Genomic DNA, 57,671 nt, shown 5'->3' with positions numbered 1-57,671 from the left:
ACGGCCACACTGTATTGATACCTATATCGGCTTTAACAAGGATAATATCCGGTGCTACTTTCCCACAGTAAACAGTTTCTCTTTGTACACATTGCTAAAACTGGTGGTACAAGTATTCGTGAGGCGCTGTCACAGTATCGCTGGGGACACCGCTATGCCGTAGCACAGTTTATCAGTAATAAAATGAGTCAGTTTTGTGGGCATAAGATTGGTAGCCGCTTTCCTCGGCATTCTCGCATTATTGCGGCAAAAGAAATGCTCCCCGAAGAATACTTTAATGGGTTGTACAAGTTTTCGGTGGTGAGAAACCCTTGGGACTTGCAGGTAAGCTCCTATCATCACATTAAACGCGAACGGCCTCAGGTGATGGAAGGTCATGATACCTTCGAGCGCTTTATGCGATGGAAATTCAACCCTGAGCGTCCATATCAATACCACATAGACACATCGCTGCAATTGCAAAGCGATTACCTTGTGGATTTACATGGAAATTTGCTGACTGATTTTATTGGTCGCTACGAAAATTTACAGGAAGATTTTGATGCTATCTGTTCGCACTTGTCTATTCCCCCGTCAACACTTCCCCATAAACGTAAAGCGACAGATAGAGGCAGCTATCAAGCGTATTACACGGACGAACTGAAGCGCTTAGTGGATAACCACTTCGCAAAAGACATTCAATTGTTGGGTTACCGCTTTTGATGTTAGCGAAAATGCTTAAAGATGTATAAGCCCAATGTGAAACACCATTGTATTACTTGACTAAGCCAGTTCAATAAACCAGTTCAATAGGCCGGTTCAATTAGCAAGAGCTCATTAAGCCAGTATCATTGAGTCAGCGCCCTATTTATATTGGATGGTATTAGATGGGTTGTGATACTTCAGTGTGGCGCGCTTTCTTTTGTTCATACATCAGGATGTCCGCCTCTTGGAGCAAGGCATCTAAGTTCTTGCACGACGTATCAGTTACCACTGCGCCTACACTCGCCGTAACGGGAATTTGAGCATTAGGCGTTTGAATAGTTAAGTTGCTTAAGCGCGCTTTAATTCGCCCCACCAACCGTTCAGATTGACTACGGCTGTGGCAATAACTTAGCACCACAAACTCATCACCGCCTAACCTACCTACCACATCTTGTTCTCGACATTGACGTTTAAGAATTTTCGCCAAGATACGCAGTACATCATCGCCTGAACGATGCCCAAAAGAGTCATTAATTCGCTTGAAGTTATCTACATCGATAAACATTAAAGTGATGTAACCGCCTTGACGATTGAAGTCATCTAAGAGTACTTTTGCGGCCCCCTCCCAACCGTCACGGTTGAGAATATGACAAAGCGGATCGGTAGCGGCACGCTTAAATGCTGCCATCCTGTCATTATCAAGCTTCTTCACTTTTTGCGCTGCAGCAAACGCAAAAATTAACGCCTCTATTGTCACCGCGATAATAAGCCCGTAGCGCTGAAGGAACGGGCTGAAGTCTTTCAAATAGAACCTGGCTAGCATGGCAAGTATAATTGTCGAGACACCCAGCAGTACTAATTTTGCGCAGTGTACTTTATGATACGCCGCATAAAGTATTGCTAATAAAATACCGACCATGATAACCAAGGTTAGTTTCGACATGACTATGTTTACCATCATGCCCACGTCACTACTTAACACTATTTGCACGCTCACCAAAGCTAATATTATTAGCGATAAATAGTGTAGTGCGCTTCTTTGCCACTTTTTTAACAACGCTTTAAAATCGAGTAATTGATCTAAAAAGCGTAAAGAAGCAAAGATGGTCAGCCCGGCAAAAAGCACGCTTAACTGTACGCTATTTAGAAACGGCACATTGGGCAATAATGTGTAAAATATCCCTTCCTGCAACAAGAAAAAGGTGGCTGCACTTGCCACGTATGAACTGTAAGAATAGAACCCAAAACTTCGCATGCTATTGCCTAATACCCCAACATAAATAGCCAGCGCAAAGCAGAAGCCAGCAAATGCACTCAGTGTTAAGGTATGAATAGTATTAAATGCGTAGAACTCAGGTACTGAGGATAGACTCGGGTACAGTGCCCTACCGTACTGGGCTTCTATATCTAAGTAGTAAGACGCTGCGCCAGTGGGAAGCATATAGGCATGCCGCGCGCTAGGTAGCTCGATTGGTAGCGTTAAAGTAGGTGCTGCTGAGCTCTGGGTTTCGAAGGCGCCTGTTATAGAAACATCAGCCTCTAACCGATACAGCATGGCTTTATTTACGAAGTTGCGGGGAAAATGGAAAATATGCGGTTGCGCTAAATCACAATGTAGCGTTAAACGCTGATCGCCTTTCACCATGGGAATAGGTGTACCCACTTTGCTGTTTAATGGTGAGGTAATGACACACGAGGCGTACACACACTCACACACTAAAACACACAAAGCAGCAATCAGTAATTTTACTGACCATCTTGCATTCAGGTCGCACATGGAAGGTTACTCGCCCCCAACAATCTGTACTGATGCAAGATCCAATTTGCGTGGAATTACCTTATAAACTTCACCCTGACTAAACAATATGCGCCGTTGAAATTACAACACAGATTAGTCGGCATCACCCCTAAAACCGCCGTGTTGTATGCGATAGTTCATTAAAGGCTATTTTTAGTGTAGCTTCAAAAAACTAAACCTGCCAAATATCCGTCAATTTTCTGTCGCTGAGTAACATTTTTCCAGCGCACTTAACCCAACGCCATTTCGTTTTATTACTTTAAGCTGGGTAGGAATACGTTCTTTCATCGCTTCTATGTGGCTAATAACACCAATCATTTTACCGCTAGCGTTTAGGTTATCTAATGCGTCTAAAGCAACATCTAAAGTTTCGGCATCTAGCGTACCAAAACCCTCATCGAGGAAAAGAGAATCTATACTCGTTTTAAAACTCACTAAATCAGACAAGGCCAGCGCTAACGCTAAACTCACCAGAAAGCTTTCGCCTCCCGATAGGGTTTTAGTATCGCGCACCACATCCCCCTGCCACGTGTCTAATACACTTAAACCTAAACTGTCTTTTGTGTTGCGGGTAAGCTGGTAACGCCCGTGCAACCTATCGAGTTGTTGATTGGCTAAACGAACTAAATTATCTAGCGTTAAGCCTTGTGCAAATCGTCTAAATTTATCGCCGCTGGCAGAGCCAATAAGAGAGTGCAAATAAGCAATATCATCATACGATGTTTCAAACTCACGCATTTCATTGATTAAGCTTTGCTGTTTTTCAATCGCCTGCCTATTACTCTCTAACTGTTGAGATAGTTGCCCTTGTTGTGCCAGTAACCGATCTTTTTCATCATCTTTCTCATTCAAACTTGCCTGTGTCGCTTCTGCAGTTGATTGTTGCCATTTCGTGGCGTGCTCATGTGCTAGTAAAGTGCTGTGCTTTTGCGTGGCGGTATTTAATAACAACTGCGCATTCTGCTGCTCACGCTCAATTAATTGCTTCCTTTGAAGTAAACGCTGGCGTTCCTCATAGGGCAATAATGCACTTAAAAATTCGGTTTCATCAGCAAACGGGCTTTGGCTTAATGCGGAATCGAATTCGACTTGCTTTGCTTCTTTGGCTTGTTGTTTTTCTTCTAACTCTGCAGTGAGTATTTTTAGTTGGGCGGTAGCATTTTCTAATGCTCGCTGCGCCTCACGAAGAGCAGTGTCACATTCTTTATAGCGCTGCTCTTTTACCGATAGGGTGTGCTGAATTTCACGTCTAGCAGCGCCAATATCCCCTTGGGGGAACAAATCATGACGTTTAGCACGTTGCGCTTCACGCTGGGCTTCAATTTCTTGAATACGTGTAGTGTATAATTGGGCTTCTTTATCTGCAGCCGCTTTAATTTCACTTTGCTCTACCAATTTATCTTTAAGGGCTTTTAACTCGTGAGACAAGGTACTGTGCAGATGAGTTTTCTCTTGAAACACTTCCACATCCTTGTGTTTCTGAGCAAGCCACTCAGTGATATTGGCATCTGGTGTTAAACCCACGCTTTCAATCTCATTAATAAGCGTGCTGCGATTATGGGCAAGTGCGCTCTCAATACTAGATTTAGTCGTGTGGAAGTCGTTTAGTTGCCCTTCTAGTTGCGAGACTTTTGCCGTTAAAAGCGCCATCTCACTGTTTATTGATTCTATTTGCTGTTGATGCAAAAGCGTCTTATTTTTGGCTTCGGCTAATTTTTCCTCGCTAGCGTGTATATTGCTAAACTGGGCGTTTAAGCGAGATTGACGTGCTTTGCAGTTCAGCTGAAGCTGGTGAAAAGACTCAACATCTGAAATAACAACGCTAGCATTTAAAGACGACATAGCCCCTTGCCAGTCGGCTTCAAGTTGAGAAAAGGCTGCGAGTGCTTCTGCGATCACCTTCTCGCACTGCTGTTTTTCGAACTCGGCGGTAATGATTTGCTCTCGCTTTTGCGTACCTAGTTTCTCTATATTTTCAAGTGAGCGGGTTAGTTCGTCGCGCTTGGCAATGGTTTCAGGCACATCAATATTCATCAAAGAAGCATCGTGCTCAGTGGCGCCGCACAAAGGGCATGCCTCACCTTGTGAAAGCGTTTGGCGTAAATGCGCAAGCTCGGCATCTAACTTAATTAACGACTCAACGTCTTTTAAATGGCTTTGCGTGGCTTTGTAACTTGCCGCTAACTCTGCCCGCTCTTGTTTAAGGGTTTCTATATTGGATAACAATGACGTTAGTCTTTGCGCCTTTTCAGCATGGCTATTTTTATGATTGATATAAAGCCGCTGCCATTGTTCGCACGACGCAAGAACTGGCCAGTTATTATTAAGTACTGTGATATCTGCATTCACGCTGGCTGTATCACCATTACTAAGGAGTTGATTGAGGCTAGATTCACACAGTGAAACGTTATCTGCGCTTTGTTGATGTAACGCCACCACATTAGTTTTGGCGTGTTGTTTCTCAGCTAAATCGGCCACGGCACTGTCTTTAAGCTGCTGCGTTGCGGTTATTTTCTTGGTTATTTCCGCTAGAGTACTTTCGTCATCGCTAAATCGTGCCGCTTTTTCTTTCCAGCCACTGATTTCGCCTGCCATCTTACCATTTGCCGCATGAACATTAAGGTAGGTGGTTAACTCATCCAGCGTGCGCTTTTTACCTTCAAGTTCATCAGAGTATGTTTGATGGTTTTCTTGCGCTTTGCCCTGCTTTATTTTCGCATCAGCTAACGTCTGTTGGTTTGTCTCAATGCGGTTGGTAAGCTTATTGATTTCACTATCAAGTGGAATGATTTGTTCGTTAATCAGGGTTTCAAAACGCTGTTGATGGGCTTTCGCGTTGGTAAAGTCCGTCTCACTGCTTTCACATTCCGCCTGTCGCTTTTGTTGCTGGCTTTCTAAATCTGGCAATTGCTCTTGTTTCAGGCTGAGATTGTTGGCAATGCGCTGCACATCCTCACATAGCTGACTAAGCGCGGAATGTGGCAAGCGAAGCAATTCCGCAGGCTCACCAGCAACTAATAGCGCTAGTTCGCCCTTTGCCTGTTCATACACGTTATTTGCTTCAACTAATGCCGCGTTCGCCTTAGTAAGCTCTTGTTGATTTTGCTCACACGCCTGTTGCCATTGCAACTGTTCTCGTAGCGAAACAATCTCGGTATTTACAGTAAGTAGCTGGGTTTTAAATTGGTTCAGCTGAGTACTAAGTTCGCTATGCTGCGCTTCACTGAGTAATGCTACGCCTTCCAGTTTTAGTTTGAATTCCCGTTTTGTGGTTTCTGCTGCCTTGTATTTTTCATGAATCGCTTGAGATAACTGGCCATAAATTTCTGTACCAGTAAGCTCTTCTAATAATTCAGCTCTGTCACCTTCGTTGGCATTTAAAAAGGCAGCAAAGTCGCCTTGGGAGAGCATCATCGACTTTGTAAAGCGCGCAAAGTTAAGCCCAGTCAGGCGCTCTATCTCTTCACTCTTTGGCCTCACTTGGGTAGCTAACACTTTGCCAGATTCTACTTCCGCTAATTCCACATCAGCAGATTGTAAATTGCCGTCAGCTTTTCCTCTTGCGCGCCGCATACTCCAAAATGCCCGATACGCTTTACCCTTTATATCGAATTCAACTTCCGCCAAGCACTCTGACGTACCGCGCGTCATAATATCGTTTGAGGTCGCCGAAATAGTGCCCAAGCGCGGCGTTTGGTGATAAAGCGCTAAACAAATAGCATCAAGCAATGTAGTTTTTCCTGCCCCTGTTGGGCCGGTAATGGCAAACAAACCGTTGTCGATGAAAGGAGACTGGGTAAAATCTATCTTCCACTCCCCTTTTAAAGCATTTAGATTTTTGAGCCTAAGGGTAAGAATTTTCATAGGTTACCCTCACCTGCAGGTGAGGTATTAACAGGCGCTTTATTAACAGGTGCGTTATTTTGCTTTTCATCAATAGCGCTGTTCACATCGGTAGCATTGGCACCATCTGCCGCTTCGCTGCCCATATGTGATAACTGCACATCGTCTACCTCCTGCTCGAACAAGGTTTGTATTCGCTGTTTGCGTTGTTGGTCTTCGTCCGACTCAAACGCTTCCAGTGACAATCTAGCATCAAACACCTCATGCACAGACAACTCGCTTAAGTTAACGTTTTCTTCTGCTGAAATGACGCTGGTTCTTTGTTTGCGCATTCGTTTTAATTGCAAAATTTCGGCAGGTTTGTCGTCTATTAGCGCTTGAATGCGCTGTTGAAGGTCGGTTAGGTAATCTTGGGTTTCTACTTCTATGCACAACCATGCAGGCTGATCTGAGCTTGCGCTTTTCACCGCCTCGTTTTGCTGTAAGGCAAGCTCAATATCTTCTAAGTTACCACGTAACACTGCCATCGGTTGAAAACGAGGAATAGGCTTACTTTCTACCCACACTAGTGATTTGTTTTCGAACGTGGCTATCAGCACCTGCTTTTGTGATTTCAGTTCATCGAAACTTAAGGGAATAGGCGAGCCGGAATATCGAATATGGTCGCACCCTGCCACTTTTTGCGGTCGGTGAATGTGCCCAAGGGCAATATAATCTGCCGGAGGAAACCCATCAGCTGAAAAACCTTCTAGTGTACCTATATAAATGTCGCGCACACTTTCACTCTGGCTTACCCCTAACGCCGTTAAGTGCCCTGTGGCAATAATTGGCACTTCTACATGCAATTCCTTACGTTTATCTAACGCAATCTGATAAAGGTTGGCATAGTGCTGCTTAATGGCTTCGCCCAGCGCCTGACGTTTTTCAATCGCCGATGCTCCAGCTTCGCTTTTTAAAACGTCCCGAGCACGAATAAAAGGTACCGCGCACAGTATTGCGCCTATGTCGCCATCTCGGGTACGCAAAGGTAAGACTTGCGATTCAGCATTGCCGTAAGTGCTAGCAATAACGTGACAGTTTAAATAAGACAGTAATTCCCTACTTTCATTTAATACCGACACCGAGTCATGATTGCCGGCTAGTACTACTAAGGTGCACCCCATTCCCTGAAAGTTACCCACTAGTTGATGATAAAGCTCCCGCGCGTAACTCGGTGGAGTGCCGGTATCAAAAATATCACCGGCCACGACAACAGCATCTATACTTTCTTGCTCAACCACCTCAAGCAGCCATTTAAAAAATTGCTCATGTTCATTTTTACGGCTTTTGGTAAAGAAACTTTGACCTAAATGCCAATCTGAGGTGTGAAGAACTTTCATGTAAATTGACTCTGAAATACTAGTAAAAATAGAGTAAAAAAGCGTTCAAGTATGAAAAAATAGTAATCGTGAACATTTAGTTATGAAATGACATACCTAAAAATGCACCAATTGCATCTATTGTCTAAACGCGCTTTAAAATTAACCGTTCTATACTTCTTCTACTTTATTAGAAGTTAACGGAGCCGTCATGTTTGTATCCAGTTCACGATATAATAAGGAAGTTTCCTCACTCACGGACGAGAATAACAGCTTAGCGGCGACGCTAAATGCATTGAAAGATAACCTTGCTTACGCAGTGTATTCGGATAGAGGAGATTGTCTATACGCATCTTCTCAGTTCCTACAAATACTCGCGCGCCCATCGTCAGGTGATTATTCATTCAATCACAAAGATCTTCGTGTCCCTGGTGTTCAAAACGACAACGATTACCGTCTATTTTGGCAGTCATTATCAAACGGTGGATCTTACACGAATACCATTGCGATGAAAGCAGAGACAGGCGAGACAAAGTGACTAAAAGCGAACTACGTTAATGTACTCAACGGCAGCAACTCTGAAATTCATGCTATTTATCATGATGTTACCGAACAAGAAAACGCTGTTTTCTCTGGTAAAGCAATTACCGACGCTCTGAATAAGTCGATGGCGGTTATCGAGTTTGAACCTGATGGCACCATTGTTACTGCGAACGAAAACTTTACTGCGACCGTTAAGTACAGCCTTGATGAAATTAAAGGCAAGCACCACCGCATGTTCTGTAAAGACGATTTCTATCAGAATAACCCTCAGTTTTGGCAGTCCTTAGCAAACGGCCAATTTTCTTCGGGAACCTTTGAACGAATCAATGCTGATAGAGAAACGTTATGGCTTGAAGCTACGTACAACCCTGTGTTCGACGGTACGGGTAAAGTGGTTAAAGTTATAAAGTTTGCGTCTGATGTAACAGCGCAAGTTCAAGAAAAGCATGCTATTTCACAAGCCGCCGAGCTTGCTGTATCTACTGCAGAAGAAACATCACAAATTGCCGCAGACGGTGCGTCATCGCTACAACGTAGTATTGATGTATTCCAAGTGGCACTTGATGAAGTTGACCAAACCAACAAACTTATGCATGAACTTAGTGAGCAATCGCTTAAAATTGAAACTATTGTAACCACTATTAGCGGAATTGCCGATCAAACCAACCTACTGGCACTGAATGCTGCTATTGAAGCGGCCAGAGCTGGAGAACAAGGTCGTGGTTTCGCCGTGGTTGCGGATGAAGTTCGTCAACTTGCACAGCGTACTAGTGATTCAACAGTAGAAATTGAATCAGTTGTAGCAGAAAACCGTAAGCTTGCGAATAAATCGACAAGCAAGATGGCGACTGTGAAAGACAATGTTGACCTAAACAGTCAGCAAATCACCCAAGTACAAGGCGTGATGGATGAAATCCTTAAAGGTGCGACAAACGTATCGGAAACGGTTTCAGGCATACTTCGTTAATACAGAGTCATTTCTAATAAAGTAGTAAAACACAAAACGCTGTTGTCCCTGTATTTAGCCTAAAGCGAAACTCAGGTACAATGGCGTGATGTCGTATCCCGTCCCCGCTCAACAGATTGAAACTCTGTACGAGATTAAAAAAAGCAAGTTTATTGCCTTCGCCGCTTTCGCCGATAGCCGCGAAGCCGCTATGGCACATCTAGCAAATGTAAAGCAACAATACCCAGATGCTCGTCATCATTGCTGGGCGTATTTACTTGGCAATCCTCATTCCCCATCCAGCGCAGCAATGGCTGACGATGGCGAACCAAGTGGCACGGCCGGAAAACCTATCCTGAACGTTCTCCAGCACAAAGGTGTAGGCGATGTCATGGTGATTGTTACCCGCTACTTTGGTGGTATTAAGTTGGGCGCTGGTGGTTTAGTGCGAGCTTACTCAGCCTCGGCGCAGCAAGCGATGGAACAATTGCCAACTCGGGAAGAAGTGCGTCTTTATGATGTCTCTATTGATATAGACTTTAAGCACGAGCAATTTATCCGCCATTTATGCGAACAATTTTCGGGCAAGGTAGTGAATTGTAGCTATGCACAGCACGTAACTGTTGATGTGCAATTACCAAGTCACACTATCGACGAGTTTCAAGAAAAAACTGCCGCCATGGCAATTGATTTTACACGCCCTGACAGCACCTAAAGAGTGTGGGTGTTCCCAGCTTTTTCTTACATTTATAACACGTAGTTGTGATAAGCATAAAAAAGCCCGCTTAGCGGGCTTTTGGGTTCTAAAAGAATTACTCAAACAGCAATTTTAGTCGCCGTCAAAGCTATTCATTAAAGCTATCCATCAAAGCTATTCATTAAAGCTATCCGCTAAAAGTGCCACGAATGGGATAGTCATTTTCGGGGTCGCGAATAAATTCCAAACCTGAAACCAGCTGTTCTAAATCAGGGCGTACAAAAGGTGCATTCGCCAACTCACTGATTTGAATTGTGTTGTCTTGATTTAAAATAAACAAGGCAGGTTCAGCGAAATTGTGGTCGGTTTCCTTTTCGCTGCGAGGCACCGAGATGTATAAACCTAGCCCCTTCATATCTTCTTCACTTAAGCCCGAAGCAATAGGGAACGTAATTGATAGGTCTTCAAGGTGCTCTTTCAACTGAGATTGACTATCAGCAGATACCGCGATTAGATCAACGCCTAGCGCTAACAAACGCCCTTTGTAGTCTTCAAGCGCGTTTAAGTATTTGGTGCAGATTGGACAGTGCTTGCCACGATAAACGACCACCATTTTCCAATCACAGCCTTCACGTTTGTTGCTTAATGAAACAGCCTCACCCGTGCTCAGCGTTACTTGCACATCGGGAAATGAAGAATCAGGTTGTAGTTTTTGCGTATACATACAGTCTCCTTAATTGCGTATTAGCTACATGAACCAATTACATTGGTAATATGAGTCATCAGTAGCGCTAACAATCCCGCTAGTGCTACCGATGCTACCTAATTAGTTCTACGCCTTAAGACTTGTAAAGATCGCTTTTACTCCACAAAGCCTTCATTGGCTCTTATGGTTAAAGGATGATAACCCGGTTTTGCTTCTTCAAACGCACGTTTAGCAAATGCTTTGCCTTCTGGGGTTTTCGATAACTCGCGATACAGCGGTTTAACTAACTTGTTACGACCAATCTTAACAAGGTACTCGTACAATCTGTCGTAGGCCGGTTTGTATTCATTTGCCACCGCTATCATCAACCAACTATGGGCTATTTCGTTATTTTGCGTGGTGGTTAACGAGAACGCCGCATCTAATTCAGCTAATTGCTGCGCTGATAGTTCATTTGGCATATTGTTTAAGAAGTATAACCATTCGTGCACAGTCCATAGCTCGGTATCTATATTTACCGCTTCGACTTCACCGGCTAACCAGGCACTGCGAGTGGTATCGATTTTATCGAAGGCATCAGACACTGGCACAGGTGCCCCTTCAGGAATTCCAGGCTCGAATACCCACGTATCGATACGTGCTTTGCTCAACTTATCTGGGTATTGTGCCAATAAGGTTTCATCCAAATAGGCCAAAAACGTATCAGTGGTGATGCTCTTAAACGCAAAATCTTCAAAGTACTGCATTAAAAAAGCATCGAAATTCTTACGGCCAATTTTGTTTTCAATTTCACGTAAAAAGAGCGCGCCTTTCTCGTAAGGAATATTAGAGAAAACATCGTCTGGATTTCTTCCGCGAAGATCGATTGCTAAAATTTCATCTTCTTCGTTTAGGGCTTGTATGTCGTTTTGTAAATCTTGGTACCCCAACACCGCTTCTTTTTTAAATCGCTCGTGGCCGTATATCATTTCCATAATACGGTAGGTTAAATAGGTGGTGAAACCTTCGTTTAACCACAGGTCACGCCACGTGGCATTGGTCACCGTATTACCTGACCAGCTGTGCGCTAATTCATGCGCAATTAGTGACACTAAGCTTTTATCGCCAGCGATAACGGTAGGCGTAATAAACGATAAGCGTGGGTTTTCCATACCACCAAACGGGAAAGAAGGCGGTAAAATCAGTAAATCGTAACGATCCCATTGATACGGACCATAGGTTTTTTCTGTAACTTCTAACATGGCCTCGGTATCTTCAAACTCTTTCGCCGCGGCATCTAACACACTAGGTTCAGCATAAACGCCCGTGCGCTCGCCCATTGGCTTAAATTTCAAATCACCAATTGCCAATGCAATTAAGTAAGACGGTACAGGCTGCGGCATAGTAAACGAGTACTCACCATCACGAGCCGTAGTAGGATCGTTAGAAGCACTCATCACTGCCAATAAAGCTTCAGGTGTATGAATAGTGGCCGTGTAGGTTACCCGAACTTGTGGAGAGTCTTGCAGTGGAATAAAGCTTCTCGCATGCATAGCTTGGGCTTGGGTAAATAAGAAAGGATGTTGCTTTCCAGCGGTCTGCGCTGGGGTTAACCACTGTACACCCGACGCTTCAGGCGAGGTAGAATAAGCAATCGTTAGCTTGTCTGCACCTTCAGGCAATTCAACAGAAAGTGGCGTGCCAAGTTCAGGATCGGCGTCGCCCATATCAAAAGGCACGGCTTCATCGTTAACGGTTACCGATGTAATATCCAGTGCACGGGTATCAAGAACAACCGTATTGAAGTTAGGCGCACTGCGCTCAACGGTTAATGTAGCACTGCCGGATAATTTTGACGTTTCAAAATCTGCCGTTAGGTCTAAATCTAAGTGGGTTACCCGTACTTCGGATGGGTTGGCGAATGAGTGGTAATCTTTACCCGCTTCTATTTCACTGATCACATCTACTTTAGATACTGCGCTCTCGGCAGCAATTTTGCTATCCGCGCTATCAGAAACCGTTGATGGTGTTGTAATTTCTTGTGAGGGTTGTTCGCTACACGCAAACAACATTGGCGCACAAATGGCTACCCAGCCTATATTCTTCATAATACTTCCTGTTATTTTTTCTGTCTTAATCATAATAACAAAGAAGTAGCCTAATGCTTAAGTCCAAAACGACAAGCTACAACACCAAAAGTTAAATTGTCGTTTACCTCCTTCCCCACCTGTATATTGCAGTGTGATTATTTAGTGAGGGAGGAGGTCAGGAAAAAGCGAATAGTAGGCGTTTTACGCTACTGAAATTTGCACATCAATATTGCCACGAGTGGCATTAGAGTATGGGCATACTTGGTGCGCTTTTGCCACTAGGCTCTCTGCTACAGATTTCTCCATATCGCCCAAGTCGACACTTAATTTTACTGCAATAGCAAAACCGACTTCGATAGGTCCAATTGATACATCGCCAGTTACACTAATATCGCTGCCCAGTTTAACTTTTTCAGCCGCAGCGACATGCTTGAGCGCACCAATGAAACATGCTGAATAGCCAGCTGCAAACATTTGCTCTGGGTTAGTGCCACTGCCACCCGCGCCACCTAGTGCTTTTGGTGTTGAAAGAGTAACGTCTAAGCTTCCGTCGCTTGATTTTGCTGTACCTTCACGACCGCCTGTTGCCGTTGCTGTGCCGGTATAAACCACCTGTTGAAGTGTGTGCATTGTATAAATCCTCTTTGGTCTTGCTCAAATTAAGTATTCAATTGAACATAAGTGATGAATGAGAAATGCAATTTATTTTGCATGCAAAATAAATTAACACTAATGCGGCTTGTAGATCAAGTCTTTTGCATGCAAAATATTAATCATAATCTTTTTACTCTCTACATCCTTTCTGGAGCACGCATGTCTGACAAAGCTAGGCTTGATGAATATATGCACGGCGATTTAGGGGCTGAAGCGCTCTCATCAGAAGCACTTTCATCGGAAGCGCTTGGGCCCGACACACTTAAGTTAGAAAGTCAGTTGTGCCATCGTTTTTATACGCTATCTAATGCATTTACTCGCGCCTATCGTCCCCTACTGAAAAGCCTTGATATTACCTATCCACAGTACGTTGTGATGATGGCTTTGTGGGAACAGTCTAATGTGACCATTGCCGAGCTACTCGATAAAACCGTGATAGACGGCGGCGCTATGACACTGATCCTTAAAAAGCTAGAACAAAAAGAATTATTGAGTGTGGTTAAAGATGAACATGATAAGCGTGTACGCCGCGTAGTGCTGTCGAAAGCAGGTGAAAACGCCAAGCTGAAAGCGCTTGATGTGCCTGCGCAAATGCTATGCAAACTAGATGGCATGTCGAAAACTGAAGCGAAGCAACTTGTTGTATTAATGGATAAACTACAAGGGTGCTTTAACGTTGATTGAAATGTATCTGGCTAAGAAAGGCGTAATGGACCAGTCACCGAAAAAAAGTCAGGTTCAATCTGGGCACTTGCAGCAATGACGCTCGCATTTATAGATTTTCCATGCCGATCATTTGCTGGCACGCCTTACTAGGCTACAAAAGTCAGTGGATGTATGGTACTAAAAACTCATTGCAACTGCTTTTTTAACCTACTCATAAAAAACGGCTGATTTATCAGTCGTTTTTTTTTGTTTCTTTACTATGCTTATAGTTGTCAAAATTCAAAAATATAAACGTTTGTCACAGTAATCAAGACCAGACTACGAAGCAGGTATTCATAAATGATAAAAAAGCAGTTTTCTCTCATTGTGGTAATGATGAGCTTGCTGACAACTTTTAGCGTTTTAGCTGAACAAGACAAGCTAAAAGTAAGTGGGTTTGCCACGCTAGCTTCGGCAACCGCTGACACTCGTAATCATCAGTTTCGTACCGATCGTTCACAAGCGGAGATAGCTAAGAAAGATGGTTTTGCCTTTAAGCCTTTGAGTTTAATTGGCGTGCAGTTCGACTACAGTTTTTCACGGAACCTCGATTTTGTTGGGCAATTTGTTTATCGAGAGCAGGATGAACAAAACCTAGGCTCAATCACGCAGATGGCCTTTTTAAGATATGACATCACTCCTTCGTGGCAAGTAAGAGCCGGGAGACTCGCCGCCGATATCTTTCACTTTAGTGATACCAGAGACGTATCAATCGCCTACCCTTGGGTGAAAGTGCCTACAGAGGTTTATGGTATTGTTCCAACCAGAAGTTTTGATGGGGCGGATATCAGCTACCTTAAACCCTACCGCGATTTTAACTTACTAATTAAGGCCTTCTGGGGCCGAGGAGAAAGTGACTTTACCAGAAATGATTATAACCCGATAACCTTTAATGATTTGCGCTCAATAGGCATTGAGTTTGTAGCATTTGATTGGAGCATTGCATTCAAACACACCCAAACCGAAGCAAAAAATGATAATGGAGACACCGCGCTCGTGGCGACATCGGTTGCGCAACTGCAACCGTTTTGGAGTGGCGCCACCACTTTTGCGAACTCATTGAGTTTACGCGGTGCAACTATTCAATACACTTCTGTTTATCTAAATCGCTATCTCGGCGATTGGGAAATATCTGGCGAGCTGTCACATATTGATTCTGACTCAATTGCATTAAGGCACTCTTTAAATGGATTTGTGAATATAAGTTATCTCTATGGTGCGCATACCTTCTACGCTTTATATTCATTTGTAAAAACAGACGCTTATTACCTTAGCCAAGAACAGCCAGGCTTTCCGATTAATAAAAGTACATCCGAATTAGCCACCTTAGTGGAAGAAGTCGCCAGTACGTTGGCACATCATCAGCATTCATTCTCTTTAGGCTGGCGGTGGGATTTAAAAGAAAACCTCGCGTTTAAAGTACAACTTGAGCGAACCGATATAAATGCAAGAGGTAGCGGCCTGAGAGCCCGTGAGGGGCTAGTTGTTAATGATGAAGATGATAACGTGGCGCATACCCTGTTTTTTGCTCTAAGTTATAGTTTTTAAGGGCTAATATGAAATTTTATAGCCCCGTCCCCCTCATCCTTACTGCGCTGATAGCACTACACAGCGTCTCTTGCTTTGCATACACGTCAGAGAATATTGTTGTCGTTACAAATCAGAAAAATGACGTGGAAGTACTGGATAAAAAAGGCTTAATTAATCTATTTATGGGCAAGTATTCTGCGTTTCCTAATGGTAAACAAGCGACGCCAATCGACATTGAAGTTGAGGCTAAACTTAAAGCAGAATTTTACGAGGCATTAGTCGGTTTACCCCCTGCTCGCGTGAATGCCTATTGGTCTAGGTTAAAATTTTCAGGTCGCGTTAAACCGCCTGAAATCGAACTGACAATAGATGATGTTAAGCAGCGACTTGAAGAGGATGAGTCCGCTTTAGCTTATGTTTACGAGTCTTATGTTACCGACAAGATGAAGGTAGTGTATCGTTTTGATTAATATTCGTGGTCTAGGTTTTCGTTTTGCACTTTTCTTGGTGGCTGCCGCCATGTTGATAGTGTTAACTACCGCAGAGTTTTTTTACCGCGCCACATACGAGAACGAGCTTGATGAAGCAAACCACGATATCGAAGAACTTTATCGAACAGTTGGTGCAACCGCGTCCATAGCGGCATTTTTAGAAGAAGAAGATTTAGCCAAAGAAGCGATAAATGGATTGGTTAAAAGTGACAAAATTCTCGCGGCGTCTATCAAAAGTGACGCTCTGTATTATCAGCTCAACGTTACCGATGCGATTAACAAAAACATAGAACCTCGGGTATTTCTAGTCCGACACCCTTTCATACCAGAAGAAGCATTAGCTGAGGTCAACATATACCCAAACTTTAACCATATTATCCATCAAGCCGAGAAAATAAGTAACGACAATAGTTATTCACTGTACGTAGAAGCGCTTGTTGTGGGTATTGTTGCCTTAGTCATTACTTACTACATCATTATTTCCCCCATGCTTCGTGTGGGACGTTCACTGCATGAAATTACCCCAGGCACAGCGCAGCGTATTGCGGTGCCTGAATACCACACTGACAGTGAAATTGGTGCTTTTGTACATGATACCAATCAGCTGTTAAGTAAAGTCGAAGAGCAGTTCTCCCAAGAAAGGCAATTAAGAGAAGAAATTGAGTTTTTGGAAAAGCGCTTTAGGATGCTTTTTGAAAATGCGAAGTCAGCCACGGTGTTAATGACTGAAAGTGGAATAATAGAACTTAGGAATAAAGCTTTTATAGATCTTGTTGTAAAAATTGGCCTTGAAGAAAAACAGGACTATGGAGAACTGTTAGAAGAATTATTTGAAAACCCTGCTGCAATAAAAACCTCACTGCTAGAAGCGTTTTCCCGTAACGAGTTTGCCACTGGCGAATTTAAACTGAAGTCAGGGATTAATAAAACCGCCATTTGGGTTCAATTGATTGCCAGCCCGTTGATGACTGAAGAGGGCGAGCGTTTTTATCAAATAACCTTCAATGATATTTCAACTCGAAAACGTGAACTGCAAAATCTGGCACTGCAAGCAGACTTCGACTCACTAACCGGCATATACAATCGAAATGGTGGTGAAAAGCTCATTGCTAAGTTGATGAATAAAGGCCATCACTTTGCACTCGCGTTAATTGACCTGAACGGCTTTAAAGCCGTAAATGATATTTTCGGTCACGATGCGGGCGATGAAGTACTTATCTTCGTATCTGAACAATTAAGAGACAAAATCCGTAAAGTTGATGTGGCAGTGCGCTGGGGGGGCGATGAATTTGTACTGCTTTTACAGGCCGAAGACGAAAAGGCGGTTGAAACAGTCATATCAAAGGTGAATGAAGGAATTAAGCAGCCGTTTTATTTTAATGATGATACAACCCCCACTGTTGTCTCTATGAGCGTGGGCGTTGCTTTTTACCCTCGCATGAGTCGCAACATGAATACCTTAATAAAGTTAGCAGATATCGCCATGTATAAAGCTAAGCAGAATAAGGTCGCGGCACCCGATGATTATCTGATGTTTGCCGAACCTGAAGGGTTAGATAGCAGCGACAATCAGTAATAGTAAACCGACTTAAGTTTCTTACCTTACCCTCATTGATACTCCAGCCCACCAAATATCTGGCTCAAATGTTCGCTTCAAGTACCTAGCCTCAATACCTAACCAAGACGCTACATTCAACACATTTACTGATTGTCATTCAATCGCACAAACGCAATGAAATAAGTGACGAATATTTTTTAGTATCAAAGATACTTAAGATCAGGTTTTCATTAACGTGCAATTTAAAATTGTAATACTCGCCGATTACGCATCTGTTATACTTGAGCGAACAAGTGTACGCTGAAAGCGCGTGGGCTATACGAATGATGAACGCTTAGGTGCAAAAAGTATCAGTTCGGCCGCTAGATGAAAGCAGAGTTGGAGGAAATCATGACAAGCATTACGGCAAAAGCCTATTCTGTACTTGAAGAATGGCTGAATAGTATTAGTCACGGTGTTGGTTTTATTGCTGCCATTGTAGGCATGGTATTTCTGCTCTACCGTGCAGATAACACACTAACCATTACTGCCGGTGCAATATACGGCGCTACGCTCATTCTTATGTTTTTGAGCTCTACCCTTTATCATGCAACATCACACCATAGGGCAAAGGGCTGGTTAAAGCTATTCGACCACAGCGCAATATATTTACTGATAGCAGGTACTTACACACCTTTATTATTAGTGTCTATTGGCGGCGTGCTTGGTATTACCATGACGGCGGTAATTTGGTGTTTAGCAATAGGTGGCGTTGCCTTTAAACTTGTTGCTAAGCACCGCTTTCCAAAAGTATCCGTAATGACTTACCTATTGATGGGATGGATTGCCATTGGGCTTATTTACCCGTTGTATGTTGCGCTACCAGGGGCGGGTTTGTGGTTACTGGTCGCGGGTGGTTTGTGCTTTAGCCTTGGGGTATGTTTTTATGTGGCGAAAAAGGTAAAATACACTCATGCTATTTGGCATGTGTTCGTATTAGGCGGGTGCAGCTGCCATTATTTCTCAATATATTATTATGTGGTATGAATAAAAACGAATCACCATCTGTATCTCAAGGTACAAATAGCCAAATCTCTCTTGCGTGGTTTTCACTTAGCGCTGGCAAAATCTGTCTGGGGCAAAAACCGACATCAGACACCTATGCAAGATTAAAAGGGTTGGGTGTGACTCACCTTGCTACGGTACAAACTGGAGAGGAAGACGCCCCTATTATTCGCGATGGTGCTAAAGCAGCCGGGTTAGAATGGATATGGCTGCCTTTTTTACACCCTTCAGCAGATTCACCTACCGATGATGTTCACTTGCATCAATATCTGCACGAACTGTCGCAGATGCTAACTGAAGGCGCCAGTGTGTACTTACACTGTGATGGTTCACAGCATCGCTGTAGCTTACTGTTTTATGCCTTATGTCATTATTGCCGCGTGCCTTCAAACAGTGCATACAGTGCATTACATAGCTTTGGGGCAAGTTCGGCGAATGGGTTGTCGCGGGGCGAACTACAATGGGCAGCAGAACTCGGTCATACCGCCCCTTAGTTAGCGCTGGTTGTGAAAGTACAGCTAGAATGTATAAATAGTAGCGCTGGTTAATAGCGCTTCGGCGTCAATCCGCTCTTGCACGCACGCTTTTATATTCGCTTTGCTAAACACATAAATTCGGTCGTGTTTGTTGTTATCATCGCCGTATTCAAAGTCTTTTAATATCATGCTGACGTGCTCTCCTTCAGGTAACCCCCGAAGTCCTGCGCCAAATCGGCAAAATGTGCTACCAATGCTGGCTTCAAAATTAGCCAAAAATGAACGATAGGCTTGCTGACGACTTTCTTTTTGCTTAGCTAGTTTCGCTTGCCGCTCACCTTCTAAATGACGCACCTCTTCTTCGAGCTCTGCTGACTGCGCACTTATAGATGCTAAAGACGATTCAATTCCCTGCATTTCTTTTTCAAGCGCTTCTTTTCTATCGTCATCAGCTTGTCTTAATTCAAAAGACATATCGCGCTTGCGGCGCTCTAGCTCGCGAGTTTCCCACGCTAATTCTCTAGAGCGAGAGCGGATATCATGTATATGGTCGTTGTTATCTTCAAAAACCTCGGCAATTCGACGGCTTGCTTCGCCTGCAAAATCTTCCCATTCACGGCTTAGCTCAAAAACAATACCACCACCTTCTGGGGCAACCGGCGCTGCTGGAGGGGTTGGCATTCCTTCCACCATGGTTTCTATATCGTGGATCCAATCAGCACTTTTGCCGCGTACTGACACGGTGAATACTGCCCCCTGCCCCGCTAGATAACTGCTTTCTAGTCGCGATACTCGCCACCCTTTTGGGTTGGCGTTTTGGCGAAAAGCGGTATTCATTACGCCCGACATAATTTCCAATTCATCTGACAAAGACGCATAAGAAGTAGCATTACTTTGGGCAAAGGTTAACGCACTAACACTGGTTAGTAAGCAAAGAGATAATAGTCTTTTCATAAGGGCTACCTATTGGTTATTCGTCTACTGGAGACGCTGAATTCGAGTTGGGAAGCACAACGCTATATCCCATACCTATGCCATCAATTTCATCTTGTAATTTACTGAACTGACGGGCGTAAAATCGCTGATCATCAATGCGCTGATCGTTAATAAATTGAAGTAACTCAGCAAAGTCTTGCTTACGCGCCTCTCGACTAGAGGCCAATAAATACTGAGTGAGTTCGGCACTCGTTTGTTGTTGCTGTGCAGCAAGTGATTGTGCATATTCTTTAAACAACACTTGATTCGCTTCTTGGTACATTTCCCGCTGCTGTTTTACTTGCTGGCGCACTTGCACACGTACTTGTTCGGCAACCAAGCTTGATAGCTGCTCGGCATCTACATTGCTTGGTGTTTGCGCCGTTAGTAACTGCCCATTATCTTTATTGGGCATACCCGTAAACACCAATACAATGGCAACCGCGGATAGCGCACAAGCCAGTGCAGGAAAGCCTTGCCACTGAAACCAACTCGATTTATCTTGTGCTGGAAATAGCTGTGCTTTATTCCAATCAGGCACTGGGGGCGCAACAAATTCACTCGCGCAGCCTGCCAGAGCACTGGCATTATCAGCCGCGGCGGCAAACACGCTATCTTGGGCGTATTTTTTAGAAAATGTCGCTTTCTGTTCTTGGGTAAGGCTGTTGTTTACCCACGCGATAATTAATGCTTCATTGGTATGGTCAGGTTGATTCATTTATTCCAACTCCAACTTTAATTTGGTTAGTGCGCTATACAAACGCGACTTGGCGGTATTAACCGAAATATCCATTTGCTCTGCAATATCTTCAAAAGTGAACTGCCCAAAAAATTTCAGCTCCACCACCGCTTTTTGTGCCAAGGGCAAAGCTTGCATAGCTTGCGTTACCGCCCGACTCTGACGGTCGCTGGTAAGCTGCATTTCAGGGCATGATGTCTCACATAGAGGCTCTGAAATATCATCGATATCGGTAAACGCTTTTCGCTTTCGGTACAGCTCCATACATCGACAATGGGCTATTCGATACAGCCAGCTTTTAAATGTGCCGTCGCCGCGATAATTCGCCAGGCTTCGATAAACCGAGACAAAAATATCCTGCATCAAATCAGAGGCGTCATGGCTATTTCCGGTCATGCGGATACCGTATTGGTACATGGCCGTTTCATAGCGCGAAATAAGCGTGAACCACGCATTTCTGTTGCCTTTTAATGCTTGTTGTACGAGTTTTTCATCCCGTTTTATGAACACTGCGTTCCCCGCGATATAGGTGTTTTTTTATATTCCCTACTCTTACAGTCGACGCAGTGGGCGAAAAAGTTTGAAACTTTTTCGCCAAAAACATTATTTAAGGGTGGGAACAGGTAGAAGAGGAGAGATGATTTCGCCAATACGACGAAACAATTGCATACGCGTAGTGCCTGAACGCCACACTAAACCTATTTCTCTAAAGCCTTGCTCTTCGGCGGCAAAACTTTTTAAGTTGGTGTGTGCCAAGATAGATTGGTTAATGGCAAGCTCGGGTAAGAAGGTATAACCCATTTTACTGTTTGCAAGCTGTACCAAAGTGTACAAGCTACTGGCAGCTACAGAGCTTATTTGGTCGCTGTGCTGAAGGTTACATGCACTAACCGCGTGGCCGGTCATACAGTGCTCTTGTTGCAGTAAGAAAATACTCTTCTTGGGTAAAGAAGAAATATCGACGGGGTCGGGCAATTTGTCAGCCATTTCTTCATGGGCCACAAGATGGAAAGGGTCGTGCCCCAATACCATTTGCTTACACCCTGGCGTTTCCATCGGTAACGCTAAAATAAGTAAGTCTAAACGCCCATCAATTAACTGCTGAAGCAGCTTTTCCGTAGTGTCTTCTTGCATCTCAACATTGATGTCAGGCAAGAAGGCGTTAAATGCTCCCAGCATGCCTTCAAACAAAAATGGCGCGATGGTGGGGATAACACCTAGCTTCAGTGTACCTCGTTGCCAATTCCCTGCATTTTGTGCGTATTCCACCAGCTCACCGGCTTCTTGCAGCAGCAACTTGCTTCGTTCAACAATATCTAACCCCAATGAAGTAAACACAAAAGTCTTGTGCTCCCGTTCCAGCAACTGGCTGCCAAAATGTTCTTCTAGGTTTTGAATTGCCGTGCTCAATGTAGATTGGCTTACATTACAACGCTGGGCAGCGCGGTGAAAATGCTGCTCTTGATATAGGGTAACTAGGTAATGTAAGTGTTTGAGATTAGGCCACTTCATAACAACTCTTTACTGATTAGGAAATTAGGTTTTAATCTAGCACAAAGATTACAAAAGACCCAATAAGAATACGGTTATTACCCTTTTATGAAATCGCACTTTGTTATGATGTAAATCATGCTTTCAAGGTAGCAAGCTTGCAAATCAAGCGTTAGGATGAAGAATAAGAACGTATAGCGCCTCAATAGCTAAGGATTTCTATGGACAGCCATTTTACTAATATTTTATGTGTACTCAGTGACTCACATCGCCAAGACGATGTGGTTGCCCAGGCCATTCATATTGCAAAGAGCAATCAAGCATCACTAACCATTATGCTTACCTTAGAAGCCCTGCCCCCTAATGCAAATATGGTAATGGAGTCATTTGCCTATATCGACTCACACCAATCTATGGAGTCTCAGGCAAGAAATTGGCTTACCGAGCAGGAAGAAACATGGTCGAAAGAGTACCCCGTGCAAACCGTAGTCAAAATCGGACACCCACTGATTGATATTGTAACCGACGTGCTAAGACACCATTACGACTTGGTTATTAAACGAAGCGAAGAAGGCTTTTTAGACCGCCTATTTGGCGGGTTAGATATACGCCTGTTTCGTAAATGCCCCTGTCCGGTTTGGGTGTTAAGTAAGAAAAACCGTAGCCAATATAAAAACGTGGTGGCGGCACTCGATTTAAATTATCACTACCCTAAACACGAAATCTCAATTCGCAAAAAGCTTAATTTAGATATATTACGCCATGCCGCCCGCATCGCTATGTTGGAATTTGCACAGCTTCATATTGTGCATGTTTTTGATGCAGTCCCGGAGAACATCGTACGAGATGGTTTTATTACCGTAGACAATGACCAAATGGAAACCGACCTCGCCAAAATTCATGACGAGAGAGAGCAAGCCCTCGAATCGTTATTAAGCGAATTAGAAAGTGAACTAGCCCCTGACATTATCGACTTCTTGCAACCTGAAAAGCATATTGTGCATGGTTATCCTCGTAGAGAGATAGCGGCTACCACAAAATCACTTAATACTGATGTTATTGTAATGGGTACTGTGGCCCGTATTGGCGTTCCAGGCTTTATTATGGGCGGTACGGCAGAAGAGACTATTCAACAACTTAACTGCGCGGTGGTAGGCATTAAGCCCGAGGGGTTTGACTCTCCCATCAAGCTTGATGAATCTGAACAGGCTGAAGAGTAGCGAATACAAAATAGCGCGGGCTTCCGCGCTATTTAAATATACGCGTTATTAAAAAAACAAAAACCGCGTTAAACGCGGTTTTTGTTTTCAAATCTTAATAGGCAATTAAACGCCGAAAGCTGCCTTCAGTGCGAAGAAGAAAATAATGGAAAGAATTGCGCCTGCAGGCAGGGTAACAATCCACGACACCACAATATTTCTTACGATGCCGAGATTAAGCGCAGACACGCCTCTGGCCAGCCCCACACCTAACACCGCGCCCACAAGGGTTTGCGTAGTTGAAATAGGAAGACCGGTTCCTGACGCTATCACTACAGTAGTAGCTGCCGCTAATTCGGCCGCGAAACCACGGCTTGGCGTAAGGTGAGTAATACCTTGGCCGATAGTTTTAATGACGCGGTGACCGAATATGGCTAAACCAAGCACAATACCCAAACCACCAAGCGGTAAAATCCACCATGCGAGGTTGGCACTGGCATTAATTTCACCGCCAGATGTCACCACACTCACTACCGCAGCCAATGGCCCAATAGCGTTAGCAACATCATTTGAACCATGCGCAAATGCCATACAACAGGCAGTAACAACCATGAGTAAGGCGAACACTTTTTCCACATTGGCAGCTTGTAAATCAGCGTCTTCTGAACCGCTGAACTTCATGCGACCAATAAACCACTTACCAATTATGGCTAATATAATAGCGATAATCACAGCCAATATATAACCGTTCACGGCGCTCATTTCTAAGCCCACGTGTTTAAGCCCTTTTTTAATGGTAACTAGCGACATAATGAAGCCTGCTAGTGCCATATAGAACGGAACATAACGCTTGGCATTTTCAAACGGAGATTTGGTTTCAAAGATAAGTTTATGGGCACTCATGAAAATAAGGTATGCAATAATGCCCGAAATAGCTGGCGTCACTACCCAACTACCAACAATGCCGCCTACTTTGCCCCATGCTACCGCGTCCATACTAACGCCAGTTGCGGTAAAGCCGATAATAGCGCCAATAATAGAATGCGTAGTAGATACAGGCCATCCTAGCCAAGATGCAAAGGCTAACCATATACCTGCTGCAAACAGAGACGAAATCATACCGAGTACGAGGTACTCAGGAATAGCGGAAAAATACTCTGGATCAATAATACCCTTACGAATGGTAGAGGTTACTTCCCCACCCGCCAAGTATGCTCCGGCGAACTCAAAAATCATGGCAATAACAATTGCCTGTTTTATTGTTAACGCTTTAGAACCAACAGATGTTCCCATTGCATTGGCGACGTCATTTGCACCAATACCCCAAGCCATAATGAAGCCGACACCGGCAGCAAGGAGAATAAGAATGAGACCATAACTCTCGAAAAATTCCACGGATAACCGCTCCTGATCTTTACGCGATTTAAGCTAGCTACTGCCACATCACCCGACAAATGTACGGCTATGATGAAGACAAAAAATGATAGTTACACGGCAAAACGATTCTTAGCAAAGGCTTAGATTATTTTTTGCACGAATTATACTTTGCTGCGGCGCATGATAGCGTAATCGTCTGCAGAGCCATAGTGAAAATCTACGAAAAAACAGAAAACGCAACGGAATTAAATTCATACGATGATAATTTGGGCAAGTGTTGCGGTTTTGTGACAGTTTTTGAGCATTTTTTAACTCAAATCTTCTAACTTTTGATGAATGTTTTCTAGCGGCGTATGCCTTACATCCGTCCCCCTGGTTAAATAAACTACGTATTCGCACACGTTTTTACACCTATCTCCAATCCGCTCTAAGGAACGCATGGCCCACAACACGTCTAGCCAGTCTTGCATATCTTCTGTGGTTTTTTCCATTTCTGTGGTGGTGTAGGTAAGCAGGCGTTTATATTCGCTGTCTATTCGGTTGTCTTGTTTATACACCGCCAAGGCTGCACTTTCATCCTGACGCGCAAACGCATCGAACGTACCCCGCATCATCGCCGCTACACGTTCGCCGATTAACAACATGCTGCTTTTAATAGTGTCAGAGCTGGGTAATTTATTACGGGTGACCAGCTTAGCGATACGTTCTATTTCGTCGCCCATTCTTTCAATGTCGGTGATGGCTTTAGAAATGGTCATGATTAAGCGCAGATCGCTTGCCGTAGGATGGCGCTTGGCGATAATTCGAATACATTCTTCATCTATCTGGATTTCCATAGAGTTAATCTTAAGGTCATTCAACACCACTTTTTCTGCCAAGCCAGGGTGGTTTAATTTAAGCGCTTTTAAGGTATCTAATAATTGCTGTTCTACTTCGCCGCCCATGGTTAATACCGAGTTTCTTAAATTTTCCAACTCAATATTAAAGGTTCCGGAAATATGGGTATTAAGTGCAACCTGACGCATTGTATCGCTCCTATTCACTACTGCTGATTTTGCTAATTAGCCGTAGCGGCCAGTAATATAATCTTCAGTCTGTTTCTTCTCTGGCATAGTGAATAGCGAATCGCTGTCTGCATATTCAACCAATCGCCCCTGATGGAAGAACGCCGTGTAATCTGAAACTCGAGAGGCTTGCTGCATATTGTGGGTAACAATCACTATAGTACAACGCTTCTTAAGCTCAGCCATCAACTCCTCAATGAATAAGGTCGTTAATGGGTCTAGCGCTGAGGTAGGCTCATCTAACAACAAAATGTCGGGTTTGAGTGCTAGCGCTCTGGCAATAACAAGGCGCTGTTGCTGACCACCGGATAATGCATTAGCCGACTCAAACAACCTGTCTTTAACTTCATCCCATAACGCTGCTTCTTTTAATGCGCTTTCTACCGCATCGTCTAGATGGCGACGAGTTTTAATGCCTTGCAGGCGAAGTCCGTAACATACGTTATCGTATATACTCATGGGAAAAGGATTAGGCCGCTGGAATACCATACCTACTTGGGTACGCAGCCGCGACACGTTCACTTTTTTACTATTGATGTTGCGACCACCAATATTAATTTCACCCTCGTATTTGCAGCCATCGTACAAATCGTTAAGCCTATTGAAGCAATTAACCAAGGTAGATTTCCCGCACCCACTTTGCCCGATTAATGCGGTGATTTTGTTTTTTGGAATACGCATAGAAATGTCGTTAAGCACATGCTTATTTCCAAACCATAAATTAAGGTTACGCACATCGATAGCCGTGGTGTCATCAGTGATGTCGGCCACGTTGAGCGTATTGCGTTCAAACAACTTCAGCATGTAAAAGGTTACCCTTGTAAATAGCGCTTTCTTAACCGCGTTCTTAGTATAACTGCCAGCACATTCAATACAGATACCACTATTAGCAGTAGCAAGCAGGCGGCAAACATCATTGAAGAATTCTTCGCATCAGTATGACTATGAAAAGCGCCATCATAAATAAGTACGCCCAAGTGCATGAATTGACGTTCTAAATGCAGATACGGGAACTCTCCATCTATAGGTAGCGTAGGAGCAAATTTCACCGCTCCAACCAGCATTAGAGGCGCGACTTCGCCTGCCGCCCTAGCGATTGCCAAAATGACGCCTGTCATTATTCCGGGTGACGCTATGGGCAGAATGGTTTTAGCGATAGTTTCTACCTTGGTGGCGCCAAGTGCATAACTTCCCCGCTTCAACCCTTCTGGTACCCGCCGCAAGCCTTCTTCGGTGGCAACAATAACGACTGGCAAGGTTAAAATAGCCATGGTCAAACTCGCCCAGAACACACCTGGGGTCCCCATGGTGGGCGCTGGCAATCTATCAGCAAAGAAAAGTGCATCTATATTGCCACCCAAGGTATAAACAAAAAAGCCTAAACCAAAAACCCCGTAAACAATTGAAGGTACGCCCGCCATATTACTAACGCTTATTCTTATAGCGGTGGTAAACGGCGTATCTGGAGCGTATTCACTCAAATAGATAGCCGCAAGTACGCCAAAAGGCGTCACGATAATGGTCATTAAAAATACCATCAGCACGGTGCCAAATAGCGCGGGATATACCCCTCCAGACGTATTCGCCTGTTTGGGAGAATCAGTAAGGAAGGTAGCAATACGACTAAATACCACCTGCCATTTTTCAAAATAGCTAAGCTGGCTTACATAATCGACGCTTTTAATTTCCGACACCCGAATAGCGTACGCTTGCACATTGGCAAAAGTGACGCTGAGTTCGTATTCGTCTCGCTCTTCCTCTAGATGAATAACTTCATGCTGCCAGCGTTCAAACTGAGTCTCTAAGCGCTCTCTTGCCGGTGCATTTTGATCAACACCTTTGCTATCTAGTGATGCCAAAGATTCATGAATGGGCGATAGTCGCTCGCGTCTAATTTTCTCAATTTGAGCACTTAGTGCCGATACTCTGTTTTGAATATCTGAAAACAGCGACAAGTCTTCCCGTCGGCTGTCTGGTGTAGATAAAAACTCTGGCTGTCCCAATACAAAGCGACCATCTTTTGTTTTTATTTCGGCACTGCCGTAAGCAAGTTCTTTGTTAATAATATCCGCACTGGCCAACTGCATTTGTGAGCCGTAAGGGCTTTGTTCGTCAGCAAAGTGAACTTGATATATTTGCTCTACTTCGTCTGCCATATAAAGCTGAGCGAACATTTTATGTTCGGATTTAGCACTTTCATTGGCTCCGGTAACTTTATATGTCACATCATAAATGGGCTCAGGCCAAAAATACGCACCACCACGAAAGGTAATAAGGAACAACACACTCACCAAAGCAATTAACAGCAAGCTAGTAAAAAACGCCGTTAACGATATCACTAGCGACTGGCGATGAACGGCATTAAAGCCGCCTTTGAACATATTATTCATAATAAGATCTACTGCGTAAGCGTTGACGAGTAAATTCAGCAATCGTATTTACAACAAACGTGAAAACAAACAGTATGCCAGCGGTAAAGAACAGAATTTGATAGTGTGCAGATGACACATCGGCTTCGGGTAATTCTATGGCTAAGTTGGCCGTTAATGCCCGTAAGCCTTCAATTAAGCCCCAGCTCGATATTGGGGTGTTTCCCGTCACCATGAGCACAATCATGGTTTCCCCGAATGCGCGACCAAAACCCAGCATAATCGCCGCCATAATGCCCGGAAACGCTACATGCAGTACTATATATTTAAGGGTTTGAAGCCGCGTGGCGCCCAACGCAAATGATGCATGCTTTAACTCATCGGGCACGCCCCCAATGGCATCTTCAGCAATGGAGTAAATACTCGGTGAAATAGCCACACCTAAGGCTATCGCCACCACTATCGTCGTTTTTCCTATGGGGCTATCAGACTCAGCGGCTAGCATGTCAAAACCATCTACATTAATTAAGCTAAAGAACCATTCTGGCGCCCATGCCACACTAATGTAACCCAATATAAAAACGCCAAGTAACGCAAAGCCCAACTCAGCGCCATGTCGAAGTTTAGCGGGTAGGCGGTCGGCAACAGGGCGTTGAAAAAACGCCACGGCAATGAGTACAAATGGAACAACAATAAGAAAAAAAGCAAAAGAAAATAGAAACTGTTCAGCCATGGGGGCTAGCCAAATGGCAGCGATAAAACCAATAAGCACACTGGGAACAGCTTCTAGCATTTCGATAGCGGGCTTCAGGGCATGGCGAAGTCGCTCTTTTGCAAAAAAGGCGGTGTATATCGCTGCACCTATTGCTACCGGTATAGCAATAAACAAAGCCAGTAGCGACGCTTTCAAGCTACCTATAATTAACGGCGTAAGACTAAACTTGGCCTCTTGGAAATCCGTGGCGTTTGTGGTTTGCCACACCGTATCTGCTTCGGTATATCCCTCATAATGTTGCGGCGCAAATAGCGACCGCCACGTAGTAATGCCGCTTAAATTATTCGCCCGCCAAATGAAAATAGAATCATCGTTATAGCCGTAAAGACGGTTGCCAAACCAAGAGATTGATTGCATGGGTTCAGGCAAATCAATTGTCGTAACCACTTCACCTGATACTCGATTTATAAATAGTAGGCGTTGTTTATCGGTAAGCGCTGCCACCACATTAATACTGGCATGCTCTTTTATATCAATCAGCCGTTCGTCCGCGTTCAAAAGGAACTGGTAGGTTTCAATGAAACCGAGCGTGTTCGCATCGCGATGTAATACCCAGCGGGTGACTTGGTTAGTGCCATCTTGTAAGAAAAACGTTCTGTCTTTCTCTAGAGATAAAATAGCAATGTCATTACGGCTGAGTTTATCAAAAGACGCTAACAGCGAGAGCTGTGATTCATCTTCGAAAAGACGTGAAAGGAACAAGTGTGCTTCTTTTTCTACCAACATCATTTGTGCACCAGGCAACAAATGTATTTTATCAACATTGGCAAAGAACTTATCAATCATTTGCGTGGGGTTAAGCTGGTTCACCCAGCGAATAAAAGTCCCCGATGGTGTATGTAGCGCTATTGCCGCCCACTTAGATGAGAACGCAAATTGCCAAGACGTAGTTTGTGACCAATACTTGCCCGGTAGAGCAAAAGATATTGTAGAGGACACAAGGCTTGAAGGTTGAGCTAAAGGGTCTGAATGATTCGCGATTATTACACTGCGATACGCTAACGATCTGACGGGCACCACCCGAACTTGCCCGCCAGCAGAAATATCCACAATTGCATTTTCGCCCATTAAAGAGGTCGTCGCCAATTGATGATCACAAGGGCGAATGTAGTCGTGATGCTTAGCGAAATCGTGACGTTTGTAGCCATATAAGCTTAAACGGCAATCTTCACCGTTAGTTACCACTAATTGACCGCCAAGCAAATCTCCAGCGCTTTCTACTTGGCTACCTTCGGGCAATGCAAGCTGGTGCTCTTTCTCAATATTAGGCACTAACGCCAGAGGTAAAGCCTGACTAACAAGGTGCGAAATTAAGATAACCAGCGTCAGCAATACCAGCCCACCAAAGCCGGTGACGATATATCGCCCCCACTTATCATTGCGCTGGCGTTTTTTATTGATGCTATCGCTGTAGGAAGTCATTCTTATTTAATAATATTATCAGGTGTAAATTACACTGGTGAGCAGTGTAAGTTTTGTTATGCTAATAGCAAGCGAAAACTTTTGGATTAGTTCCGGTGAATAACGCCTAAAGTATGCAGCCTCAAACACTGTTGTTATCAAGGTTTATTAACAATACTAACCAGTAGCGCTTTTTCAGTGTGGCTTATGGTATTACCGTAAAACCACAGTAGCAAACGTATTTCTACAGATTCTGTAATAGGAGTTTCTCATGCAATCGCTCATTATTAGTATTATGGGTAAAGACAAGCCTGGTTTGGTTGATACGCTAGCTAAGTGCATCTACAAGCACAAAGGTAATTGGCAAGGCTCTAGCTTTGCACATATGGCAGGCATGTTTACCGGCTTTGTTGAAGTACACGTTCCCGCTGACGAAAACGAAAAACTTGTCGACGCGCTAAATGCCATTTCCGATTTATCGGTTCAGTCTGTGGCAGTGAATACATCGCCCAATTCATTAACCAATCAACTTACCGTTGATGTAATGGGCAACGACAAAGCCGGCATAGTGCAAGAGTTAACCTCGGTGCTAAACCAATTTAACCTTAACATCCTCAACTTCTCATCACGCTGCGAAAGCGCACCTAACTGGGGAAGTTTAATCTTTAAAGCTAATGCAGTTATTGCGGTGCCTGAAGGGTTTGATGACGATGCGTTGCAAGACGCCCTTGAATCGTTGGCGAACGACTTGGTAGTGGATATACAGGCCAAGCAATAAGGCCCTAGCGACACAGAAAGGTTTCAAATCACCTCGTTGAGGTAAGGGACTACGAATTAACCCTATTATATCTAAGGGTTGTCACAGTAATGTCATTGACTGATGTCAGTCTTTGGCCATTTTAAGAAGTGAAAAAACGATAAATTATGGATAACCCAGAACTATATTATCCCAAAGAACTTAGCTGGTTAGCATTTAATGAAAGGGTTTTGCAGGAAGCTGCAGATAAGAACAACCCTGTAGTAGAACGTATTCGTTTTTTAGGTATTTACTCCAACAACCTTGACGAATTTTATCGTGTTCGTGCTGCTGACGTAAAACGCCAAATAACCATTGCCCAAAATGATGGCAACGAAGAAGAAGCGGAAAAGCAAACCGCGCTAATGGCGATTATTCAGCAAAAGGTTGTTCAGCTTTCCGACAAGTTCGACCATATTCATAAAGACGTTTTAAAAGCGCTCGCGCGATACAATATTCATATTCTGCAAAAGCATGAATTAAACGAGTATCAAAAGCAGTGGGTACGTAACTTCTTCGTCAATAAGGTGCTTCGCCATATAGCCCCTATCATTATTGACAAGAAAATGGACTTGTTAAGCCGTTTAAATGGCACATCTGTTTATTTGTATGTCGCGCTGCGCCGTAAAGACCGCAACACGCGCTATGCGGTTATTCAGGTGCCTACGTCTGAAATGTCTCGCTTTATGCTTATTCCGCCGGAAAAGAGTCGAAAGAAAAAGCATATTATTATGCTCGATGACATGATTCAGCTTAGCTTGGAAGACATTTTCCGCGGCTTTGTTAAATTTGACGAAGTCGAGTCATTTTCATTCAAGATGACCCGAGACGCCGAATACTCTATCAATGACGAGATTGACGAAAGTTATGTAGAAAAAATGTCTGAGAGCATGAAACAGCGCTTAATTGCCGAGCCTGTTCGGGTTATTTACGACAACGATATGCCTGAAGATATGATGCAGGATTTACGTAAGCGTTTACGTATAACAAAACTCGATACCATGCATGCTGCAGGGCACTATCGTAACTTTAAAGATTTCATTGGCTTTCCAAACGTGGGCCGCGAATATTTAGAGCATGCTCCGCTGCCGGCTATCGACAGCAATGCTTTTTCCAAATTTAATACGGTATTCGATGCCATTACCGCCCACGATATTCTACTGTATTACCCATATCACCGATTCTTACATGTTACCGAATTTGTCCGCCAAGCAGCATTCGACCCCAGCGTAAAATCTATTCGCATTAATATTTATCGTGTGGCCAGTAACTCTCGCATTATCAACTCGCTCATTGATGCCGTTGATAACGGTAAAAAGGTGACCGTAGTGGTAGAACTGCGCGCTCGCTTTGATGAAGAGGCCAACATTGAATGGTCTAAACGCATGACCGATGCGGGTATTCGCGTAGTGCTCGGCGTGCCAACCTTAAAAATTCACTCGAAGCTTTGCGTGATCACCCGCGAAGAACGTGGCGCGATGATTAACTATGCGCATTTTGGTACGGGTAACTTCAACGAAAAAACCGCAAAAATCTATACCGATTACAGTTTATTCACTCGAAACCAAGAATTGGCCAATGAAGCGGTGGCAGTATTTGACCTTATTCAATACCCTTTCCGCCGGTATAAATTTCAGCATTTGCAGATTTCACCGTTAAACGCGAGAACCCGAATTCAGTCACTTATTCGTCAAGAAATTCAGCATTTAAAAGAAGGCCGTCCTGCGCAAATTACCTTTAAGATTAATAACCTTGTTGATAAGGAATTAATGGATGATTTGTATCGGGCCAGTCAAGCAGGGGTGAAAATTCGCGGTATTGTTCGCGGGATGTGTTCCATAATACCTGGCTTAAAAGGTATTAGCGAAAACATTGAAATCATCTCTATTGTCGATAGGTTCTTAGAGCACCCTAGGGTGATGGTATTTGAAGGCGGCGGTGAGAGAAAAGTGTTTATTTCTTCTGCTGACTGGATGACCCGCAATATGGACAACCGCATAGAAGTAGGCTGCCCTATTTACGATAAAAACCTGCAACAGCGCATTGTCGATATTATGGATATACAATTCCGTGATACGCTTAAAGCGAGAGTGATTGACAAGGAACAAAGCAACAAGTACGTTGCTCGAGGCAATCGCAAGAAATTACGTTCACAAATAGAGATTTACGACTATCTTGTGAAAGAAGAAGAAAAAGAAGCAGGAAAATAAAACCTTAAATGACTCAGCATGAAATGACTCAGCATGAAATGACTCAGCATGAATCCGTTTTTGATACCGTTGAAAGCCGTGAGGTTAATAAAGTAGCCGCGTTAGATATTGGCTCGAATAGCTTTCACCTTGTGGTAGCGCGTATTGTTGCTGGGTCTGTCCAAATTCTGCATCGCGTTAAACAAAAAGTAAGGTTAGCTGAGGGGTTGGACGACGACAATATTTTGTCTGATGAAGCCATGGAACGTGGTTTAAAGATGCTACGTATTGTGGCTGAAAGTCTACGCGGTTTCGAACCCGACTCGGTTCGTATTGTGGCCACACACACTCTGCGCAAAGCCAAAAACGCCCACCACTTCATTAATGCCGCGAAAGATATTCTGCCCTACCCTGTAGAAGTAATTTCAGGCGTGGAGGAAGCCCGCCTGATTTACTCTGGCGTAGCACATACTAACCATGCTGATGGACAGCAGTTAGTGGTGGATATCGGTGGGGGCTCAACAGAATTTGTGATTGGCGAGGGCTTCAACCCGCTTATTTGCCGTAGTTTGCAAATGGGCTGTGTTAGCTACACTAAGCGATTCTTCCCAGACGGGTCATTAAAAAACAAATCTTTTGAGCTGGCCATTACTGCGGCTGAACAAGAGCTGGAATTTATTCAAGATAAGTACCGCAAGCTGGGTTGGGTACAATGTGTTGGTACGTCGGGCACAATTCGCTCGTTGTTCACTTTATGCCAACAAGATAGACCCAACGACCACGATATACCCGTTACGCTCAAGAGTCTGCGTAACTTAATGAAGCAGTTTATTAGTGCAGGTCATATCGACAAACTTAACTACCCTGATTTAACCGAAGACAGACGCGTGGTTATTGCCGGCGGTTTGGCTATATTAGTGGCAGTATTTAAAGCGCTAGAAATAGACACTTTGGTTTATTCCCCTGCCGCATTACGCGAAGGCGTGATTTACCAGATGGAAGATGAGCTGCATCATGCCGATATACGCGGCAGAACAGCTAGCAGCTTAGCTACCCGCTACGATGTGGATACCGCGCAAGCTACGCTTGTGCTTAACACGTCACTTAACCTCTTTAGCCATGCTGAAAAAGCCTGGAAACTTAAACACCACGACTTTAAAAGCATGTTGGGTTGGGCGGCGTTGTTGCATGAAGTGGGCATTCAAATTAACTCGCGCGGTGTGCAGCGCCACAGTGCCTATATTCTCGCTAACGTAGATATGCCTGGGTTTACGCAAGAACAACAAGAATTATTGGCCACCCTAGTACGTTTTCATAGAAAGAAAGTGCGGGCTAACGATTTTCCCAACTTTAACTTGTACGATTTAGCGGCCGTTAAAAAGCTTATCGCTTTATTACGTATTGGCGCGTTGCTCAATATCAAACGCCAAGAAGGCTTCTTGCCGGATATAGAGATTGATGCAGATAAGAACGGCTTAAGCCTTACTTTTCCTAAAGATTGGTTGGAAGAAAAACCCATCCTAGCCGCCGACTTAGTTCGAGAAAGTGCGTATTGGAAGGCGCTAGACTTAACCCTTTCTATTAAATAAGCCGGTTAGTGAGCAACAGAAAAGGGAGCATTAATGCTCCCTTTTTACGTTTTTATGTCAACGTATTTTAGGACGGGACATAATTAATAAAAAAGGGGCGCTGACAAGCGCCCCTTTTAAACAATAAAACTTATGCTTTTGAAGCTTGGTAAATACCTTCAATCGCACCGTCTAGTGTCGCTTCAAACTCGTCATCAGACTGTTTGTCAGAAACACCTTCAGTTAGTGCTCTTGAAAAACTTGCGATAATGCCTTGGTTTTCTGAAAGTTTCGCATTAGCTTCTTCACGGTTGTAACCGCCAGACAATGCTACCACTTTAAGTACACGAGGATGATCAACAAGCTCTTTATAGAAGTTAGCTTCATTAGGCAGTGTAAGCTTTAACATCACTTCTTGACCTTCGCTCAACAAATTAAGCTGAGTAAGAATTTCAAGTTTAAGCAGTGCTTCTGCTTCCGCTTTTTGAGGACTATGAATATCTACTTCAGGTTCAATGATAGGTACTAAACCTGCTGCGATGATTTGCTTACCCACTTCGAACTGCTGCTCTACTACATCTTTAATACCTTGATGATTAGCCAGTTTTACCACTGAACGCATCTTGGTGCCAAAAACGTCTTGGGCTACGGCTTTAGCCAGTAACGCATCTAGACCAACAATCGGCTTCATCACCTGTACACCGTTGTTCTCTTCAACAAGCCCTTTATCCACTTTCAAGAAAGGGATAACGCGCTTCTTCTGCCACAAGTAGTGGGCAGTAGACATACCTTCAATTTCACGGTCTAGGGTATTTTCAAATAAAATAGCGCCTAGAACACGCTCGCCACTGAAAGGGGTGCTGGTGATAATACGTGTACGCATTTGGTGAACAAGGTTAAACATTTCTTCGTCAGAACTGTATTCTGACTCTTCAATGCCATATAAACGTAGCGCTTTTGGTGTACTACCGCCGCTTTGATCCAAAGCTGCAATAAAACCAACTTGCGTTTTAAGTTTATCTAGCATGGCCTGCTGTGCTTGTGATGCCATTGCAACACTCCTTTTTTATAATACTGCTCTAAGAACAGGTGTAGGGTTTATCGTTATATGCCGACGTACTTCAATGTATCGCCGGCGAAAATCGGAATCGATTTTTTAGTAGTCTGCTAATTTTATTTGTTTTTTTCTTCTAGCATGGCTACTGCAGGTAATGTTTTGCCTTCTAAAAACTCTAGAAACGCACCACCACCTGTAGAGATATAAGATATCTTATCAGCGATTTCATATTTATCTACTGCTGCCAGTGTATCACCACCACCTGCAATTGAGAACGCATCGCTATCAGCAATAGCCTCAGCTAACGCCTTTGTACCTGCACTGAACTGTTCAAATTCAAATACACCTACAGGACCATTCCATACAATAGTACCCGCATTTTTGATAATGCTCTCAAGGGCTTTTGATGAATCTGGGCCGATATCAAAAATCATGTCGTCGTCAGCGACATCACTAACGGCTTTAAGTGTCGCTTCTGTGTTTTCATCGAAGGCTTTGCCCACTACCACATCGGTAGGCACTGGAATATTTCCGCCATTTGATACTGCATCGCTCATCAACTGCGTAGCTTGCTCCGTTAAGTCCATTTCAACCAACGACTTACCTACGTTATGGCCTTGTGCAGCAATAAAGGTATTGGCAATACCGCCGCCAACAATAAGCTGGTCAACTTTTTCAGCTAAGGTTTTAAGTACGGTAAGCTTAGTTGATACCTTAGATCCGCCTACAATGGCTACCATTGGACGTTTAGGGTTATCTAGGGCTTTGCCTAGCGCGTCCAATTCAGCAGCAAGAAGAGGGCCTGCACACGCTTTAGTAGCAAATTTTGCCACACCATGTGTAGACGCTTGTGCACGGTGCGCGGTGCCAAATGCATCCATCACGAAAATATCGCAAAGGGCTGCATATTGCTTTGATAGGGTTTCGTCGTCGCTTTTCTCACCTTCGTTAAAGCGTACGTTTTCTAGAATAACTAACGAGCCAGGTGCAACATCAACACCGTCTAAATAGTCTTTTTCTAGGGTTACTGGTACGTCTAACGCGTCGTTCAAATAATTCACAACAGGCTGAAGTGAGAATTCTTCCGCAGGCTCACCTTCAGTAGGGCGGCCTAAATGGGACATGACCATTACCGCAGCGCCAGCATCTAGCGCAGCTTTAATAGTAGGAATGGAAGCTTTAATACGTGCATCAGAGGTGACTACACCATCTTTAACTGGCACGTTTAAATCTTGTCTAATTAATACGCGCTGACCGCTTAGGGCCAAATCGCTCATACTTGGAATTGCCATAGTCTTTCCCTTGTTAATCGAATAACTGTGAGAGCTGCCAAGGCTGGCGCTACCAACCTTGGCAGCAAAATTCTTAATTAGCTTACGTCATACATTGCTTGCGCAGTGTCGAGCATTCTGTTTGCAAAACCCCATTCGTTGTCACACCACACCAGTGTTTTTACCAGCTGCTTATGACTTACGCGGGTTTGCGTACCATCCACAATACAAGAGTGAGGATCGTGATTGAAATCAACAGAAACTAACGGCTCTTCAGTGTAATCTAAAATACCCTGTAATCGCCCTGCTTTCACTCGCTTCAGTGCTTGATTGACATCCGCAATAGTCACTTGCGTACCTAAGGTTACACTTAAATCCATTGCAGTTACATTAATGGTTGGCACCCTTACCGCAATAGCTTCAAATTTACCTGCAAATTTAGGCAAAATACGCTCAATTCCCGCCGCTAACCGTGTGTCTACTGGAATAATAGACTGACTGGCTGCGCGAGTACGGCGTAAATCTGGGTGGTAAGCATCAATTACTTGCTGGTCGTGCATAGAAGCGTGAATAGTGGTAATCGTGCCGCTTTCAACCCCAAAGGCCGCGTCAAGCGCTTGAATAACCGGCACGATACAGTTAGTAGTGCACGACCCGTTAGACACCAATTTATGCTCCGCTTTCAGCGTGTCATCGTTAGTACCAAAAATGATAGTGTTGTCTAAATCTGGCGAGCCTGGCGAGGAAAAAAGTACCTTTTCTGCGCCTGCATTAATATGTGACTGCCCCGATACTCTATCATCAAACTTACCTGTGCATTCCAGCACAATATCTACCCCTATTTCACGCCAAGGCAGTAAGTTGATATCTGGCTGTGCCAACAAGCAAATAGCATCGCCTGCCACGTTCAGTGTGTTGTTTTCTAGTGTCACATCAAAACCGAACCGCCCGTGGGCGGTATCGTATTTTAATAAGTGAGCTATACCTTCTGGCTCGGCGACATCATTAATCGCAACCACATTAAAGTGGTTATTGCGCCCGCTTTCATAAAGCGCACGCAATACATTGCGACCAATACGACCAAACCCGTTTATGGCAATGTTTACCATAGACTGCGGTGACCTCGTTAGCTAAGAGACAATGCTGCCTCTACCACTGCTTCAGTAGTAATATTGAAATGTTTGAACAAGTCACCTGCTGGTGCTGATTCACCGAACGTATCCATCCCAATGATGGCGCCGTTGAAACCTACGTACTTGTACCAGCTTTCTTTCGATAGTGCTTCAACTGCAACGCGCTTAGTTACGCTAGAAGGCAATACGCTTTCACGGTAATCCGCTGATTGACGGTCGAAAACGTCGGTAGAAGGCATAGAAACTACGCGAACCGCTTTACCATCTGCACTTAGTTTATCTGCTGCTTCAACAGCAAGTTGAACTTCAGACCCTGTAGCAATAAAGATGTATTCAGGCGTGCCTGCACAATCTTTAAGCACATAACCACCTTTGGCCACGTCAGCAACTTGCTGCTCGTTACGTTCTTGCTGAGGCAAACCTTGGCGAGTGAAGATCAACGTTGAAGGACCATCGTTGCGCTCAATCGCGAACTTCCATGCAATAGCAGATTCAACTTGGTCACATGGACGCCAGTTATCTAGGTTTGGTGTAGCACGCAGTGCCACTACTTGCTCTACAGGTTGGTGCGTTGGACCATCTTCACCCAAACCAATCGAATCGTGAGTGTATACGAAAATAGCAGGTTGCTTCATAAGCGCCGCCATACGTACCGCATTGCGAGCGTATTCCATAAACATTAGGAAAGTAGCACCGTACGCTTTAAAACCACCATGAAGGGTAATACCGTTCATCATGGCCGACATACCGAACTCGCGTACACCGTAATAAATGTAGTTACCCGATGCGTCAGTGGCTTCAACGCCTTTACTGCCATCCCAAATAGTCAGGTTTGAACCGGCTAAGTCGGCAGAGCCGCCTAGAAGTTCTGGTAACAAAGGACCAAATGCATTTAATGCATTTTGTGATGCTTTACGTGACGCAATGTTTTGCGGGTTAGCTTGCAAATCAGCAATGATTTTATCCGCTTTATCGCTGAAGTCTGCTGGCAATTCGCCATTTACACGACGCTTAAATTCAGCGGCTAATTCAGGGTATGCACTTTCATATGCTGCGAAGGCGTCGTTCCACGCGCTTTCAGCATCGCCGCCCTTGCCTTTAGCATCCCAACCGGCATAAATGTCGTCTGGAATTTCAAACGCACCGTGGGTCCAACCAAGCTTTTCGCGGGTAGCAATAATTTCGTCATCACCTAATGGTGCACCGTGGCAAGACTCAGTGCCTTCTTTGTTTGGCGAACCAAAACCAATCACCGTTTTACAGCAAATTAGCGTTGGCTGAGCGCTGTTCGATTTAGCTTGTTCAATAGCGGCTTTAATTTGTTCAGCGTCATGACCGTCAACACCTTCAATCACTTCCCAGCCGTAGCTTTTAAAGCGTGCTGGTGTGTCGTCGGTAAACCAACCTTCTACTTCACCATCAATTGAAATGCCGTTGTCATCCCAGAAACCAATAAGTTTGCCCAGGCCTAATGTGCCCGCTAGTGAACAGGTTTCATGAGAAATACCTTCCATCAGGCAGCCATCGCCCATGAAGGTGTAGGTGTAGTGATCGACAATATCATGACCATCACGGTTAAACTGCGCCGCTAATACTTTTTCAGCTAGCGCCATACCTACTGCGTTGCTAACGCCTTGACCAAGTGGGCCAGTGGTAGTTTCAACACCCGGTGCATACCCATATTCAGGGTGACCCGGTGTTTTAGAATGAAGCTGACGGAAGTTCTTAAGCTCTTCAATAGGCAGTTCATAGCCTGAAAGATGAAGCAAAGAGTACAACAGCATAGAGCCGTGACCGTTTGAGAGCACAAAGCGGTCTCTGTTTGCCCAAGACGGGTTTGCCGGGTTGTGTGATAGAAAATCACCCCATAGTACCTCGGCAATATCGGCCATCCCCATAGGGGCGCCTGGGTGACCAGATTTGGCCTGTTGAACAGCATCCATGCTTAAAGCACGGATGGCATTGGCAAGTTCACGACGAGAGGGCATGTTGTCTCCTGGTTTATTTTGTAGCTGAATTTCGCTAAGGGAACACTGTGGGCAAAATCCCTTTGTTCAACCTTAAAGAGCTGCTTTGCTGTATATCTTAATGTGGGCGTTATTCTTACCCATGCCACCATTCAGTTCAATGGCTTTTCATTGCCATTACCGAAAGTTGGCTAAAATAATGAATATTCTCATCATTCCTTTACCAGCCAATGTCGCTTCATTAGGAAAGCGTGGCTAACTTTACTCAATTATCTATAAAAGTGATCCGCGACTGTCAACAAATCGTAACGAAAGGACTTTTAGACGTCTAGAAGTAAAGACTGGTATTTATACCTTGTTTTAGTACAATACTCACCTATTTTGAACAATAAACGCTTATGGAGCATGTATGGCCACGCATTTATTCACCTCCGAGTCTGTGTCTGAAGGACACCCGGACAAAATCGCCGATCAAATTTCAGATGCGGTTCTAGATGCTATTCTAGAACAAGATCCTCGTGCCCGCGTGGCTTGCGAAACTTACGTTAAAACCGGAATGGTATTAGTTGGTGGTGAAGTCACTACCTCTGCGTGGGTTGATATTGAAGAAATCACACGTAAAACGGTAAGAGACATAGGCTATGTACACTCTGATATGGGTTTCGATGCTGATTCTTGTGCAGTATTAAACGCCATTGGCAAACAGTCGCCAGATATCAACCAAGGTGTTGACCGCGAAAGTTTAGAAGAACAAGGTGCGGGCGACCAAGGCCTTATGTTCGGTTACGCCAGTGACGAAACTGATGTATTAATGCCAGCGCCTATTACTTATTCTCACCGCTTGGTACAAAAACAAGCTGAAGTAAGAAAATCTGGCAAGTTAGACTTCTTACGCCCAGATGCGAAAAGCCAAATTACGTTTAAATATGAAAACGACAAGCCTGTAGGCATTGATGCCGTAGTACTTTCTACCCAGCATTGTGATTCTGTTTCTACTGCGCAAGTACGCGAAGCAGTAATGGAAGAAATTATTAAGCCTGTGCTACCTAGTGAATGGCTTGATAGCAATACCCAATTCCACATTAACCCTACTGGCCGCTTTGTTATTGGCGGACCTGTTGGTGATTGTGGTCTAACTGGTCGTAAAATCATTGTAGATACCTACGGTGGTATGGCCCGTCACGGTGGTGGTGCTTTCTCGGGTAAAGATCCTTCGAAGGTAGACAGAAGCGCCGCATACGCAGGCCGTTATGTTGCTAAAAACATTGTTGCTGCTGGACTTGCTAAGCGCTGTGAAATTCAAGTGTCTTACGCCATTGGTGTTGCCGAGCCAACATCTATCAGCATTGATACCTTCGGTACTGGTGTGGTTGACGAAAAAACCTTAGTGGCATTGGTACGTGAACATTTCGATTTACGCCCTTATGGCTTAATCAAAATGCTTGATTTAGAACGTGCTATTTACCTACCTACTGCTGCTTATGGTCACTTCGGCCGAGAAGCCTTCCCATGGGAAGCGACTGATAAAGCGGAAGCATTACGTTCATCAGTATAGTTTGCTCAGCGGTATAGTTTGCTCAAGGCTGTTGAAAGCTTAAAACAGAAAAAGGGTCACTTCATGATGAAGTGACCCTTTTTAATTTCAGGCTATTATCTTGCTATAGCTTGGCGATAGCGTGGTTATATTTTGGCTATCTATATGGAACCTGCATGAATGGAGACACTTTTCGTACTCCCACTCGCTATGACCATATCAGGCAAGCCAAATCGCGCTAACGCAACATTTTGAAATTCTTTCTTATGGGTCACTTCCGTTTCCGCAAAATCTGGCGGCAAAAATTGTCGACTACTCATTTCGCTGTCAAATTCAACTTCCATCATTTTTAAAGGTGCTAAGTTACCGGTAAAAATATCTATCACCAGTTGAGCTCCAAAAAAGTCGATACGATATCGCTGTTTTTCCACCCGCATATTTTGGGTTAAAGGCCATAAATCAGCGAATTGCTCAGAATCCAACGTAATTCGCGTGTCTCTGCGTTTAAGGCCGATACCTTGTTTAACGGCCATGGTGTAATTACCACCTTCATCCCTAATTCTAATATGCTTATCCGGCTCGGTAGCTAAGTAACCTTGTCTTATTGCAACAGGCTTTCGTGTATCTAACAAACCTTCTGGCACATAACTTACTAAAAACTTTCGTTCAAATTCCCATTCCGTTTGCATCACTCACCTCCGGCCAAGTTCCCTATTTGAAAGTACTGCTTTGCCTACTAAATTGAAGTAAGTCTTACTACTACCCTTTAAAAGTTAGTTCACAATAGAAATATCTAACAAGTTTATTTTTAACCTTTTAGATAAAAGACTACACTTACTATTCAGCACTTATTTTTTGTTACCGTTTTGTGTCATATTTTTAAGTTAGAGATCGGCATATAGCGCGAACAAAACACCCTTGTGGTTATGACGCTACCACTTACATTTATAATAATCGGTAGTCATAAGAACAAGTTTACGCTGTCTCACTCGACCAGGAATTTATCCATGAAAACTTACCCAACTTGCGTGGTTTGTTTAATATTGCTTGCCTCATTGAGTGCCGCTTACAGCGAGGCCGCTGATTGGGATGTTTCTGATTGGGATGCTTCTGATTGGAATGGCTACTACGGCCCTATCGTGTTCAAAAGTGAAAAAATAGCAAAGTGGAAGATTAAAAGCCGCTTTAATGAAACACGCCTTGAATCCATACCTGGCTACGATAGTCATTTTAATGCTAGCAAAAATAGCCAACTATCAATTCGCGCTCACCGTGCGTTAACGCTACTTTTCGAACAACAAATATATGCCTCGTTTAATACGAGCCACTCACCTTTGCAGTACTATCCTGAATGGCGCTATATACCTGAAGACTTAGGCACTTTTACTCGACTGGGTTGGTTAGTTGGTGACGAGAGTGGTTTAAATATGGCGTTGGAATTTGAACATCGAGAAGTAGGAGATAAAGAAAATAATGCGCTTACGTTAGGTGTTCAATACTTTTTCTAATACATGAACGCCCCCTTAAAGCGGGTTCTAATTTTTGTGTTTTGCCGCTTCTACCTGATTACGGGTTTCAACATACGTACTTTGAATAACTTTTGCATCAGTACTTGCTCGATGACGTCGAGCGTCGCTTTGCGATTCAATACTTGATTTAACGTCGTGCCAAAGCGCCATTTGAGGTTCGCTTAAAACATACTCTAATGCACGACATGAAAAAGACATTTGAACCGAGGCTGCTGCAAAAAGCTTAATGAGCCAAGGGTTATCTACCACCCATCCGTCAGTATACACAATGGTATTACTTAAAAAGGCATTAAGCTCGTGACACACTTTGACCGGACAAACTCCGTAAGTGTTCAACATGGCTCTGGTGATGCCATGCAAAGACTCTGCTTCTTGATCCCAATGAACCCAACTATCAAAAGGACGAATAAGCTTGCACCATTTTGCACCATCATAGCGCACTATACCTATTTCAATAGGATAACTACGGGCACCAAACCCACTGGCTTCCAAATCAATAATGGAAGGGGGATAATTTCTCTGCAAGCTAACTCCCATCTACGCTGGCGTAAAACACGCCTTGCCTTCTTTAAACCTAATAAATGAACTCAGAAAGCGCAAACGGAATTGAAAATCATACTTCTGTTGTATAATTAAAAAACAAACCGACACTTCATCTACTTTGTTAATAGTAGAATCGTGCCAGTTTGTATCATTTTAACATCAACGCACGGGCTGAATACAAAGTGATAGCCCGCTTTTAGGTAGGGATTACTCAGCCACTGCCAAGTTGAGAATTTGCTCACTCACTTCTGGGGTAATGGCTCCCGTTTCACCGAGTGAAAGCATTTTGTTTCCTTTCAGCTTTTCTACCACAGCATTAACGGCACTTTGCTTGTCGCCTTCATGCTCAGTAAGCTGGGTAGCGACTTCAAGACTCTGGTAGAAGGCTTCGATAGCGTCGATAGTTCGAAGCGCAATATCATCGCTCTCTTCTAGACCAAATACGTTTTGACCCATCTGTGATAGCTTTGCTGACTTAGTGTCAAGTTGAACCCGTAGTAGTGACGGCTGGACAATCGCTAATGAACGAGCATGATCTACGCCATACAGTGCCGTGAGTTCGTGGCCAATCATATGGGTAGCCCAATCTTGCGCAACACCTGAACCGATAAGGCCATTTAGTGCTTGGTTTGCTGACCACATAAGGTTAGCGCGCCATGCATCATCTTTGTTATCAATTTTTCCGCCAAGTTGAATTAAGGTTTTCAGCAAGGTTTCAGCGTAGCCGTCTTGAACCGGCGCATTTTGTGGAAAGGTTAAGTACTGCTCGCAAACGTGAACGAAGGCATCCACTAAACCGTTAACTACTTGTCGATGCGGAAGGCTTTTTATTACATCAGGGTCTAATACAGCAAATTGCGGATAAACTAACGGAGACATAAACGCCAGCTTCTGCTTGGTTGCTTTCTTACTTATCACCGAACCACCGTTCGATTCAGAACCTGTTGCTGGCAAGGTTAGAATGGCCCCAATAGGTAGCGCGTTATCAACGGTATGCTTGCCCGTTAGAATATCCCAGCCCTCACCCTCATATACGGCGCTTGCCGCCACATATTTTGCGCCATCAATAACACTTCCCCCGCCTACTGCAAGAATATAGTCAACGCCTGTTTCTTTAATCAGTGCAACCGCTTTGTCTAGTGTTTCAATGGTTGGGTTTGGCTCAACGCCACCAAAAGATTCCCAGTTGTAGCCTTCTAGCGCGTTCTCTACTTGCTCATAAACACCATTTTTTTTGATGGAACCGCCACCAAATAACACTAAAACGTGGCTGTCCTTTGGGATTAGGGTGTTGATTGAGCCAATTTGTCCTTGGCCAAATTGGATCCGAGTTGGGTTGCTGAATGAAAATTTCATGGTCTTTCCTCTGTCATTACATGCCTGTGTTAATGCATAATAGTGCCATTTAGTGTAAACAAACCGTCTATTTCTGGAAAAAATTTGCCTATTTCTACAAACAACCCAGGCTCTACTCATAATTTGGCTTTTTTAAGTCAAATTCTGAAACAGTTTTTACACGCAAAAGGTAAATCAGCGCTTAGTGGCGTGAGCAAGACGGATATAGATGGCGTACGAGTTTTTCGCGATCCTTATGGCTGCCCTAAGCAGCCATTACTTTATCAGTCTGGCATTATTATCATGCTACAAGGCACTAAACGTTTGTATGTTGATAATCGTGAAATCGAATACAAAAAAGGCGATTACATTGTTTTCGGTGTGCCCTTGCCTGCTCAATGTGCAGCCACCTTAGATGATGACGATTGCATATTAGGTTTAGTCATTGATATTCCCGCGTCGTTGCTTGTAGAGCTTTCACAATGGCGTGACGACAAGGCCAAAAATAGCCCCGCTCCTATTTTTACAGTAAGTCAGCAGTCATTAGATGCAAACATAACCGATGCAACACGCAGACTACTTCAAGCATTAACTCACAGTAATAGTGCCAAAGCATTGGGTGCAGGTTTTGTGCGAGAAATTGTATATTACATCCTTAATGGCCCTGCCGGTCATGTTCTTTGCGGCCTTACCGACAATGGGCATTATGCGAGAATCGCCCAAGCTTTGCGGACCATTCATGATGAGTATTCCTCTGTGTTAAACGTAGACTCACTTGCCGCTAGTGCGAACATGAGTGTTTCTGGTTTCCACCGCGCATTTCGGGATGTAGTAATGGATTCACCCGTTCAATATATAAAGAAATTTAGACTATCGAAAGCCAGAGAGTTAATCGCATTAGGTTATCGAGTGGGAGACGCTGCCGAAGCGGTGGGTTATAACAGCTTATCTCAATTCTCTCGAGAGTTTAAACGCTACTACCAATTCACTCCTGTACAAGATCGTCAATCTGCTCATTAATTGCCGTACTATAAATAACTTAACGCTGTTCTTCACGTGATAAAACCTTGCTAAAAGTGCGGTTTATTCATGGCTAATAATTAAACAAAGATAGACGAAAGAATAATGTTTGGAAGGTAAAACTAACCAATTAATGCTATACAATTACTAGCCTTACCATCAACTTCAAGATTTTATGCGCTTACGTTTCACATTTTGGTTCTTAACGTTAATGGCATTAAGTTTTCACTCTAACGGCAGTGAGGCGTCGACACCACTTTATATTGGTATAGATGCAGACTTTTCGGCTGTCGCTGTGGACGGTGGTGTAGCCATTAAACGAGGCGTTGAACTTGCTGTAGATGAAATTAATAAAAAGGGGGGATTGCTAGGCCGCCCCCTTAATATCATTTTAAAAGATCATAGAGGCAACCCTGCTCGGGGCATTCATAACATTGAACAGCTCGCCACCAATGGCGACTTAATTGCGGTAATAGGAGGTGTGCATACGCCTGTTGCGTTAGCCGAGCTTGAGTCTATTCACCAACTTAACTTGCTATATCTCGTGCCTTGGGCGGCAGGTACACAAGTGGTTGACAACCAATATGCTCCTAACAATGTATTTCGCGTATCAGTTCGTGATGCAGAGGCGGGAAAAGTACTTATTCAGCATGCTGTTTCTCGCGGTATTAAACGTGTGGCGCTGGTTTTAGAGCGTACTGGGTGGGGTCGTTCTAACGAGGCATCGCTCACCTTAGCCGCTGCCGAAATGGGGATAACCATTACGACTACTCGCTGGATTAACTGGCAGCAGAAAAAATTTGAAGAAGATATATCTGCTATCAAATCAGACAAAGCAGAAGCCATCATTTTGGTTGCCAACGCACCTGAAGGGGCAGTAGTCGTAAACGAATTAGCAGCACAAAACCTCACAGCTTTACCTGTAATTTCCCATTGGGGCATTGCTTCGGGCAATTTTATAGAGCGTTTGAACGTTGAGCCCGACTTACTTAATTTGTCAGTATTACAAACCTTCCACTTTGATCATCAAAAACATACAAAAGCCCAACAATTGTTAGAAGCTTATCATAGTAAGTATGGGCTCGTAGACCCTAAATCTATCCCAGCTGTAACAGGCATTGCGCACGCTTATGATTTAGTTAACATGCTAGCTAAAGCCGTGGCAAAAGCAGGCAGTCATGATGTAGATGCGCTACGAAATTCACTAGAAGACTTGGGGAGTTTTGAAGGTGTAATCAAAACTTATGACCCAGCATTTACACCCACACAGCATGACGCATTAATGGCTAAGGACTATTTTATGGCTTCATTTGATAAAAAAGGTAACTTGGTCGTTCTGGAAAATCAGTAATGCAATTTCAGCCACCACCGCTTAGAAAGCGCTTATTAACCAGCATGCTACCCCGTTTGTTCGGGTTGATTTTAGTTGTTGCGTTAATGCTTTTTGCGTTTGCCTTCTTTTTTGCCAAGCAGCAGATCGAAACGGTACAACAACAGTCTATTGAAGGCTTAGAGCAAGACCTTTCTTTCATCGTTAATGATACCACTCGGCAGTTAGCTGACCTTGCATCTAACGATATCATTATTAATTCTCTGGTAGATTTAGAGCAGCGTGATAATTATCTTCCCATGTTCTTTAGGTCGTTAAAGTTAACCCAAACCCGTAATGTGGAGTTTGCGTTGTACGACTTTTCCGGCGAAATGGTTATTCAGAAAAACTGGAGTCATTCTATTTCTGAAAAACTGGATACTGCGTGGCAACAAAAAACACTAGGCGCGTCTCTTTCATTTTCTTCAATCTCTCACAATGGCGTGCTTTTTTCTGTCCCAGTACTTTTAGGTGGTGCAGCAGAAGGTGCGCTGGTTATGTATGTAGAGAGCCTTCAAGACTTGCTAGCCCCCTACCCAAGGCTAACTAACCAGATTGTTACTGAACAAAATGGCGTAGTACTTTTCAGTAGTGAGCCGGAATTTATTATTCCCGGTACATCGTTTAGTGATGTCGACACCATGGGCTATGTGTTGCAAGACTCGCGCTATCAAAACTTAACCCTGTATAGCATTAAACCTATCGGCAATGCTCTGAAAGGCTTGTATTGGTTGGCGCTACTCATGCTGGCCATTATTGTAGGTATTATCTTAGTTAATTTTCACATGATTCGAACCACTGCACTACTTGCAGAGAACACCTTATCAGCCCTTTATAAAGATATAGTTAACCGTATTAAAGATACCGACTCACAAGAGTCAGTGATTGTAGAAGAGGCTAGAGAATTAGCCAATATTCGCAGTGCATTTGATACCTTAATTTCTGACCTTGCGGAAATGTCTTTATCGAACGAACAGTTTTCTAATGTTATTGATTCGATGGGAGATATGCTCTTAGTGGTAGATGAAAACCATCGCGTGATGTTAAGCAACAAACGGTTCGATGCTTTTTGTGAAGATCAATACGGAGAGCGTGAAGGTACGGTTAAGTACATACTCAATAAGCTCATTAATAAACCTTCTGGAGAGTTAAAACATTTCTCGGTAGAAGACGGATTGGAAAAGCATATTAAATGGACCAATACGCCGCTTGAAGATGCTAACCATAACATCAGAGGCGCTATATTCGTAGGGGTCGACTATAGCACTCAGCGTTCGCTAGAAAGTCATGTGCAAATTCTTAATCACGCCATGGATGAAGCCACGGTCTCTATTGTTATTGCGGATATAAAGCGTACGGGTCAACCAATTATCTATGTTAACAATGCGTTCAATCGCCTTACTGGTTACAATAAAGAAGATATTATTGGTAGAAATTGCAGGTTTATGCAAGGTGAAGGTACTGATAGCAATACCACCGCACTAATACGCAGCGCTATCGCTAAGCGCGAGCCAATTGAAACCACCATTCTTAATTACCGTAAAGACGGTGCCTCTTTTTATAACAAACTCATCCTCACGCCAGTAAAGTCTGACGGCGAAGTCACACACTACATTGGCTTTCAACAGGATGTTACGCAGCAACGCCAAGCAGAGCGCTATTTACAAGACGCGAAGCAAAAGGCGGAAGAGTCAGCGCATATGAAATCTGGCTTCCTTGCCAGTATGAGCCATGAAATACGTACGCCTATTCACGGTATTTCTGGCGTACTTCAGTTGCTCACGAATTCACCATTAAACGATGAGCAAAAACATTACCTCTCGCTTGCTACGTTCAGCATTCAAGGTCTACTGCACATTGTTAATGACATTCTTGATTTTTCTAAGATTGAGGCCGGGCAACTTCAAATTGATGATCAACCCTTCGATTTGCTAGAAACCCTTGAAAGCTTGCAGTCGCAATACGCCATTTTATGTCAAGAAAAAGGACTACGTCTGCATTTTCATTTTAACCTACAAGGCTTTCACGTAGTCATTGGAGACTCTGTTCGTTTCCGGCAGATTTTGTCTAACTTGATTGGTAACGCGGTTAAATTCACTGAGAAAGGTGAAATTGACGTAACTACCACCTTAGAACATACCAACGACGACAAGCTTCGCTTAACCTGCGCAGTAAAAGATTCAGGGATAGGCATCGCGAAAGACAAACAAGCAGGAATTTTTGATGTATTTACCCAAGAAGACCTATCTACAACCCGCAAATTTGGCGGCACGGGCCTTGGGCTTTCTATCAGTAAACAGTTGTGTGAGCTTATGGATGGTGAAATTCATTTAGAAAGTGAGAAAGGTGAAGGAAGTACATTCACTTTCAATATCATGCTAAAAGAAGGTGATGACAGCTTAGTTACACTCCAAGGAAGTAAAACCCATAACCACAATACGGTAACTCAAAAACGTAAAATTCTCATCGTTGAAGATAACGACATCAATCAGGTCATTGTGAAGCAGCACTTAAGTGCCCACAAAACCTTGAGTGCGAAATCGGGTATAGAAGCATTAGAAGCCCTAAAGAAAATGAAAGTGACTTTTGATTTAATATTGATGGACTGCCAAATGCCCGACATGGATGGTTTTGAAGCAACTCGCCGTATTCGACGCGGTGAAGCCGGCGAGCGATATGTTAATGCCCCCATCATTGCACTTACAGCGAACGCCATGAAAGGTGATAAAGAAGACTGTTTTAACGCTGGCATGAACGACTATTTGAGTAAACCCTTCGATGTTCAAGACCTATTAGAAAAAGTAGACTACTGGACTGAAAAAAGCACTGAAGCCAAGTTGCAGCTTAGCTGATGGGAATGGCAAGTGAAGCAGACGCTTCACTTACTCAAAAGAAAGGTGGAGTTGGCCGATAAGCCGGGTTCTGAAAATACATGCTATATTTATAATACTCTCTAAATTTTATATATCTAATTTTTCTCTGTATGCCATAACTTTAGCTTTAATCTTTGGTCCATCAGGCCTTAAACTCAACGCTATCTCCATTATTCTGAGAGCCTCCACCGTACTATACTGTTCTACAAGGAGAGCTAAATCTCTGACTTTCTCTACTTGCTCTTCGAAAGAACGTATCAATTCATCATGATATGCACTAAAGGTAGCCTCTACTTCTTCACATTCTACATTTGAAAATAACTTAATTAATTGTTTGTGATGGACTGGCAATAACTTCCTTAAAGTATCCACAGAGGCATCATAACGCTCTTTTACAAATTCTCTAGAATCATCTATAAGTGACTGCAAATCTAATTTTCGAATAAAATCGTCTCTCTCATTTTCATATTCAACCCAGTTCATATGGTCCATTTCTAATGATACTTGAGGAATTAATGTTCCGTTTGGTAACCCGTGACGATTTGTTTTAAAAGGAATCTCCCCGCCTCGAATATTTCCTTTCATTAAGGTAGATGTATATTCCATAGGTGACCGATAAAGCCTATGGCATATGAAAGCAGGTTTATAAATCGAATGTATAGACTGTTCTGAAGAGCTATCGGAAGCTTCCCATCGAGAACCATCAGCGTTAACGAATCTGCCAGTTTTTAAAATAGGTTGATGCAGTTGTACTTTTTTCATTCCACGAGACAAAGGAAAAATAGATTTAACCAGTTGAGATCTATTCCCTTTAAGCGTTTTATCAAGGTAAGTAAAAGGCTTGTCGCTAGGATGCTCATTCAACCAACAAAATGAAATGGCTTTCTCCGAACCAACTTGGTTTAAATAAGAAGAAATTGAAACCGAAAAATCTTCATGAACCCAATACTCATCGATATCTAAAAACATTACATGGGTGGTTTGATTTTCAGAAGAGTTTATAGTCGTTTCTAACGCGCTAGCATAAGCGATTTGTTGAAATTTTTGATGTACTGCTCCAGGAACCCAATCAACAAAATCAACATTAGTAAAAGAAACTTGCGGATAGGTTTTATTAATCCTATCAATTATAGTTCTACTAGGATCTGTAGTGCGATTAATTAGAACTTCTATTTCATCAAAACCTTTGTAGAGATGATAAAAAATCCACTCAGCCAAGTATGCTCCCTCATCCTTTGCGACAGCAATAATCTTAGTTACGATAGGTTCCATAGTAGAAGTTCCTCTAATTTTCTTCTTCCAATCTCTTGCACTAAAGGTGGAGTTGGCCGATAAGCCGGGTTCTGTCGTGGGCAACCATTCCTCTAGATCAGCAATTACTCACTGATTCAAGCAACCTACCCGATCCCCATGCGGGCCACACGTTAAGGGATCCTATTTGGTCTTGCTCCGGGTGGAGTTTACCTTGCCACAACCTGTTACCAGGTGTGCGGTGCGCTCTTACCGCACCCTTTCAGCCTTACCGGCCATTGCTGGCTTAGGCGGTCTTCTCTCTGCTGCACTTGTCGTCGGCTCGCGCCGCCCAGACGTTATCTGGCACCCTGCCCTTTGGAGCCCGGACTTTCCTCCCCTTTCTTACGAAAGCGGCGATTGCCTGGCCAACTCCGCGGCGCATTCTACATGAAGATGCCTCATATAGCGACAACCACATGTGAGCTTTTAGGTATCACCATAAAAGCATGTTTCAACCGTGTTCTTATCAAGCAGTTTTGTGATCACAAAAACCTGATCTTCTGCTCGTAATACTGTGCTTCCTTTGGGGATAAGCGTACTTTCACCACGGGCGACTAACGCCACAACGGTGTCTTCGGGTAACCCCAACTCTGAAATACATTTCCCGGTGGAAATTGACCTAGCGTGAAGCACTATTTCAATTAGCTCCCGTTTGTCTTTAGCCACTTTAACAATTTCTAGCGTATTCGATTCGCCTCTGGGGTTTTCTAGCACCAACCCCAATTTGCGCGCAGCAAAGGGTAAACTTGCCCCTTGCAGTAAGGCTGAAATCATCACAATGAAGAACACCACGTTAAAAATAAGCTCGGCGCTGGGTAATTCAAAAATGAGTGGAAAAATTGCCAGAATAATAGGCACAGACCCACGAAGTCCTACCCAAGAAATAAGCACTGAAGCTTTAAATGAAAACCGACTGAGCAATAACAAAGGCATTGCCACCAGCGGCCGGGCCACAAAAATAAGTACTACCGCAATCAACAAGCCTTCTTTCCAAGTATGTAGAAGCTCAGAAGGGGTAACCAACAAGCCCAAAATAACGAACATCGCTATTTGGCTTAACCAAGCCAAGCCATCAATGAATACAAAGGTATTTCGTTGATAGGAAAATCGGCTATTACCCACAATTACGCCGGTAATAAAAGTCGCCAAAAATCCGCTACCATTTAAATTCGAGGCTAAACCAAAGGCCAAGACCCCGAATAACATAACAAACACTGGATACAAACCAATCGCCATAAGCGTTACGCGCCTAAACAGTGCAACCGCTAGGCCACCTACCAAAGCACCTGTAATGGCTCCCACGCCCATTTGACTAATAAACAACAACGCTAAATCAGACGCCTTAGTACTGCTGTCTTGAATTAGGGTAATTAATCCGATTGTGAGGAAAATAGCCATAGGATCGTTTGATGCGCTCTCAAGCTCTAACGTCGCTTTTATCCTAGAGGGGATAGTAATGCCCGCATTGCGCATTACAGAGAAGACAGCTGCGGCGTCAGTAGACCCTACGATCGCGCCAAGAAGCAGACCTAGATAGAGTGGCAAATCTAAAATATACATAGCTGCTACGCCTGTTATGGCGGCTGTACCTACCACACCAAATGATGCCAGCAATGCGGCGGGTTTCCACGCCCGTTTTATAGACTTCTTTGAAGTTTGAAGGCCGCCATCGAACAGGATAAGTATAAGTGCAAAGGTACCAATGGAATGGGCAGCATCGGCATTATCAAAAGAAATGCGACCGATACCATCTTCACCGGCCAGCATGCCCACACCTAAAAAGAGGACCAATACCGGCACGCCAAAACGGGGGGACAGTTTGCTGACCAACACGCCAAATATAGCTAACAAAGCACTGAGTAGAATAATTTGGTCTACAGCAAACACACGTTATCTCCCTTTAACTTAGTAATAACAGTATACAGATGAAATGAGCAAAGCGGTATTTCACCGCTCCACCAATTTCGATTTGAGCGGTTAAGGTATATGTGCCAGCGACGCTTTCACCTCCTCAGAAGTAGGACGAAGTTGAGCCTTCCCTTTTTGCTCTCTACGTTTACCCAGCATGTGAAGTAACGATGAAGTAATAAACAAGGTCGATGAGGTGCCAATAACCACTGCAAATACCATGGGTACGGCAAAACTGTTAACTGCATCTCCCCCTACTAGCGCCATCGGTAGCAAAGCAAGCAGTGTGGTTAACGAAGTAAATACCGTTCTGCTTAGCGTGCTATTTACCGCTTCGTTGATAATATCGGCCAGGGAACGCTCTGGACTAATGCGCAGCAACTCTCTTACGCGGTCTAACACTACCACTTTATCGTTAATTGAGTATCCTATTAAGGCCAGTAGCGCGGCCACTGCGGTAAGATTAAATTCAATACCGGTTAAGGCAATAAAGCCAATAGTTTTGGTTAAATCAAGTAGCACGGTAAGTAAGGCGGCGGTAGCAAAATGCGCTTCAAACTGAAACCACAAATAGGCCAACATTCCACCACCAGCAATAAGCAAAGCTAGAATAGACAAGTCGGCAAAGCCATCACTTACTTTCGGGCCTACAACATCAACCTTGTTGAATATCACGGTACTGTCGGCGTCTTGTATCACCTGTTTTAGCGCTTCGATATTACTACCTTGCGTGGCTACGGTACTGGATCCGGCATTAGCTTCTGCAATAGGTACAGTGTTCGATTGTTCTGATACGGGCGCACGCAATAAGTACTGATTTTCGGCGCCATATTCTTGAATAGCAATGTCTTCAAAATGGTGTTGTTTTAGCACTGTGCGCAATTGTTCAGTAGAAAGTTGAGGCGCAGAAATTTCCATCATGGTACCGCCGGTGAAGTCTACCCCGTATTGCAAGCCAGGTTTAAAGAAGAACGCCATGGAACACAGGGTTAATATCAGTGAAACACTCAAAGCTATCTTTTTAGATTTTAGAAAGTTAAACGGCCCTAATTTATCCGCCATGGTTAACAATGGCGAAGATAAATTGATTGGCTCTCTTTGATGCTTTCTTGTTGCTCGCTGCATAAGCAACTTAGTAAGCGCCACCGAAGTAAACAGTGAAGTTATCAAGCCTATTGCAATAGTGACGGCAAAACCTTTCACTGGTCCACTACCAAAAACAAACAATAAGCTAACGGCAATAAGGGTTGTGAAGTTTGAATCAACAATAGTACCAAACGCCTTATCAAAACCAATTTTCAGGGCACTACCTGCTGGCCTGCCTTTTTTCGTTTCCTCACGAATACGTTCGTTAATAAGGATATTTGCATCTACCGCCATGCCCATAGTGAGTATCAGCCCAGCAATACCAGGCAGAGTAAGTGTGGCGCCAAACAACGTAAGCACACCAAATACCAGCGCCATATTCACCGTAAGCGCAACACTCGCAATTGCGCCCCAGCGACCGTAAATACCCACCATAAAGACTAAAACACCCAGCGCCCCCGCAATGCCACTTTTTACGCCGGTTTCAATAGCATCGCTACCTAAATCCGGCCCTACTGTGCGCTCTTCAATAATATGCAGCGGTACAGGTAATGCGCCAGTACGGAGCATCAGTGCCACGTCTTGCGCTTCGCTCATGGTAAAGCTACCGGTAATCTCGCCTCTGCCCCCAGAAATAACGCTATTGATAACCGGCGCCGTGACGACCGTGTCATCTAGCACTACCGCTAACACGCGACCAATATTGTTTTTTGTCATGGTAGCGAATTGTCGAGCGCCATCGTTATCTAAACGAAACGTCACCACGGGTTGGCTGGTTTCAGGGCTAAACACTGCTGCTGCGTCGGTAATATGCTCACCTTCTAGCGCGACATGCTTTTCAAGTAAGTACTGCCTGCCGCTAATGTCAGCCCGAGTAAAGCTCTCGCTATTTTTCACCTGCGTTTGCCAGTGAAAACGCATTTGCGCTGTAGTACCTAGTAAGGCTTTTACACTTGCTGGGTCTGAAATACCGGGCATTTGCACTAAAATAGCATCGCTACCTTGGCGGGTTACACTTGGCTCTGTGAGGCCAGTCTCGTCAAGTCGCTTGCGAACCACTTCAAGGCTACGATTAATCGCATCTTTTACTACTGCTTCTTGGTATTCCTCAGTAAGGGCTAGAGAAAGGTTAATCACATTCCCTTTTTGGCTGATACCTTTTGGAGCAGTGCCCTGCTGTGTCAGAAGCAACGCGCTACTGCCATCTGATTGCAGCGACACTTCATTTGCCCGCTGTTTAACGTTGTAAAGGTCATCGGGGTTCGAAAGCGTAAATTGTACTGCTAACGCGTTTTTGGAAGTATGTTTAACATAGCGAATGTTTTGCTCTCTCAAGTCACTAAAAAGCGCAGAAGAGTAGGTATCTAATTGCCGAGCAAACAACGCGTCAGTATCAGCTTCCAGCAATAAGTGAGAGCCCCCTTGTAAATCTAAACCAAGCGAAAGCGTGTGTTGGCTGTACCACTGCGGTACATGCTGCTTAAGTGAATCGGGCAATATATTGGGCGCGGCGCTAAGTAGGCCTAGTAAAATAACCAGCGCATACACTAGGCCACGAAATGAAAATCGTGTCATAAAAATCCTGCAATAAACCTTTAAAAGTTGAGAAGCACTGCAACTGCAGCGCGTGATATCAGTAAGGTATTACAGGGAAGAAGGTGGGCCGCGATTCGATATGCCCTTCCAATAAAGGGCAATATATTCAAAAGGAGTGCTAAAGATAGCATTCGAGAAATCGACGAAAGCTAAATGATTTTGATATCCAAAGAGAAGTAGATGTTCATCTGAATTATCTAAATCGGCATCTTGCGGTTGAGTGTGCTGGGCAAACCCAAAGCGTGTAGCAACAGAAAGCCCGAAGTCGGAAAAGGATACCTGCGGGGTTTGCTCATTAAAAGATGCGGTATCGTTTGCACAATAGGCTGAAAATGGCGCGCTGAACACAAGCACCGACACCACAATAGAAAAGACCCACGCATAAACTGAAGACGCGTAGTTTTTCTGAGAAGGTGAATGAGCGTCATTGTGACGTTCAGGCATAAAACGATGCATAAGGGCGGTAATGATAACTTTCTAATATTCCGTTGCGCTGTATATGGGTACGAAATAGTGAAAAGCAAATGAAGTCGACCAACCTTGATCCATACAAAAATCTCCTCTAGACAAGTTAAAAAATATTAATCTCTTTGGCGACTACTTCGGTACAAATTATCTCAACAGGCAGAACAAGGAGAATTTCATGTCATCAACATCAACAGTCTTATCAGAATTATGTCATTTGGATTTTGACGCCCTAGCGGCTTATGAGGCCTCTCTTGAACGTATTGAAGATGCAAGTCTTAAAGACACTATCGCCACGTTCAGAGACGATCATAAAGCTCATATCGACGCTCTTAACACCATGTTGGTTCAAAGAGGTGAAGATAAAGTTACCGAGGCTGACTTTAAGAAAGTGCTAACCAAAGGCAAAGTGGTGATAGCTGGGCTTATTAATGACAAAGCTATCTTAAAAGCGATGGTAGTGAACGAAGAAGTTACCACCAAAGCTTATGAAAAAGCCTTAGATCATGATGGCTTTTCTGCAGCAGAGCGAGTCGCAATTGAAGGGCATTGGGCCGATGAAAAGCGTCACAAGCATTGGTTTTCTGAAGCGGCGAAACGCGAATAAATAAATTAATGGGGTCAGTGTCTGAGGGATCCCCACGAAT

General features: G+C 43.8%; 45 protein-coding genes, 1 other RNA gene and 2 pseudogenes. 21 read left to right on the top strand and 27 right to left on the bottom strand.

Features of this window, described 5'->3' with window-relative positions; all coding sequences use genetic code 11:
• The first annotated feature begins 51 nt into the window (after positions 1 to 51).
• On the top strand, positions 52 to 702 hold the full coding sequence (locus C7Y69_RS13450; RefSeq protein ID WP_126873065.1) for a sulfotransferase family 2 domain-containing protein: 651 nt from the start codon (positions 52 to 54) through the stop codon (positions 700 to 702).
• Between the two features lie 160 nt (positions 703 to 862).
• On the opposite strand, the gene C7Y69_RS13445 is transcribed toward C7Y69_RS13450, so the two are convergent.
• From C7Y69_RS13445 to sbcD, 3 genes are all read right to left on the bottom strand, one after another.
• Positions 863 to 2,461, bottom strand: a complete 1,599-nt coding sequence (locus C7Y69_RS13445; protein WP_126873064.1) for a diguanylate cyclase — start codon at positions 2,459 to 2,461, stop codon at positions 863 to 865.
• Between the two features lie 213 nt (positions 2,462 to 2,674).
• A complete protein-coding gene (locus C7Y69_RS13440) occupies positions 2,675 to 6,346 on the bottom strand; it encodes an AAA family ATPase (protein WP_126873063.1) in 3,672 nt (1,223 codons plus the stop codon).
• Positions 6,343 to 7,704: an exonuclease subunit SbcD gene (sbcD, locus tag C7Y69_RS13435; protein WP_126873062.1), complete on the bottom strand. Its 1,362-nt coding sequence runs from the start codon at positions 7,702 to 7,704 to the stop codon at positions 6,343 to 6,345. The genes C7Y69_RS13440 and sbcD overlap by 4 nt, the downstream gene beginning before the upstream one ends.
• A 190-nt stretch (positions 7,705 to 7,894) precedes the next feature.
• On the opposite strand from sbcD, the gene C7Y69_RS21905 reads away from it, so the two are divergent.
• From C7Y69_RS21905 to C7Y69_RS13425, 4 genes and pseudogenes are all read left to right on the top strand, one after another.
• A complete protein-coding gene (locus tag C7Y69_RS21905; RefSeq protein WP_244361035.1) occupies positions 7,895 to 8,221 on the top strand; it encodes a hypothetical protein in 327 nt (108 codons plus the stop codon).
• Positions 8,222 to 8,350: 129 nt separating this feature from the next.
• Positions 8,351 to 8,662: pseudogene (locus C7Y69_RS22075) on the top strand (PAS domain-containing protein); the annotation flags it as partial.
• A gap of 174 nt (positions 8,663 to 8,836) precedes the next feature.
• Positions 8,837 to 9,193: pseudogene (locus tag C7Y69_RS22070) on the top strand (methyl-accepting chemotaxis protein); the annotation flags it as partial.
• A gap of 88 nt (positions 9,194 to 9,281) precedes the next feature.
• Positions 9,282 to 9,887, top strand: coding sequence for a YigZ family protein (locus C7Y69_RS13425; protein ID WP_013785294.1), 606 nt, complete (start codon positions 9,282 to 9,284; stop codon positions 9,885 to 9,887).
• 169 nt (positions 9,888 to 10,056) lie between these two features.
• Here C7Y69_RS13425 and C7Y69_RS13420 read toward each other — a convergent pair whose 3' ends face one another.
• From C7Y69_RS13420 to C7Y69_RS13410, 3 genes are all read right to left on the bottom strand, one after another.
• Positions 10,057 to 10,593, bottom strand: a complete 537-nt coding sequence (locus C7Y69_RS13420; protein ID WP_013785295.1) for a peroxiredoxin-like family protein — start codon at positions 10,591 to 10,593, stop codon at positions 10,057 to 10,059.
• Positions 10,594 to 10,730: 137 nt separating this feature from the next.
• Complete coding sequence (locus C7Y69_RS13415) at positions 10,731 to 12,662, bottom strand: M1 family metallopeptidase (RefSeq protein ID WP_013785296.1); 1,932 nt, start codon at positions 12,660 to 12,662, stop codon at positions 10,731 to 10,733.
• 183 nt (positions 12,663 to 12,845) lie between these two features.
• Entirely contained in the window at positions 12,846 to 13,274 is a 429-nt protein-coding gene (locus C7Y69_RS13410; protein WP_013785297.1) for an organic hydroperoxide resistance protein, read from the bottom strand.
• Between the two features lie 183 nt (positions 13,275 to 13,457).
• Here C7Y69_RS13410 and C7Y69_RS13405 point away from each other — a divergent pair, with 183 nt between their 5' ends.
• The 6 genes from C7Y69_RS13405 to C7Y69_RS13380 all read left to right on the top strand — a co-directional run bounded on the left by C7Y69_RS13405 (position 13,458) and on the right by C7Y69_RS13380 (position 19,120).
• Entirely contained in the window at positions 13,458 to 13,982 is a 525-nt protein-coding gene (locus C7Y69_RS13405; RefSeq protein ID WP_244361033.1) for a MarR family winged helix-turn-helix transcriptional regulator, read from the top strand.
• Between the two features lie 321 nt (positions 13,983 to 14,303).
• Complete coding sequence (locus tag C7Y69_RS13400; RefSeq protein ID WP_126873061.1) at positions 14,304 to 15,551, top strand: hypothetical protein; 1,248 nt, start codon at positions 14,304 to 14,306, stop codon at positions 15,549 to 15,551.
• Positions 15,552 to 15,559: 8 nt separating this feature from the next.
• A complete protein-coding gene (locus C7Y69_RS13395) occupies positions 15,560 to 16,003 on the top strand; it encodes a hypothetical protein (RefSeq protein ID WP_126873060.1) in 444 nt (147 codons plus the stop codon).
• Positions 15,996 to 17,600: a sensor domain-containing diguanylate cyclase gene (locus tag C7Y69_RS13390; RefSeq protein ID WP_126873059.1), complete on the top strand. Its 1,605-nt coding sequence runs from the start codon at positions 15,996 to 15,998 to the stop codon at positions 17,598 to 17,600. Before C7Y69_RS13395 ends, C7Y69_RS13390 begins: the two co-directional genes overlap by 8 nt.
• A 372-nt stretch (positions 17,601 to 17,972) precedes the next feature.
• On the top strand, positions 17,973 to 18,608 hold the full coding sequence (gene trhA / locus C7Y69_RS13385; RefSeq protein WP_013785303.1) for a PAQR family membrane homeostasis protein TrhA: 636 nt from the start codon (positions 17,973 to 17,975) through the stop codon (positions 18,606 to 18,608).
• On the top strand, positions 18,605 to 19,120 hold the full coding sequence (locus C7Y69_RS13380; protein WP_126873058.1) for a hypothetical protein: 516 nt from the start codon (positions 18,605 to 18,607) through the stop codon (positions 19,118 to 19,120). The genes trhA and C7Y69_RS13380 overlap by 4 nt, the downstream gene beginning before the upstream one ends.
• A gap of 24 nt (positions 19,121 to 19,144) precedes the next feature.
• Here the strand turns inward: C7Y69_RS13380 and C7Y69_RS13375 are convergent, their stop codons facing one another.
• The 4 genes from C7Y69_RS13375 to C7Y69_RS13360 form a co-directional block, all read right to left on the bottom strand.
• Positions 19,145 to 20,056: a hypothetical protein gene (locus C7Y69_RS13375; RefSeq protein ID WP_126873057.1), complete on the bottom strand. Its 912-nt coding sequence runs from the start codon at positions 20,054 to 20,056 to the stop codon at positions 19,145 to 19,147.
• Between the two features lie 16 nt (positions 20,057 to 20,072).
• Entirely contained in the window at positions 20,073 to 20,795 is a 723-nt protein-coding gene (locus C7Y69_RS13370; RefSeq protein ID WP_126873056.1) for a hypothetical protein, read from the bottom strand.
• On the bottom strand, positions 20,796 to 21,326 hold the full coding sequence (locus C7Y69_RS13365) for an RNA polymerase sigma factor (RefSeq protein WP_126873055.1): 531 nt from the start codon (positions 21,324 to 21,326) through the stop codon (positions 20,796 to 20,798). It lies immediately after the preceding gene.
• 93 nt (positions 21,327 to 21,419) lie between these two features.
• A complete protein-coding gene (locus C7Y69_RS13360; protein ID WP_126873054.1) occupies positions 21,420 to 22,328 on the bottom strand; it encodes a hydrogen peroxide-inducible genes activator in 909 nt (302 codons plus the stop codon).
• Positions 22,329 to 22,528: 200 nt separating this feature from the next.
• Between C7Y69_RS13360 and C7Y69_RS13355 the strand changes: the two genes are divergently transcribed.
• Positions 22,529 to 23,527, top strand: a complete 999-nt coding sequence (locus C7Y69_RS13355) for a universal stress protein (RefSeq protein ID WP_126873053.1) — start codon at positions 22,529 to 22,531, stop codon at positions 23,525 to 23,527.
• A 105-nt stretch (positions 23,528 to 23,632) separates the two neighbouring features.
• Here the strand turns inward: C7Y69_RS13355 and C7Y69_RS13350 are convergent, their stop codons facing one another.
• The 5 genes from C7Y69_RS13350 to C7Y69_RS13330 all read right to left on the bottom strand — a co-directional run bounded on the left by C7Y69_RS13350 (position 23,633) and on the right by C7Y69_RS13330 (position 30,513).
• Entirely contained in the window at positions 23,633 to 24,901 is a 1,269-nt protein-coding gene (locus C7Y69_RS13350; protein ID WP_013785310.1) for an inorganic phosphate transporter, read from the bottom strand.
• 290 nt (positions 24,902 to 25,191) lie between these two features.
• A complete protein-coding gene (gene phoU / locus C7Y69_RS13345) occupies positions 25,192 to 25,908 on the bottom strand; it encodes a phosphate signaling complex protein PhoU (RefSeq protein ID WP_013785311.1) in 717 nt (238 codons plus the stop codon).
• Between the two features lie 36 nt (positions 25,909 to 25,944).
• Positions 25,945 to 26,751 carry a phosphate ABC transporter ATP-binding protein PstB gene (gene pstB / locus C7Y69_RS13340; RefSeq protein WP_013785312.1) on the bottom strand — a complete coding sequence of 269 codons (807 nt, stop codon included), beginning with the start codon at positions 26,749 to 26,751 and terminating at the stop codon, positions 25,945 to 25,947.
• An 8-nt stretch (positions 26,752 to 26,759) separates the two neighbouring features.
• Positions 26,760 to 28,337, bottom strand: a complete 1,578-nt coding sequence (gene pstA, locus C7Y69_RS13335; RefSeq protein ID WP_126873052.1) for a phosphate ABC transporter permease PstA — start codon at positions 28,335 to 28,337, stop codon at positions 26,760 to 26,762.
• Positions 28,330 to 30,513, bottom strand: coding sequence for an ABC transporter permease subunit (locus tag C7Y69_RS13330; protein ID WP_126873051.1), 2,184 nt, complete (start codon positions 30,511 to 30,513; stop codon positions 28,330 to 28,332). The genes pstA and C7Y69_RS13330 overlap by 8 nt, the downstream gene beginning before the upstream one ends.
• Before the next feature lie 250 nt (positions 30,514 to 30,763).
• Here C7Y69_RS13330 and C7Y69_RS13325 point away from each other — a divergent pair, with 250 nt between their 5' ends.
• From C7Y69_RS13325 to ppx, 3 genes are all read left to right on the top strand, one after another.
• Positions 30,764 to 31,270, top strand: a complete 507-nt coding sequence (locus C7Y69_RS13325) for a glycine cleavage system protein R (protein ID WP_126873050.1) — start codon at positions 30,764 to 30,766, stop codon at positions 31,268 to 31,270.
• A gap of 146 nt (positions 31,271 to 31,416) precedes the next feature.
• The gene (gene ppk1 / locus C7Y69_RS13320; protein WP_013785316.1) at positions 31,417 to 33,498 is read left to right on the top strand and encodes a polyphosphate kinase 1; all 2,082 of its coding nucleotides are present in this window, start codon (positions 31,417 to 31,419) and stop codon (positions 33,496 to 33,498) included.
• 38 nt (positions 33,499 to 33,536) lie between these two features.
• A complete protein-coding gene (gene ppx / locus C7Y69_RS13315; RefSeq protein ID WP_041453025.1) occupies positions 33,537 to 35,066 on the top strand; it encodes an exopolyphosphatase in 1,530 nt (509 codons plus the stop codon).
• A gap of 130 nt (positions 35,067 to 35,196) precedes the next feature.
• Here the strand turns inward: ppx and C7Y69_RS13310 are convergent, their stop codons facing one another.
• The 4 genes from C7Y69_RS13310 to tkt form a co-directional block, all read right to left on the bottom strand.
• A complete protein-coding gene (locus tag C7Y69_RS13310; RefSeq protein ID WP_126873049.1) occupies positions 35,197 to 36,096 on the bottom strand; it encodes a fructose bisphosphate aldolase in 900 nt (299 codons plus the stop codon).
• A 122-nt stretch (positions 36,097 to 36,218) separates the two neighbouring features.
• Positions 36,219 to 37,394, bottom strand: a complete 1,176-nt coding sequence (locus C7Y69_RS13305; protein WP_126873048.1) for a phosphoglycerate kinase — start codon at positions 37,392 to 37,394, stop codon at positions 36,219 to 36,221.
• 77 nt (positions 37,395 to 37,471) lie between these two features.
• The gene (gene epd, locus C7Y69_RS13300) at positions 37,472 to 38,482 is read right to left on the bottom strand and encodes an erythrose-4-phosphate dehydrogenase (protein ID WP_126873047.1); all 1,011 of its coding nucleotides are present in this window, start codon (positions 38,480 to 38,482) and stop codon (positions 37,472 to 37,474) included.
• 17 nt (positions 38,483 to 38,499) lie between these two features.
• Positions 38,500 to 40,494 (bottom strand): transketolase, encoded by a 1,995-nt coding sequence (gene tkt / locus C7Y69_RS13295; protein ID WP_126873046.1) that lies wholly within the window; start codon positions 40,492 to 40,494, stop codon positions 38,500 to 38,502.
• A gap of 388 nt (positions 40,495 to 40,882) precedes the next feature.
• Here tkt and metK point away from each other — a divergent pair, with 388 nt between their 5' ends.
• Positions 40,883 to 42,028, top strand: a complete 1,146-nt coding sequence (metK, locus tag C7Y69_RS13290) for a methionine adenosyltransferase (protein WP_126873045.1) — start codon at positions 40,883 to 40,885, stop codon at positions 42,026 to 42,028.
• 140 nt (positions 42,029 to 42,168) lie between these two features.
• Here metK and C7Y69_RS13285 read toward each other — a convergent pair whose 3' ends face one another.
• The gene (locus C7Y69_RS13285; RefSeq protein WP_126873044.1) at positions 42,169 to 42,696 is read right to left on the bottom strand and encodes an adenylate cyclase; all 528 of its coding nucleotides are present in this window, start codon (positions 42,694 to 42,696) and stop codon (positions 42,169 to 42,171) included.
• A gap of 318 nt (positions 42,697 to 43,014) precedes the next feature.
• Between C7Y69_RS13285 and C7Y69_RS13280 the strand changes: the two genes are divergently transcribed.
• The gene (locus C7Y69_RS13280) at positions 43,015 to 43,515 is read left to right on the top strand and encodes a hypothetical protein (RefSeq protein WP_126873043.1); all 501 of its coding nucleotides are present in this window, start codon (positions 43,015 to 43,017) and stop codon (positions 43,513 to 43,515) included.
• 27 nt (positions 43,516 to 43,542) lie between these two features.
• Here C7Y69_RS13280 and C7Y69_RS13275 read toward each other — a convergent pair whose 3' ends face one another.
• A complete protein-coding gene (locus tag C7Y69_RS13275) occupies positions 43,543 to 44,073 on the bottom strand; it encodes an exonuclease domain-containing protein (protein WP_185864176.1) in 531 nt (176 codons plus the stop codon).
• Positions 44,074 to 44,286: 213 nt separating this feature from the next.
• Positions 44,287 to 45,435: an iron-containing alcohol dehydrogenase gene (locus tag C7Y69_RS13270; protein WP_126873041.1), complete on the bottom strand. Its 1,149-nt coding sequence runs from the start codon at positions 45,433 to 45,435 to the stop codon at positions 44,287 to 44,289.
• Between the two features lie 84 nt (positions 45,436 to 45,519).
• Between C7Y69_RS13270 and C7Y69_RS13265 the strand changes: the two genes are divergently transcribed.
• The 3 genes from C7Y69_RS13265 to C7Y69_RS13255 all read left to right on the top strand — a co-directional run bounded on the left by C7Y69_RS13265 (position 45,520) and on the right by C7Y69_RS13255 (position 50,655).
• Positions 45,520 to 46,434 carry an AraC family transcriptional regulator gene (locus C7Y69_RS13265; RefSeq protein ID WP_126873040.1) on the top strand — a complete coding sequence of 305 codons (915 nt, stop codon included), beginning with the start codon at positions 45,520 to 45,522 and terminating at the stop codon, positions 46,432 to 46,434.
• Between the two features lie 211 nt (positions 46,435 to 46,645).
• Positions 46,646 to 47,785, top strand: a complete 1,140-nt coding sequence (locus C7Y69_RS13260; RefSeq protein WP_244361030.1) for an ABC transporter substrate-binding protein — start codon at positions 46,646 to 46,648, stop codon at positions 47,783 to 47,785.
• Positions 47,785 to 50,655, top strand: coding sequence for an ATP-binding protein (locus C7Y69_RS13255; RefSeq protein WP_126873038.1), 2,871 nt, complete (start codon positions 47,785 to 47,787; stop codon positions 50,653 to 50,655). Before C7Y69_RS13260 ends, C7Y69_RS13255 begins: the two co-directional genes overlap by 1 nt.
• Positions 50,656 to 50,763: 108 nt before the next feature.
• Here the strand turns inward: C7Y69_RS13255 and C7Y69_RS13250 are convergent, their stop codons facing one another.
• From C7Y69_RS13250 to C7Y69_RS13230, 5 genes are all read right to left on the bottom strand, one after another.
• Entirely contained in the window at positions 50,764 to 51,948 is a 1,185-nt protein-coding gene (locus C7Y69_RS13250; protein ID WP_126873037.1) for a glycosyltransferase family 2 protein, read from the bottom strand.
• Between the two features lie 44 nt (positions 51,949 to 51,992).
• An RNA gene (gene rnpB, locus C7Y69_RS13245) (RNase P RNA component class A) lies at positions 51,993 to 52,342 on the bottom strand.
• A 53-nt stretch (positions 52,343 to 52,395) separates the two neighbouring features.
• Entirely contained in the window at positions 52,396 to 53,856 is a 1,461-nt protein-coding gene (locus C7Y69_RS13240) for a potassium/proton antiporter (RefSeq protein WP_126873036.1), read from the bottom strand.
• A 90-nt stretch (positions 53,857 to 53,946) separates the two neighbouring features.
• Positions 53,947 to 56,538, bottom strand: coding sequence for a protein translocase subunit SecD (gene secD / locus C7Y69_RS13235; RefSeq protein ID WP_126873035.1), 2,592 nt, complete (start codon positions 56,536 to 56,538; stop codon positions 53,947 to 53,949).
• Between the two features lie 69 nt (positions 56,539 to 56,607).
• Complete coding sequence (locus C7Y69_RS13230) at positions 56,608 to 57,003, bottom strand: hypothetical protein (protein ID WP_126873034.1); 396 nt, start codon at positions 57,001 to 57,003, stop codon at positions 56,608 to 56,610.
• Positions 57,004 to 57,202: 199 nt separating this feature from the next.
• Between C7Y69_RS13230 and C7Y69_RS13225 the strand changes: the two genes are divergently transcribed.
• Complete coding sequence (locus C7Y69_RS13225) at positions 57,203 to 57,631, top strand: ferritin-like domain-containing protein (protein WP_013785335.1); 429 nt, start codon at positions 57,203 to 57,205, stop codon at positions 57,629 to 57,631.
• Positions 57,632 to 57,671 lie beyond the last annotated feature (40 nt).

It is taken from the genome of Alteromonas sp. KS69 (assembly GCF_003989595.1).
In the GTDB taxonomy this organism is placed as follows: Bacteria; Pseudomonadota; Gammaproteobacteria; order Enterobacterales; family Alteromonadaceae; genus Alteromonas; species Alteromonas naphthalenivorans.
This window is presented reverse-complemented; position numbering and strand designations above follow the sequence as displayed.

What these genes read in the sequence shown, in the direction of transcription:
- C7Y69_RS13445 (WP_126873064.1), bottom strand. Translation starts at nt 2,461, where the DNA reads ATGTGCGACCTGAATGCAAGATGGTCAGTAAAATTACTGATTGCTGCT.
- phoU (WP_013785311.1), bottom strand. Translation starts at nt 25,908, where the DNA reads ATGCGTCAGGTTGCACTTAATACCCATATTTCCGGAACCTTTAATATT.
- C7Y69_RS13330 (WP_126873051.1), bottom strand. Translation starts at nt 30,513, where the DNA reads ATGACTTCCTACAGCGATAGCATCAATAAAAAACGCCAGCGCAATGAT.
- epd (WP_126873047.1), bottom strand. Translation starts at nt 38,482, where the DNA reads ATGGTAAACATTGCCATAAACGGGTTTGGTCGTATTGGTCGCAATGTA.
- C7Y69_RS13325 (WP_126873050.1), top strand. Translation starts at nt 30,764, where the DNA reads ATGCAATCGCTCATTATTAGTATTATGGGTAAAGACAAGCCTGGTTTG.
- C7Y69_RS13355 (WP_126873053.1), top strand. Translation starts at nt 22,529, where the DNA reads ATGGACAGCCATTTTACTAATATTTTATGTGTACTCAGTGACTCACAT.
- C7Y69_RS13250 (WP_126873037.1), bottom strand. Translation starts at nt 51,948, where the DNA reads ATGGAACCTATCGTAACTAAGATTATTGCTGTCGCAAAGGATGAGGGA.
- C7Y69_RS21905 (WP_244361035.1), top strand. Translation starts at nt 7,895, where the DNA reads ATGTTTGTATCCAGTTCACGATATAATAAGGAAGTTTCCTCACTCACG.
- C7Y69_RS13400 (WP_126873061.1), top strand. Translation starts at nt 14,304, where the DNA reads ATGATAAAAAAGCAGTTTTCTCTCATTGTGGTAATGATGAGCTTGCTG.
- tkt (WP_126873046.1), bottom strand. Translation starts at nt 40,494, where the DNA reads ATGCCCTCTCGTCGTGAACTTGCCAATGCCATCCGTGCTTTAAGCATG.
- C7Y69_RS13225 (WP_013785335.1), top strand. Translation starts at nt 57,203, where the DNA reads ATGTCATCAACATCAACAGTCTTATCAGAATTATGTCATTTGGATTTT.
- C7Y69_RS13420 (WP_013785295.1), bottom strand. Translation starts at nt 10,593, where the DNA reads ATGTATACGCAAAAACTACAACCTGATTCTTCATTTCCCGATGTGCAA.
- secD (WP_126873035.1), bottom strand. Translation starts at nt 56,538, where the DNA reads ATGACACGATTTTCATTTCGTGGCCTAGTGTATGCGCTGGTTATTTTA.
- C7Y69_RS13360 (WP_126873054.1), bottom strand. Translation starts at nt 22,328, where the DNA reads ATGAAGTGGCCTAATCTCAAACACTTACATTACCTAGTTACCCTATAT.
- C7Y69_RS13405 (WP_244361033.1), top strand. Translation starts at nt 13,458, where the DNA reads ATGTCTGACAAAGCTAGGCTTGATGAATATATGCACGGCGATTTAGGG.
- C7Y69_RS13395 (WP_126873060.1), top strand. Translation starts at nt 15,560, where the DNA reads ATGAAATTTTATAGCCCCGTCCCCCTCATCCTTACTGCGCTGATAGCA.
- C7Y69_RS13270 (WP_126873041.1), bottom strand. Translation starts at nt 45,435, where the DNA reads ATGAAATTTTCATTCAGCAACCCAACTCGGATCCAATTTGGCCAAGGA.
- metK (WP_126873045.1), top strand. Translation starts at nt 40,883, where the DNA reads ATGGCCACGCATTTATTCACCTCCGAGTCTGTGTCTGAAGGACACCCG.
- C7Y69_RS13260 (WP_244361030.1), top strand. Translation starts at nt 46,646, where the DNA reads ATGGCATTAAGTTTTCACTCTAACGGCAGTGAGGCGTCGACACCACTT.
- C7Y69_RS13310 (WP_126873049.1), bottom strand. Translation starts at nt 36,096, where the DNA reads ATGGCATCACAAGCACAGCAGGCCATGCTAGATAAACTTAAAACGCAA.
- C7Y69_RS13285 (WP_126873044.1), bottom strand. Translation starts at nt 42,696, where the DNA reads ATGCAAACGGAATGGGAATTTGAACGAAAGTTTTTAGTAAGTTATGTG.
- C7Y69_RS13380 (WP_126873058.1), top strand. Translation starts at nt 18,605, where the DNA reads ATGAATAAAAACGAATCACCATCTGTATCTCAAGGTACAAATAGCCAA.
- C7Y69_RS13440 (WP_126873063.1), bottom strand. Translation starts at nt 6,346, where the DNA reads ATGAAAATTCTTACCCTTAGGCTCAAAAATCTAAATGCTTTAAAAGGG.
- C7Y69_RS13425 (WP_013785294.1), top strand. Translation starts at nt 9,282, where the DNA reads ATGTCGTATCCCGTCCCCGCTCAACAGATTGAAACTCTGTACGAGATT.
- C7Y69_RS13230 (WP_126873034.1), bottom strand. Translation starts at nt 57,003, where the DNA reads ATGCCTGAACGTCACAATGACGCTCATTCACCTTCTCAGAAAAACTAC.
- C7Y69_RS13375 (WP_126873057.1), bottom strand. Translation starts at nt 20,056, where the DNA reads ATGAAAAGACTATTATCTCTTTGCTTACTAACCAGTGTTAGTGCGTTA.
- C7Y69_RS13305 (WP_126873048.1), bottom strand. Translation starts at nt 37,394, where the DNA reads ATGGCAATTCCAAGTATGAGCGATTTGGCCCTAAGCGGTCAGCGCGTA.
- pstB (WP_013785312.1), bottom strand. Translation starts at nt 26,751, where the DNA reads ATGCTGAAGTTGTTTGAACGCAATACGCTCAACGTGGCCGACATCACT.
- C7Y69_RS13370 (WP_126873056.1), bottom strand. Translation starts at nt 20,795, where the DNA reads ATGAATCAACCTGACCATACCAATGAAGCATTAATTATCGCGTGGGTA.
- C7Y69_RS13415 (WP_013785296.1), bottom strand. Translation starts at nt 12,662, where the DNA reads ATGAAGAATATAGGCTGGGTAGCCATTTGTGCGCCAATGTTGTTTGCG.
- ppk1 (WP_013785316.1), top strand. Translation starts at nt 31,417, where the DNA reads ATGGATAACCCAGAACTATATTATCCCAAAGAACTTAGCTGGTTAGCA.
- C7Y69_RS13255 (WP_126873038.1), top strand. Translation starts at nt 47,785, where the DNA reads ATGCAATTTCAGCCACCACCGCTTAGAAAGCGCTTATTAACCAGCATG.
- ppx (WP_041453025.1), top strand. Translation starts at nt 33,537, where the DNA reads ATGACTCAGCATGAATCCGTTTTTGATACCGTTGAAAGCCGTGAGGTT.
- C7Y69_RS13275 (WP_185864176.1), bottom strand. Translation starts at nt 44,073, where the DNA reads ATGGGAGTTAGCTTGCAGAGAAATTATCCCCCTTCCATTATTGATTTG.
- pstA (WP_126873052.1), bottom strand. Translation starts at nt 28,337, where the DNA reads ATGAATAATATGTTCAAAGGCGGCTTTAATGCCGTTCATCGCCAGTCG.
- trhA (WP_013785303.1), top strand. Translation starts at nt 17,973, where the DNA reads ATGACAAGCATTACGGCAAAAGCCTATTCTGTACTTGAAGAATGGCTG.
- C7Y69_RS13280 (WP_126873043.1), top strand. Translation starts at nt 43,015, where the DNA reads ATGAAAACTTACCCAACTTGCGTGGTTTGTTTAATATTGCTTGCCTCA.
- sbcD (WP_126873062.1), bottom strand. Translation starts at nt 7,704, where the DNA reads ATGAAAGTTCTTCACACCTCAGATTGGCATTTAGGTCAAAGTTTCTTT.
- C7Y69_RS13410 (WP_013785297.1), bottom strand. Translation starts at nt 13,274, where the DNA reads ATGCACACACTTCAACAGGTGGTTTATACCGGCACAGCAACGGCAACA.